This window comes from Pseudomonas sp. NPDC087804 (assembly GCF_044742965.1).
GTDB lineage: Bacteria > Pseudomonadota > Gammaproteobacteria > Pseudomonadales > Pseudomonadaceae > Aquipseudomonas > Aquipseudomonas rustica.
In genome coordinates this window covers 1,044,086-1,101,756 of sequence record NZ_JBIUVN010000001.1, presented here as the reverse complement: position 1 = coordinate 1,101,756, position 57,671 = coordinate 1,044,086, and the positions used below count along the sequence as shown (strand labels likewise).

General features: G+C 57.4%; 49 protein-coding genes (2 of these 49 running past the window's edge). 34 read left to right on the top strand and 15 right to left on the bottom strand.

Going from position 1 to position 57,671, the window contains the following annotated elements; translation table 11 throughout:
- The 3 genes from cobN to ACIOMO_RS04775 form a co-directional block, all read left to right on the top strand.
- Positions 1-3,157, top strand: partial view of a cobaltochelatase subunit CobN gene (cobN, locus tag ACIOMO_RS04785; protein ID WP_401238578.1) — the 3' portion only. 692 nt of this gene lie to the left of the window's left edge; only the last 3,157 of its 3,849 coding nucleotides appear in the window; the start codon falls outside the window, past its left edge; it ends in the stop codon at positions 3,155-3,157.
- 137 nt (positions 3,158-3,294) lie between these two features.
- A complete protein-coding gene (locus ACIOMO_RS04780; protein WP_400755532.1) occupies positions 3,295-4,296 on the top strand; it encodes an ATP-binding protein in 1,002 nt (333 codons plus the stop codon).
- Entirely contained in the window at positions 4,278-4,961 is a 684-nt protein-coding gene (locus ACIOMO_RS04775) for a VWA domain-containing protein (protein WP_401239434.1), read from the top strand. The genes ACIOMO_RS04780 and ACIOMO_RS04775 overlap by 19 nt, the downstream gene beginning before the upstream one ends.
- 111 nt (positions 4,962-5,072) lie before the next feature.
- On the opposite strand, the gene ACIOMO_RS04770 is transcribed toward ACIOMO_RS04775, so the two are convergent.
- A complete protein-coding gene (locus tag ACIOMO_RS04770; RefSeq protein WP_008088645.1) occupies positions 5,073-5,390 on the bottom strand; it encodes a YqjD family protein in 318 nt (105 codons plus the stop codon).
- 153 nt (positions 5,391-5,543) lie between these two features.
- Here ACIOMO_RS04770 and ACIOMO_RS04765 point away from each other — a divergent pair, with 153 nt between their 5' ends.
- On the top strand, positions 5,544-5,798 hold the full coding sequence (locus tag ACIOMO_RS04765; protein WP_053120827.1) for a hypothetical protein: 255 nt from the start codon (positions 5,544-5,546) through the stop codon (positions 5,796-5,798).
- Positions 5,799-5,802: 4 nt separating this feature from the next.
- Here ACIOMO_RS04765 and ACIOMO_RS04760 read toward each other — a convergent pair whose 3' ends face one another.
- Positions 5,803-6,717: a LysR family transcriptional regulator gene (locus ACIOMO_RS04760; RefSeq protein WP_053120825.1), complete on the bottom strand. Its 915-nt coding sequence runs from the start codon at positions 6,715-6,717 to the stop codon at positions 5,803-5,805.
- Positions 6,718-6,801: 84 nt separating this feature from the next.
- On the opposite strand from ACIOMO_RS04760, the gene ACIOMO_RS04755 reads away from it, so the two are divergent.
- Together ACIOMO_RS04755 and ACIOMO_RS04750 are read left to right on the top strand one after the other, a co-directional pair.
- Positions 6,802-7,725: a carbon-nitrogen hydrolase family protein gene (locus ACIOMO_RS04755; protein WP_401238573.1), complete on the top strand. Its 924-nt coding sequence runs from the start codon at positions 6,802-6,804 to the stop codon at positions 7,723-7,725.
- A 490-nt stretch (positions 7,726-8,215) separates the two neighbouring features.
- On the top strand, positions 8,216-10,135 hold the full coding sequence (locus ACIOMO_RS04750; protein WP_401238571.1) for a tyrosine-protein phosphatase: 1,920 nt from the start codon (positions 8,216-8,218) through the stop codon (positions 10,133-10,135).
- Between the two features lie 302 nt (positions 10,136-10,437).
- On the opposite strand, the gene ACIOMO_RS04745 is transcribed toward ACIOMO_RS04750, so the two are convergent.
- The gene (locus ACIOMO_RS04745; RefSeq protein ID WP_401238568.1) at positions 10,438-11,409 is read right to left on the bottom strand and encodes an AraC family transcriptional regulator; all 972 of its coding nucleotides are present in this window, start codon (positions 11,407-11,409) and stop codon (positions 10,438-10,440) included.
- A gap of 268 nt (positions 11,410-11,677) precedes the next feature.
- Between ACIOMO_RS04745 and ACIOMO_RS04740 the strand changes: the two genes are divergently transcribed.
- Both ACIOMO_RS04740 and ACIOMO_RS04735 read left to right on the top strand, forming a co-directional pair.
- Entirely contained in the window at positions 11,678-12,487 is an 810-nt protein-coding gene (locus ACIOMO_RS04740; RefSeq protein ID WP_401238565.1) for a 2OG-Fe(II) oxygenase, read from the top strand.
- Positions 12,488-12,559: 72 nt separating this feature from the next.
- Positions 12,560-13,477 carry an RES family NAD+ phosphorylase gene (locus tag ACIOMO_RS04735; protein ID WP_401238563.1) on the top strand — a complete coding sequence of 306 codons (918 nt, stop codon included), beginning with the start codon at positions 12,560-12,562 and terminating at the stop codon, positions 13,475-13,477.
- Between the two features lie 112 nt (positions 13,478-13,589).
- Here ACIOMO_RS04735 and ACIOMO_RS04730 read toward each other — a convergent pair whose 3' ends face one another.
- Both ACIOMO_RS04730 and ACIOMO_RS04725 read right to left on the bottom strand, forming a co-directional pair.
- Positions 13,590-14,285: a nucleotidyltransferase domain-containing protein gene (locus tag ACIOMO_RS04730; RefSeq protein WP_401238560.1), complete on the bottom strand. Its 696-nt coding sequence runs from the start codon at positions 14,283-14,285 to the stop codon at positions 13,590-13,592.
- On the bottom strand, positions 14,286-15,332 hold the full coding sequence (locus tag ACIOMO_RS04725) for a pentapeptide repeat-containing protein (protein WP_401238558.1): 1,047 nt from the start codon (positions 15,330-15,332) through the stop codon (positions 14,286-14,288).
- Positions 15,333-15,922: 590 nt separating this feature from the next.
- Between ACIOMO_RS04725 and ACIOMO_RS04720 the strand changes: the two genes are divergently transcribed.
- Positions 15,923-16,288: a DUF6124 family protein gene (locus ACIOMO_RS04720; RefSeq protein ID WP_401238555.1), complete on the top strand. Its 366-nt coding sequence runs from the start codon at positions 15,923-15,925 to the stop codon at positions 16,286-16,288.
- Between the two features lie 148 nt (positions 16,289-16,436).
- Positions 16,437-16,802: a DUF6124 family protein gene (locus ACIOMO_RS04715; protein WP_212544492.1), complete on the top strand. Its 366-nt coding sequence runs from the start codon at positions 16,437-16,439 to the stop codon at positions 16,800-16,802.
- 158 nt (positions 16,803-16,960) lie between these two features.
- Here ACIOMO_RS04715 and ACIOMO_RS04710 read toward each other — a convergent pair whose 3' ends face one another.
- Both ACIOMO_RS04710 and ACIOMO_RS04705 read right to left on the bottom strand, forming a co-directional pair.
- Positions 16,961-17,521, bottom strand: a complete 561-nt coding sequence (locus ACIOMO_RS04710) for a hypothetical protein (RefSeq protein WP_401238552.1) — start codon at positions 17,519-17,521, stop codon at positions 16,961-16,963.
- Positions 17,522-17,651: 130 nt separating this feature from the next.
- Positions 17,652-19,313 (bottom strand): ATP-binding cassette domain-containing protein, encoded by a 1,662-nt coding sequence (locus tag ACIOMO_RS04705; protein WP_401238550.1) that lies wholly within the window; start codon positions 19,311-19,313, stop codon positions 17,652-17,654.
- A 235-nt stretch (positions 19,314-19,548) separates the two neighbouring features.
- On the opposite strand from ACIOMO_RS04705, the gene ACIOMO_RS04700 reads away from it, so the two are divergent.
- A complete protein-coding gene (locus ACIOMO_RS04700; RefSeq protein ID WP_401238547.1) occupies positions 19,549-19,917 on the top strand; it encodes a hypothetical protein in 369 nt (122 codons plus the stop codon).
- A gap of 221 nt (positions 19,918-20,138) precedes the next feature.
- On the opposite strand, the gene ACIOMO_RS04695 is transcribed toward ACIOMO_RS04700, so the two are convergent.
- On the bottom strand, positions 20,139-20,897 hold the full coding sequence (locus tag ACIOMO_RS04695) for a hypothetical protein (protein WP_401238544.1): 759 nt from the start codon (positions 20,895-20,897) through the stop codon (positions 20,139-20,141).
- Between the two features lie 381 nt (positions 20,898-21,278).
- On the opposite strand from ACIOMO_RS04695, the gene gabP reads away from it, so the two are divergent.
- Positions 21,279-22,676, top strand: a complete 1,398-nt coding sequence (gabP, locus tag ACIOMO_RS04690; RefSeq protein ID WP_401238542.1) for a GABA permease — start codon at positions 21,279-21,281, stop codon at positions 22,674-22,676.
- Between the two features lie 38 nt (positions 22,677-22,714).
- Positions 22,715-23,812 (top strand): GlxA family transcriptional regulator, encoded by a 1,098-nt coding sequence (locus tag ACIOMO_RS04685; RefSeq protein ID WP_401238539.1) that lies wholly within the window; start codon positions 22,715-22,717, stop codon positions 23,810-23,812.
- A gap of 383 nt (positions 23,813-24,195) precedes the next feature.
- Here the strand turns inward: ACIOMO_RS04685 and ACIOMO_RS04680 are convergent, their stop codons facing one another.
- Positions 24,196-26,322, bottom strand: a complete 2,127-nt coding sequence (locus ACIOMO_RS04680) for a TonB-dependent receptor domain-containing protein (RefSeq protein ID WP_053120796.1) — start codon at positions 26,320-26,322, stop codon at positions 24,196-24,198.
- A gap of 190 nt (positions 26,323-26,512) precedes the next feature.
- On the opposite strand from ACIOMO_RS04680, the gene ppk2 reads away from it, so the two are divergent.
- Positions 26,513-27,328 carry a polyphosphate kinase 2 gene (ppk2, locus tag ACIOMO_RS04675; RefSeq protein WP_159812131.1) on the top strand — a complete coding sequence of 272 codons (816 nt, stop codon included), beginning with the start codon at positions 26,513-26,515 and terminating at the stop codon, positions 27,326-27,328.
- A 1,521-nt stretch (positions 27,329-28,849) separates the two neighbouring features.
- On the opposite strand, the gene ACIOMO_RS04670 is transcribed toward ppk2, so the two are convergent.
- On the bottom strand, positions 28,850-29,755 hold the full coding sequence (locus ACIOMO_RS04670) for a LysR family transcriptional regulator (protein ID WP_401238535.1): 906 nt from the start codon (positions 29,753-29,755) through the stop codon (positions 28,850-28,852).
- A 135-nt stretch (positions 29,756-29,890) separates the two neighbouring features.
- Here ACIOMO_RS04670 and ACIOMO_RS04665 point away from each other — a divergent pair, with 135 nt between their 5' ends.
- The 17 genes from ACIOMO_RS04665 to ACIOMO_RS04585 all read left to right on the top strand — a co-directional run bounded on the left by ACIOMO_RS04665 (position 29,891) and on the right by ACIOMO_RS04585 (position 51,776).
- A complete protein-coding gene (locus ACIOMO_RS04665; RefSeq protein ID WP_401238532.1) occupies positions 29,891-30,919 on the top strand; it encodes an AbrB family transcriptional regulator in 1,029 nt (342 codons plus the stop codon).
- A gap of 81 nt (positions 30,920-31,000) precedes the next feature.
- A complete protein-coding gene (locus tag ACIOMO_RS04660) occupies positions 31,001-31,213 on the top strand; it encodes a hypothetical protein (protein WP_159812128.1) in 213 nt (70 codons plus the stop codon).
- A gap of 24 nt (positions 31,214-31,237) precedes the next feature.
- Positions 31,238-32,614, top strand: a complete 1,377-nt coding sequence (locus tag ACIOMO_RS04655) for a cytochrome ubiquinol oxidase subunit I (protein ID WP_401238529.1) — start codon at positions 31,238-31,240, stop codon at positions 32,612-32,614.
- Positions 32,614-33,615, top strand: coding sequence for a cytochrome d ubiquinol oxidase subunit II (gene cydB / locus ACIOMO_RS04650; RefSeq protein WP_401238526.1), 1,002 nt, complete (start codon positions 32,614-32,616; stop codon positions 33,613-33,615). Before ACIOMO_RS04655 ends, cydB begins: the two co-directional genes overlap by 1 nt.
- A gap of 153 nt (positions 33,616-33,768) precedes the next feature.
- On the top strand, positions 33,769-34,002 hold the full coding sequence (locus tag ACIOMO_RS04645) for a hypothetical protein (RefSeq protein ID WP_212544476.1): 234 nt from the start codon (positions 33,769-33,771) through the stop codon (positions 34,000-34,002).
- Positions 34,003-34,089: 87 nt separating this feature from the next.
- Entirely contained in the window at positions 34,090-35,949 is a 1,860-nt protein-coding gene (locus ACIOMO_RS04640; RefSeq protein ID WP_401238523.1) for an ATP-binding protein, read from the top strand.
- 172 nt (positions 35,950-36,121) lie between these two features.
- On the top strand, positions 36,122-36,772 hold the full coding sequence (locus ACIOMO_RS04635; RefSeq protein WP_401238520.1) for a response regulator: 651 nt from the start codon (positions 36,122-36,124) through the stop codon (positions 36,770-36,772).
- 30 nt (positions 36,773-36,802) lie between these two features.
- Entirely contained in the window at positions 36,803-37,186 is a 384-nt protein-coding gene (locus ACIOMO_RS04630) for a hypothetical protein (RefSeq protein WP_159812123.1), read from the top strand.
- Positions 37,187-37,233: 47 nt separating this feature from the next.
- Positions 37,234-37,557 (top strand): hypothetical protein, encoded by a 324-nt coding sequence (locus ACIOMO_RS04625; RefSeq protein WP_159812122.1) that lies wholly within the window; start codon positions 37,234-37,236, stop codon positions 37,555-37,557.
- Positions 37,558-37,640: 83 nt separating this feature from the next.
- Positions 37,641-40,412, top strand: a complete 2,772-nt coding sequence (locus ACIOMO_RS04620) for a response regulator (protein ID WP_401238516.1) — start codon at positions 37,641-37,643, stop codon at positions 40,410-40,412.
- On the top strand, positions 40,402-41,589 hold the full coding sequence (locus ACIOMO_RS04615; RefSeq protein WP_401238513.1) for an EAL domain-containing protein: 1,188 nt from the start codon (positions 40,402-40,404) through the stop codon (positions 41,587-41,589). Before ACIOMO_RS04620 ends, ACIOMO_RS04615 begins: the two co-directional genes overlap by 11 nt.
- 43 nt (positions 41,590-41,632) lie before the next feature.
- Positions 41,633-44,884, top strand: coding sequence for an ATP-binding protein (locus tag ACIOMO_RS04610; protein ID WP_401238510.1), 3,252 nt, complete (start codon positions 41,633-41,635; stop codon positions 44,882-44,884).
- Between the two features lie 42 nt (positions 44,885-44,926).
- Positions 44,927-45,574, top strand: a complete 648-nt coding sequence (locus tag ACIOMO_RS04605) for a response regulator (protein WP_159812139.1) — start codon at positions 44,927-44,929, stop codon at positions 45,572-45,574.
- Positions 45,575-45,850: 276 nt separating this feature from the next.
- Complete coding sequence (locus tag ACIOMO_RS04600) at positions 45,851-47,482, top strand: methyl-accepting chemotaxis protein (RefSeq protein WP_401238508.1); 1,632 nt, start codon at positions 45,851-45,853, stop codon at positions 47,480-47,482.
- 90 nt (positions 47,483-47,572) lie between these two features.
- The gene (locus ACIOMO_RS04595; protein WP_400748871.1) at positions 47,573-47,878 is read left to right on the top strand and encodes a hypothetical protein; all 306 of its coding nucleotides are present in this window, start codon (positions 47,573-47,575) and stop codon (positions 47,876-47,878) included.
- 20 nt (positions 47,879-47,898) lie between these two features.
- Positions 47,899-49,467, top strand: coding sequence for a diguanylate cyclase domain-containing protein (locus ACIOMO_RS04590; RefSeq protein WP_401238505.1), 1,569 nt, complete (start codon positions 47,899-47,901; stop codon positions 49,465-49,467).
- Between the two features lie 116 nt (positions 49,468-49,583).
- Positions 49,584-51,776: an OsmC domain/YcaO domain-containing protein gene (locus ACIOMO_RS04585; protein WP_401238503.1), complete on the top strand. Its 2,193-nt coding sequence runs from the start codon at positions 49,584-49,586 to the stop codon at positions 51,774-51,776.
- A 335-nt stretch (positions 51,777-52,111) separates the two neighbouring features.
- On the opposite strand, the gene ACIOMO_RS04580 is transcribed toward ACIOMO_RS04585, so the two are convergent.
- The 4 genes from ACIOMO_RS04580 to ACIOMO_RS04565 all read right to left on the bottom strand — a co-directional run bounded on the left by ACIOMO_RS04580 (position 52,112) and on the right by ACIOMO_RS04565 (position 54,657).
- On the bottom strand, positions 52,112-52,567 hold the full coding sequence (locus tag ACIOMO_RS04580; RefSeq protein ID WP_401238500.1) for an HIT family protein: 456 nt from the start codon (positions 52,565-52,567) through the stop codon (positions 52,112-52,114).
- A 37-nt stretch (positions 52,568-52,604) separates the two neighbouring features.
- Positions 52,605-53,099, bottom strand: a complete 495-nt coding sequence (locus tag ACIOMO_RS04575; protein WP_401238497.1) for a PaaI family thioesterase — start codon at positions 53,097-53,099, stop codon at positions 52,605-52,607.
- A gap of 7 nt (positions 53,100-53,106) precedes the next feature.
- A complete protein-coding gene (locus tag ACIOMO_RS04570) occupies positions 53,107-54,264 on the bottom strand; it encodes a GGDEF domain-containing protein (protein WP_400645626.1) in 1,158 nt (385 codons plus the stop codon).
- A gap of 144 nt (positions 54,265-54,408) precedes the next feature.
- The gene (locus ACIOMO_RS04565) at positions 54,409-54,657 is read right to left on the bottom strand and encodes a hypothetical protein (RefSeq protein WP_053120775.1); all 249 of its coding nucleotides are present in this window, start codon (positions 54,655-54,657) and stop codon (positions 54,409-54,411) included.
- A gap of 169 nt (positions 54,658-54,826) precedes the next feature.
- Between ACIOMO_RS04565 and ACIOMO_RS04560 the strand changes: the two genes are divergently transcribed.
- The 3 genes from ACIOMO_RS04560 (at position 54,827) to ACIOMO_RS04550 (ending at position 56,896) form a co-directional block, all read left to right on the top strand.
- Complete coding sequence (locus ACIOMO_RS04560) at positions 54,827-55,471, top strand: ATPase (protein ID WP_212550651.1); 645 nt, start codon at positions 54,827-54,829, stop codon at positions 55,469-55,471.
- A gap of 86 nt (positions 55,472-55,557) precedes the next feature.
- Positions 55,558-55,899: a hypothetical protein gene (locus ACIOMO_RS04555; RefSeq protein WP_159812108.1), complete on the top strand. Its 342-nt coding sequence runs from the start codon at positions 55,558-55,560 to the stop codon at positions 55,897-55,899.
- A gap of 355 nt (positions 55,900-56,254) precedes the next feature.
- On the top strand, positions 56,255-56,896 hold the full coding sequence (locus ACIOMO_RS04550; RefSeq protein ID WP_401238493.1) for a LysE family translocator: 642 nt from the start codon (positions 56,255-56,257) through the stop codon (positions 56,894-56,896).
- A gap of 11 nt (positions 56,897-56,907) precedes the next feature.
- Here ACIOMO_RS04550 and ACIOMO_RS04545 read toward each other — a convergent pair whose 3' ends face one another.
- A protein-coding gene (locus tag ACIOMO_RS04545; protein ID WP_401238491.1) for an ATP-binding protein crosses the window boundary here: on the bottom strand, positions 56,908-57,671 show its 3' portion. 430 nt of this gene lie beyond the right edge of the window; the window shows 764 of its 1,194 coding nt (coding positions 431-1,194); its start codon lies beyond the right edge, outside the window — the gene reads right to left on this strand; its stop codon occupies positions 56,908-56,910.

Below are 57,671 nucleotides of genomic sequence, written 5' to 3'. Positions count from 1 at the left end.
GAATCCGCTGCCGATCGCGGTGGCCAGTTTGAAAGAACCCGGCTGCTTGGCGGTGGTCGAGGATTGGCTGGATGAAGTCGAGGCGGGGGTGATTTTGAACACCACCGGTTTCGCCCAGTCCAGCCCCGAAGCGCCGCACCTGCGGCCGTTTCGCCGCAACATTCCGGTGATTCAGGCGATCTGCGCGCAGGACAACGAGCCCGGTTGGCGCGACAGCGAGCAAGGCCTCGGCCCGCGTGATCTGGCGATGCACATTGCCTTACCAGAACTCGACGGACGCATCATCAGCCGGCCGATCAGCTTCAAGGATCTGGCGTGGCGCAGCGAGCGCAGTCAGTCCGATGTGGTCTGCTACCGCGCGCAACCTGAGCGCATGGATTTTGTCGCTGAACTGGCGCGGCGCTGGATCGAACTGGCGCGGGTGGCGAACGCTGAAAAACGCATCGCGTTGATTCTTGCCAACTACCCGACCCGCGATGGGCGCATCGGCAACGGTGTTGGCCTCGACACCCCGGCAGCGGCGCTGAATATTCTTCGCGCGTTGCAGGCCGAGGGTTATCCGATCACGGCAGAGTTGCCGGGCAGCGGCACCGAGTTGATCCAGCAATTGCTCGGTGGCGTCAGCAACGATCTCGACACGATTGACCTGCGCCCGTGCCAGCAAAGCCTGGCGATGGACGCTTATTTAGCGATGTTCAATGCGCTGCCCGAAGCCAATCGCGCTGCGGTGGTCGCGCGTTGGGGATCGCCGCAAAACGATCCGATGTGCCGCGACGGCCGCATGATGATCGCCGGTCTGCGCTTCGGCCTGACCTTCGTCGGCATTCAACCGGCGCGCGGGTATCAGGTCGATCCGAGCGCGGTCTATCACGATCCGGATCTGGTGCCGCCGCACGGCTATCTGGCGTTCTATTTCTGGCTGCGCAACACCTACGGCGCGCACAGCGTGATCCACGTCGGCAAGCACGGCAACCTCGAATGGCTGCCGGGCAAAGGCGTCGGCCTCTCGGAAAACTGCTGGCCGGATGCGTTGCTCGGGCCGCTGCCGAATATCTATCCGTTTATCGTCAACGATCCGGGCGAGGGCGCCCAAGCCAAGCGGCGCACGCAAGCGGTGATCATCGATCACCTGATGCCGCCGCTGACCCGCGCCGAAACCTACGGGCCGCTGCGCAATCTGGAACTGTTGGCCGACGAATATTACGAGGCGCAACTGCTCGATCCGCGCCGCGCGCGTGAGTTGCAGCGCGACATTCTGCAACTGGTGCGCGACACGCAGATTGATCGTGAATTGCAGCTTGATGCGGGGCTGGACAGTGACGCCGATGCGGCGATCTGGTTGCCGCGTCTGGACACGTATTTGTGTGATCTGAAGGAATCGCAGATTCGCGATGGCCTGCACATCTTTGGCGAGTCGCCGACGGGGCGCTTGCGCATTGATACGTTGTTGGCGCTTCTGCGTATTCCACGAGGCGATGGCAAAGGCGCGCAATCGAGCCTATTGCGAGCACTCGCCAAGGCATTCGAACTGGGTTTCGATCCACTCGATTGTGCGTTGGCCGAGCCATGGACAGGCCCGCGTCCCGAAGCACTGCAATCGCAAAGCGACGAGTCCTGGCGCACCGCCGGCGACACCCGCGAACGCCTGGAACTCTACGCCACAACCCTAATCTCCGATTCCCTGCAAATCCCTTGTAGGAGTGAGCCTGCTCGCGATAGCGGAGTGTCAGCCAACATTGATTTTACTGACACACCGCTATCGCGAGCAGGCTCACTCCTACAGGAACCGCGTTGGGCGGAGGTCTGCGCAATCATCGAGAATCTGCGCGACGTCGTCGCCCCACGCCTCGACGCCTGCGGCCCCGCCGAAATGCGCGGCCTGCTCGACGCCCTCAGCGGCCGCTTCGTACCCGCCGGCCCCAGCGGCGCACCCAGCCGTGGCCGCCTCGACGTCCTGCCCACCGGGCGCAATTTCTACTCGGTCGACGTACGCAACCTGCCCACCACGACCGCGTGGCGCATCGGTTTTCAGTCGGCCACGCTGATCCTCGAACGCCACCTGCAAGACCATGGCGATCACTTGCGCCAACTCGGCCTCTCCGTGTGGGGCACCGCGACCATGCGCACCGGCGGTGACGACATCGCTCAGGCCATGGCGCTGATGGGCGTGCGCCCGGTGTGGGCGACGGGCAGTCAGCGTGTCGACGATTTCGAGATTCTGCCGCTGAGCCTGCTCGACCGCCCGCGTGTCGACGTCACCCTGCGCGTCTCCGGATTCTTCCGCGATGCCTTCGCCAACCTGATTCGCCTGTTCGACGCCGCCGTGCAAGCCGTTGCCGCACTGGATGAGCCGGACGACCTCAACCCATTGGCGGCGAAAGTCCGCGCCGAACGCGAGGCGCTGCTGCAATCGGGCGTCGACGAAGACACCGCAAGACGTCAGGCCGGTTGGCGGATTTTCGGCGCCAAACCCGGTGCCTACGGCGCGGGCGTGCAGGGCGCCATTGACGGTCGTTTGTGGCAGAGCCGCGACGATCTCGCCGAGGTTTATCTGAACTGGGGCGCTTACGCTTACGGCGGTTCTGACGAAGGCACTGCCGCCCGCGAACAATTCGTCCAGCGCCTGAGCCAGGTGCAAGCAGTGCTGCAGAATCAGGACAATCGCGAGCACGACTTGCTCGATTCCAACGACTATTACCAATTCCAGGGCGGCATGCTCGCCGCCGTCGAAACGTTGCGCGGCGAAGCGGCGGCCAGTTATCACGGCGATCACAGCCAGCCGGATCTGCCGAAAATCCGCACGTTGAAGGAAGAGCTGAACCGGGTGATTCGCTCGCGGGCGGCCAATCCGAAATGGATCGACGGGGTCAAGCGTCACGGCTACAAAGGCGCGTTTGAAATGGCGGCGACGGTCGACAATCTGTTCGCGTTTGATGCGACGACGCAGTTGATCGAAGATCACCAGTACGCGTTGCTGGCGGATGCGTATTTGCTCGATCCGGCGACGCGGGATTTTGTCCGCGAGCATAATCCGCATGCGCTGCGTGATATGACTGAGCGGATGATTGAGGCGCAGCAGCGCGGGATGTGGCAGGAGCCGGGGGCTTATAAAGAGGCACTGGAGAATCTGTTGTTGGACATAGAAGAAAATATCTAGTGCGATTCCTTGTAGGAGTGAGCCTGCTCGCGATAGCAGTGTGTCAGTTAACTCGTTGTAGGCTGACACACCGCCATCGCGAGCAGGCTCACTCCCACAATTAAAAGCATTTCACCGACCATGACCGAGTAATGATGATGACCGACACCCCGCATTTCCCCCTCTCCGCCGTGGTCGGCGCCGATGACTTGAAACTCGCCCTGTGCCTCACCGCCATCGACCCGAAAATCGGCGGCGTGCTCATCGAAGGCCCGCGCGGCATGGCCAAATCGACCTTGGCCCGTGGCCTCGCCGATCTGCTCGCGAGCGGTCAGTTCGTCACGTTGCCGCTGGGCGCCACCGAAGAGCGCCTGGTCGGCACCCTCGACCTCGACGCGGCCCTCAGCGATGGCCGCGCGCAATTTTCTCCCGGCGTTTTGGCCAAGGCCGACGGCGGTGTGCTTTACGTCGATGAGGTCAATCTGCTGCCCGATCACCTCGTCGATCTGCTGCTCGACGTCGCCGCCAGCGGCACCAACCTGATCGAGCGCGACGGCATCTCCCATCGCCACTCGGCGCGGTTTGTGCTGATCGGCACGATGAACCCGGAAGAGGGCGAGTTGCGTCCACAATTGCTCGACCGTTTCGGTTTGAACGTCGCCCTCAGCGGCCACACCGCGCCGACCGAGCGCGGGCAAATCATTCGGCGTCGGCTGGATTTCGACAGCGATCCGCAAGGGTTTTGCGCGCAGTGGGAAACCCAGCAACAAGCCCTGCGCGAGCGTTGCGAACATGCGCGAAGTGCATTGGCCAACATCCCGCTGGACGACGCCGCACTGGCGCAGATCACTGAGCGTTGCTTTGCTGCCGGCGTCGATGGATTGCGCGCGGATCTGGTGTGGTTGCGCGCTGCTCGGGCGCACGCGGCATGGCGCGGTGCAGAGGCGATCAGCGAAGCGGATATCGACGCCGTTGCTGAATTCGCACTGCGCCATCGCCGTCGCGAGCAGACCGCGTCGAGTCCGCAACAACCACCGCAATCGCCAAGCGATGCTCAAGCTGAGCCGAGCGAAGGGCAAGGGCAGTGGGGCGATATGCCCGCGCCGGCCCTCGCCACCGGTGCTCGCCGCGAAGTGCCGAGCTGGCCAAAAAAGCTTTAGGCATTCGCCCCCGATCCGACGCGGGGGCGGATGCCAGACCCCGCGCTGGTCGGCTGGACAACGGACGCCAAGGCAAACGCCACGCCGCACGCAGCGGTTTGGTGAACTGGCCGGCGACGCTGCTCAACGGCCGCCCGCAAACTCGCGCCGATTTATTGTTTCAACTGCGCACCCGTACGCCGCATGAGTTGTGGCTGGTGATCGTCGATGCCTCGGCGTCTACCCGCCGGCATCAGGCCTTGAGCGATGCCAAAGGTCTGCTCGCGCAACTGTTCGACGATGCTTATCGCCAACGCGCACGGTTGGCGTTGTTGACGGCCAGTGGCTCGGCGCCGAAGTGGCAGGTGCAGGGGTTGAAAGCGTCCAGTGGCTTGCGCGTTTGGCTTGATGCTTTGGGCGCCGGCGGTGGCACGCCGTTGGTGGCGGCGTTGGCACAGGCGCAGCAATGGCTGACGGTGCGGCGCAAGCGTTTTCCAGCCGAGCAGCAGCGCTTGCTGGTGGTCACGGATGGGCGGTTGAAGGCGTGGACGGGGTTGCCGGCGCTGGCGTGTCCGGGGCTGTTGATCGATATCGAGCGAGGGCCGATTCGATTGGGGCGGGCGCGGGAATTGGCGGCGGGGCTGGCGGCTGAGTATCGGCATATTGATGAGCTGCTGTCGGTCTGACATTTGTGCGCTTTCAGAATCGAATCGCGAGCAGGCTCACTCCTACATTTGAAATGCGTTCCCCTGTAGGAGTGAGCCTGCTCGCGATGGCGTCAACTCGGTCTTAAGAAATCAACGACGACCGAGCAGCAACCCCACCACCAGACCAAAACCGGCCGAGATGGCCACGGTCTGCCATGGATGGCCGCCGATGTAGCTTTCGGTAGCATCTACCGCTGGCTTGGTGCGGTCGCGCACGCTCGACACCGATTCCAGTGCCTGCTGCAATTTCTGGGCGATTTGCCCGCGCAGGGTTTCCGCTTCCTCGCCAACCAGTGAAGCGCTGTTCTTCAGCAGTTTGTCGGATTCTTCGATTAACGCCTGAAGCTCACTGAAGGCTTGATCCTTGATTTGATCCTGGGCGGCTTGCACGGCGGATTTCCGGGCCATTGGGTGACTCCTTGCAGTTGAATGGACGTGATCAATGGAGTGCGACGGTGCGCGAAAAGTTGCACTGAATGTAGATCAACAGGCAAAACCTGCGCAGGAGATTTCCGCCGAGCGTGTAAGATGTCGCCATTTTACGCAGCAGGATAAATCCCCATGAGTTTCAATCTGGCCGACAAATCCCTCGCTGAGCGCGCGGCGCTCGAGGACGAGAAATCCCGTCTGTTCGAACTCTGGCAGAACAATCTGGGCAAAGCCAAAGGCGAAGCCGCGCGTTTGTTCGGCGAGCGCGGCAAGCGCAAAGGCAAATGGGCGGAATGGGTACGTTCGGAACTGGACACCATGTCGCCGCCGGAATTCGCCAACATGGTGCGCAGTGAAGTCAATCGCCTGATGGCAGCGAACAAGTAACGCCTCAGCCCGGTGTGAACGTGGCGGCAATCGCCTCGCGAACCTTCACCACCACTGGATCGATCTGTGTGCTGGTGCGCCAGCCGAGTTCGATCGGATAACGCGGCAACGGCAGCGGGCAGGGCAACAACGTCAGCCCGCTGATCGCCGCGATACTCTCGGCGGCGTGCGTCGGGATCGTCGCTACTGCCTGGCTGCCCTTGAGCAGATAAGGCAGCGCGGCAAAATGCGTGGTCGAAGCGCAGACCCGACGACTCAAACCCAGCGCCGCCAACCCCTCATCGGTAATCCCGATAAATCCCCCGGACGACACCAGCAAGTGCTCGCGGGCGACGAATTCCTGCAGATCGATCTGCTGCTGACCGGGCGCCAGGCTCGCGGGATCGACCAGGCACGCATAACCGCCTTCGCCTAACACCTGACGACTGAGCAGGCGCTCGGCAAAACCGCCGGCGGTGATTGCCAGATCGATGCTGCGCTCCATCAGATCGCGGGCGACGATCTGGCTGTGGGTCTGGCGGAAGATCAGGCGCAGTTTCGGCGCGCTGCGGGCAATTTCCTCGATCAGACGCCGGCCGTAGGCGATCTCGAAATCATCTGACAGGCCCACCGTCACCGAGCGCCCCTCGTACTGCTGCGTGGTCGGGTCGACCATCGCCAGACTCTGCCGACACTTGTTCAGCGCCTCGCTGACCACCGGTTTCAGCTGATTGGCTTTTAGTGTTGGCGCCAGACCGCGCCCGGTACGCACGAACAATTGGTCGCCATACACATCGCGCAAACGCCGTAACGCTGCACTGACAGCCGATTGCGTCACGCCCAGACGCAGCGCGGCGCGGCTGGCGCTGGACTCTTCATGCAGGGCTTCAAAGACTTTCAGTAGATTGAGGTCGACGGTGGCGATATTCATAAGGCTCATATCATTCAGCAGTGAATCGGGCTTTATTCATGATCCCGTGCGGCCGGAGAATCAGCAACACCTGATCTTATGAAGTGAACTGACATGGCCAAATCAATCGTTGCTGCGCTGCAAATCGGCTCCTTGCCGGGGGGCAAAGGCGAAACCCTCGAACAGATTCTCAGTTATGAAGCGGCCATCGTTGAGTCCGGCGCTGCGTTGGTGGTGATGCCGGAAGCGCTGCTCGGTGGGTATCCGAAAGGCGAGGGGTTTGGTACGCAACTGGGTTATCGCTTACCGGAAGGGCGCGAGGCGTATGCGCGGTATTTTGCCAACGCCATCGATGTGCCGGGTGTCGAGACTGATGCGCTGGCCGGTTTGTCGGCGCGCACCGGCGCCAATTTGGTGATCGGCGTGATTGAGCGCGCGGGTAGCACGTTGTATTGCACGGTGCTGTATATCGATCCGCACGAGGGTTTGGTCGGCAAGCACCGCAAACTGATGCCGACCGGTACTGAACGGCTGATCTGGGGCACGGGCGATGGCTCGACGTTGCCGGTGCTCGATACGCCGGTGGGCAAGCTCGGCGCGGTGGTCTGCTGGGAAAACATGATGCCGCTGCTGCGCACCGCGATGTACGCCAAGGGCGTAGAAGTGTGGTGCGCGCCGACTGTGGATGAGCGTGAGATGTGGCAGGTCAGCATGCGCCACATTGCTCATGAAGGGCGCTGCTTTGTGGTGAGTGCGTGCCAGGTGCAGGCGTCGCCGCGCGAGTTGGGTGTGGACATTGCCAACTGGCCCGCCGAGCGCCCATTGATTGCCGGCGGCAGCGTGATCATCGGGCCGATGGGCGACGTTCTGGCCGGGCCGCTGCGCAATGAAGCCGGCCTGATCAGCGCAGAAATCGACACGGATGATTTGATCCGCGCGCGTTACGACTACGACGTCGTCGGCCACTACGCCCGCCCGGACATCTTCGAACTCAGCGTTGACGAACGCGCAAAACCGGGCGTGCGGTTCACCCAATAACCCCAAACCACCGCGGACTTTGTAGGAGCCGAGCTTGCTCGCGAAAGCGGCGTGACAGCCAGCATCACCGTCACTGACCCACCGCCTTCGCGGGCAAGCCCAGCTCCTACAATGTTCGGCGGTGCTCATACATCCATCAGACACACAATCCCTGTGGGAGCGGGCTTGCTCGCGAAAGCGGTATGCCAGTCGATATCACCGTCGCTGACCCAACGCTTTCGCGAGCAAGCTCAGCTCCTACAATGTTCGGCGGTGCCCATACATTCAACAGACACACACAATCCCTGTAGGAGCCAAGCTTGCTCGCGAAAGCGGTATCCCGGCCAACAACCAACCCAACTGACACTCCAAAATTCAATCCCCCACAGCCCAATCACGCACCAGACGGCCCAATCGCGCAGCCATTTCGCGACAAACCGAAACTGTCATATTCAGTATCACTTCGCTCCGCATAGTCAGCAGCCCAACGCTTAAACAATGAGGCTGCACCGTGTTTCAACGTCTTGTGTGTTCGCTGTCCGTACTGAGCCTGTCCATCGCCGCTGCTCACGCTGCCGAGTCCGTGCCCCTCGACACGCCGCGCTTGAAAAGCATCGACAACTTCCGCGATGTCGCCGGCATCACCACTGCCTATTCCACCGCCCACGACGGCACCATGCGCACGGGCGTGTTCTATCGCTCCAACGCGATCACGCCGTCGGCGGCAGACTTGGCGACGCTCAACAGCCTTGGCATCAAAGCCGTCTACGACCTGCGCACCCCGAGCGAAATCGCCGGCACGCCAGACACCATGCTCAACGGCGCGAATTACCAAAACATCGACATCATCGGCGCCACCACCTCCGGCTCCAACATCACCAACATCAGTTTCAACAGCGCAGCCGACGCCGTCGCCATGATGGAACAGACCAACCGCGCCTTCGTCAACGATGCCGGCATGCGCAGCCAGTTCGGCACGCTGTTCAACGCGCTGGCCAGCGTCGACGCCGCGCAACTGTTCCACTGCACCGCCGGTAAAGACCGCACCGGCTGGACCGCCGCCGTATTGCAAAGCATCGCCGGTGTCGACAACGCAACAATCATGGCCAACTACCTCGCGACCAACGACTACACCGCCGCGCGCGTCGCCGCCACATTGAAAGCGATGCCGCCAAGCATGGCCGCCGTCTACGGGCCGCTGCTCGGCGTGCAGGCCAGCTACTTGCAGGCCGGTCTCGATGAAGTCACCGCGCAATACGGCACCATGGACAACTACCTCAAACAAGGCCTCGGCCTCTCGCAGGAAACCATCTACGTCCTGCGCGGCAAGCTCGTCGAATACAACAGCCTGCCGGGTCAGGCCGGATTGATGGGCAACGCCGCTGCCGGCGCCGAACTGCTCCGCGAATTGCAGAACACCAATCTGTCCGGCACCTACAGCGCCTACAACTATTACCTGCAATCGGCCATCGACGCCGGCACCCTCGGCGGTGTCGAATCCCAGGTCGGCGGCCAGGTGCACGCTGACGCCGCGAGCTACCTGCTGCGCCAAAACGCGATGATCGAACAAGCCGCCGCACCGTTCGCCAGCGGCACCGACCTCAAAGTCGGTCAATACCGCTTGTGGACGACCGCGCTGGCCGGTTACCTCGGCACCGACGGCTCGTCCCACGCCGAAAGCAGCAACGAACACAGCCAAGGCCTGATGGTCGGCATCACCCAACGCTTCAGCGAACAACTTAGCGCACGCGGTGGCTTCGGCTACAGCAAAGGCACCGTCGGCGGTGCGGGTGGCGAAGCCGACACCGACTTCACTTTCCTCAACGTCGGCGCCCGCTACGGCTTCACCAGCCTGGAACAAGGCCTGTTCCTCGACGCCAATGCCAGCGCCGGCTACATCGACTACGACAGCAAACGCGACCTCGGCGGCGGCCTCGGCTCAGCGAAGGGCGACACCCACGGCAACCTCACCGGCGCCACGCTGGCCCTCGGCTACCGCGCCCCGGTCAACGGCATGGTTTTCGAGCCGAGCCTGGGCTTTCGCATCAGCCACCTCGACCTCAACGGCTTCACAGAGAAGGGCAGCGAACTCGCCCTCGACGTCGACGACAACACCGCCACCCGCCGCAGCGCCGTCGCCAGCCTCAACGTCGGTTTCGCCCCGGTGGCGATGGGCGCATGGCAACTGGTGCCGGGCGTACAAGTGGGTTACGAACGCACACTGGGGGATAACGAAGTCGACAGCCAAAGCCACCTGCTAGGGCTGGATATCGAACAACGCGCCGCCTTCGACAACCGCGATCAGTTCACTGGCGGGGTCAACGTCATGGCCAACCTCGGCGCCCTGAGCCTGGGCGCAGAAATCGGCGCCAATGGCGGCGGCGACAGCCACGGCTTCAACGGCGGCCTAAAAGCCAGCTACGCCTTCTAATAAAAGCGAGGTCAAGGACGACCCCGCTCCAAAACACACCGCAAAACCCAATGTGGGAGCGGGCTTGCTCGCGAAAGCGACAGACCAGCCAATATCAAATCGACTGATCCACCGCCTTCGCGAGCAAGCCCGCTCCCACAAATTGCGTTCTAACCAAAAATCTTCAAACCACCCCAAAACCCCTGTGGTGAGGGGATTTATCCCCGACGGGTCGCGCAGCGGCCCCAAGAAATGGGCCTGCTACGCAGTCCATCGGGGATAAATCCCCTCGCCACAATTAACCCTACAGCTTCAAAATCCAATCACCCCCGAGCCCGAAACTCCGCCGGACTCACCCCATAAGCCCCCTGAAAATACTGACAAAACCGCCCCACATTACTAAACCCAAACCTCAACGCCACCTCCGTCACCGACCCCGACTCCCGCCGCGCCAGCACCTCATAAGCCCGCTCCAGCCGCACCTGCCGCTGATACGCCACAATCGACGTCCCGACAAACCGCCGAAACCCTTCCTGCAACGCCCGCTGACTCACATTACTCAACCGCGCCAGATCCACACCACTCACCAACTGCTCCGGATGCGCCTGAATAAACTCCATCGCCAACTTCACATGCCGGGGCGCGACCATCGGCGCCGGCCGCCGCAGCGCCTCGGTGAAATTGTGCGGCCATGCCTCCAGCACCGCATCAATCAACATCTCGCGCAACCGCGACGGCATCAACGTCCCGCTGTTGATCAACGCATCAAACTCAGCGCCCGTCGCCAGATCAATCAACGCCTTGATCCCCTGAAACGCCGCCGAATCCAGATTCACACTCGGCTCAAACACAATCCGCTCCAGAATCGGTTTACCCAACAGCGCCGACAACCGCTCCGTCAACTGATGCCGATTCACCGAAATCCCATGATGCGCATGATCATCAAAAAACCGCATCGAGCGAATCTCAGCCTTATCAATCGCCAACCCCACCTGCGTCACGCCCACAGACTCCGTCGCATGGTTAAAAACAATCTTGCCCGCCGTAGGAATGACAAACGTAATCTCATCCTGCTGATCCGGAAAAGACACCGTGAAATCGCCGTGATAATGCATCCGCCGAAAACTCACACCATCGTGCCGCCCGTAAACCCCACCAATAATGATGTTCGACGGCAGCGGTGGGTTATCGGCATAGCGATTACCAAACAACTTCGAAAAAAGAGCACCGAAATCGTCCGAACGGAGGTTGTCGGAGCGCAGGATAATTTGCTGGCGAACGGGAGTCGGAAACACCGTGGCGGCACCTTCGTGTGGGGGCTCTAGAACAGGGGTGTAGGGGTAGGGCGCCGAGGAGATTAGCAGAGGAAATATGACCAGTTTGTGACAGCCGGAAACATGTCGTTACAGCGCCACAGCACGTTTCGGAAAAGTACACTCGGCAGGCCATTGCCGACATGGCAACCTGCTCGCCACTGAACTTAGCGCACAAACAGCGGCACCGCGCCGAGCGCCTGGCCCTGTTTGACGTGACCTGAAAGACTTGAAGAACATTGGAGCGGCAATGCAAGCCAACACGCAAACACTCCCCATCACCCTGACCCCGGAACTCGACTTCGACCAAAACGCCGCCAGCGCTTTCGGCGAATCGCTGACCAGCAAATACACCCAAGCCACACCATTCCCGCACATCGTCATCGACAACTTCCTGCAAGCCGACGTCATCGCCAGCATCCGCGAACACTTCCCGGTCGAACCGACCAACAACGAACAAATCTACGAGCGCGGCTACAAAGGCCAACTCAAACGCCAGATCAGCCCCAACGCCTGCAGCCCCTACCTGAAAAACGTGTTCAACACCTTCAACTCCGCACCGATGCTGGGATTCCTCGAAAAACTCACCGGCATACAAGGACTGATTCCAGATCCTTACTTCGCGGGCGGCGGATTACACGAAACCAAAACCGGCGGCTTCTTGGGCGTGCACTCGGATTTTCGCCTGAACAAAAAGCTCAACGTTGAGCGGCGGTTGAACGTGATTATTTACCTGACCGAGCACTGGCAGGAAGCGTACGGCGGCAACCTGGAGCTTTGGGATGTGGGGATGAAGAAATGCTTGAAGAAGGTGCTGCCGGTTTATAACCGGTGTGTGATTTTTAATACGGATAAGGATAGTAATCACGGGCATCCGGAGCCGTTGACTACGCCTGAACACATCACTCGGCGGTCGATTGCGCTGTATTACTACACGGCGAGTGGGGTGGGTGGGGAGCCGGGGCAGAGGAATAAAACGCACTATAAACCGCGGCCGAAGGATCGGTGGAGTTTGAGCTACTATGTAGGTAAATTGTTTAAACCTATGGGTAAGGGGTGACGCATTTATATAGCTGCAAGCAATAAATTTTGAATTATAAAGCGATAAAAAATCAAAAAAATGGAGCGCTGCATGTCGGAGTTGGAAGGCTTTAATCTTGAAAGTGTTTTTCAGTCTTATAGTAAAGAGGAAATACAGGCTAGGCTCGACGGTCTTGAAGTGGACTTGGCGAATTCTGATGACGAGGCGGTGTACCACGCAATAAAAAAGGTTTTGCTTTTTCAGATTGAGGGGTTTGGTGTGTCTGCATTTACATCGGGAATGCGGCAATACAAGAAAGGAGGGAGGCTATATAGAGCGCGTAAGCTGGATGCGATAACCAATAAAATTGAAGGGAGTGATTTTTGGGAGGCTCCGAAGAGGTTTATTACTGAGTATGGTCGACTCAATAAACCGCATCAGCAATTGTTATATGCAAGTACCGATGCGTTGACACCTTTGAAGGAAGTCCATTTGCAAGATGATGTGCCTTTTTTACTTACCGCTTATGATATAGTGGAGGACTTGGAAGTTCTTGAGGTTGGAATGAAAATAGAAGGAATGGAGGGGGTAGCGAAAAGTGTTAGAGAAAAGCTAAGTGTAATTGATGCTTTTTTAAGCAGGCATTTTTTCAATACATCTGAAAACGCGTATAAGGTTAGCAGTGTTTTAGCTAACAAAATTTTTAAGCTTGGACGCGATGGTTGGTGTTATCCCTCCGTCGCCAATGCCGGCGGGGTTAATTTATGTTTGAATCTCGCCTCCAAAACGCGACTAAAAGTTGCTTGCTCTTTCATTGGGGGGCTGGTAGAAGGCAAGCCTAAATTTTGGTCTGCGCTGCTAGTGGGAAATTCAGGTAGGATTTGTCTTTTTCAAGATTGGAATCAAACTCCAAGTATTGCAAAAAATATCCATGATAAAATTTTTTGTAAGCCGAGTTCTGTCGAAGTCGCTGTGGGGCAAGCTCAAAGTTTTGATCCGGTCGATTTTCCATTAATAATTATTGAATGAATAATTAAAGTCAAAAAGAGCGTGGATGATAATTGTATCCCCTTTTTTGTGCAGTGAATTTTGGGGCTGGTCAGCATTACCAATGCTATAAGTTTTCCCTGTGAGAAAATTGTCAGCCCCACTCGTAACTTTCTGGTTCTGTATCGTGGCTTAAAAGTCTTGCGGTTTTTAATCCCATTGCGTTGTTGCGCTGAAGAAAGTAATTTATTAGGTCTTCATATTCTGTAGGCATCTCTTTGTTTTGCTCAATGCCGTGTCTAACAAAAATCGAATGGAAGTCTGGGTATGCTTTTGAATCATAGTTGTCGGAGTCTTTCATTGATATCAATTTACTTATACGTCGATCCTCAAAAAGCTGGGCCAACCCTTCTTTTGAAAAAGTGGGACATCCCATTTCTGCAGACCTAGCAATTAAAATAGTTCTTAAGCACCAAGCGAGCCTTTTGTTTAGAAGGTAGTAATCTTGTATCCGCCCAGCGCTGGCCACCAACGCATATCCAAGCTCGCATGCGTTTGAAATTTCGGTAATGTAGCTTTCCTTCCTTACAAAATCTTTTTTGATTCTCTCAAAAAAATTCTGAGGGTCGTATATTTCTCTGGCTTCTTGTGTGATGTGCAAAAAAAACAGATCGCCGCTCCGGGCCCTCGTAATTGCTTGTTTAAGGGGGTAGCATGCAATATTAGTACTGCCCTTCACAATCATCTCATATTTTTCATCATCGGTGATCGCAAACAGATCAGTGTCGGAGCTATCCGAATGATCTTCACGGGCTCTACTTCCATATACAATAAGCGATAGGATAGCCATTTAGTTAACCCTGCTTATTCTGTTGATTAATGTTGGTACAAGAATTGCGTACCACCAAAGACCGAAAAATGCATTAAGTCCATAAAGAAGTTGAAATTTTACTGGGTCATCCTTGTCCGCGTATTTTGTATAACCTACGAGGAATGTAATATCAAATCCTTTTACAAGTCCTGTGGCGAGATCCTTCAGTAAGTAGCTATAAAGTATGCCAAATATTAAGGTTAAACACATTCCTATAATTGCTGGCCTAGCGATGCTTTTGCCCCAGCAATTAATGAATCCGGATATGTTGAGCAGGAATAACTCAAACCAAGCAGCCAGAAAAGCAAGAGCGTTCCTGATCTTGCCATTGTTATGCAAATAGTTATAGGTGGATTTTGATATTTTACTTTTAAGCGACTGATTTAGATATGTTTTAATTGCTGAGTAATATGCGTCGTCATCCCCGTGGCTTTCAGCGTTTTTTAGCAATACCCTCGCGAATTTTGCTTTGGTTCCCTCCAGCCTCATTTTTTGATAGTCAGGTGTTGTGTTATTTTTTAATAGGATAGCTTCGTTTAGATTTGTATACGCTGAGTCGATAAATTTATTGGGATTTGATACTAGCGTGTTTGGTATTTTTGTTTCAGTGCCGGATATCGTAATGCTATCCCATTGGCATTCGTAAAAAATGCAGTCTTGAAATTCTGTTAAGGTGAATGAACATCTTTCAAAGCTGCACTCGCTAAACTTTACCCCTCTCCAAATACTGTCGCCAAAGTCACACCCGGTGAAGGTGCACTTCCTGAATGAGAGTTCGCCGTGTGTAACATTGCTTATGTAGTCGCCGATAAAATCGCAATCTGAAAAATTTGTAGTTTTGCAGTTGAATCTGGGGAGCGCCGATTTTTTTATGTGAATTTGCAGGTTTTCTGATGTGAAAAGTAACTCACTTGGACCTCTATTGTTTGCGAGATCCCAGTCGTGTTCTTTTAGTAATAAATCTTCTCCGGAGTAAACAGAGTCCCAATATGAGGTTCCTCTCTTGGTTTTCTTAACTTGAGTCACTTCATGCTTCCTGCAGGCGTTGTCGTAGCTCTAGCATATCTCACGAGGCAGATCCTTTCACCTATCAAGGACAGTCGCTCATGGACGTTGGCCCCACCTGGTGAGAGGGGCTGCAACAATTGGCGTAACATGCTTATAGCTTGGGGGTTTGGGAGATGCCCTATCCAACATCTTGCGAGCTATCCGTTTCAGAATGGTTTTTAAGAAAATGCCACGAAGGAAGGGGCGGTTTTGATGTTTAAGCATGACCTAGCAAGCGCGTTTAAATTACATAAACCGTTACGCCATAAAGGCTACAACGCCTTGCGCCGTTGCCTACGCGCACCTCAGAATCCGCTGGCATACGCGACTATGCAGCGGGCTATATCGTCTCCCTGTCACTGAAAATCAGTGATCGGGTTTGGTAGCCCGGTGTTAGTTGTACATTCCGCAGTCGTCGAGATTTGTCTCTCGATTATGGTGGCCATGTATAGGGCGTCCTAGGGCGCGCCGGATCCTAACACCCGGTCTACCAACCTCTGCATGGCCGCCACCCTTCGTTTGGTAGCGAAAGGGTGAAGCCTCCTTTAAATGTGTTAGGAGCTTCATCTATGTTCAAAGTCACGCCAAACCCACCGGACGCCGATCCGATCCCGTACGACCCAGCGCTCGAACCTCAAAAAATAAAAGAGGCGACCGAACGCGCCATCAATTTCTACCTCAACCCCGACGCACTTAAACTCTCAATCCCTTCCCGCAAAACCAGCCAGATCTTCCTGATCGACCCCGCCGTGGACGAAGAAACCCTGCTCGTCGAAGCTTGTGAATCGTTAGCCGCCGCGAGTGACATGGCGCGTGATATCGGCAATGGCGTCGACAACTCACAACGCCGGGCGCTGTTGATGCTGCATCAGGTGATCATGCTGAGTGAGCTGATGGTCAATCGAGTGCTGGATGGGCGCCGCTTGCCGCACTAGCGATTCCGCCGCGATCGCCCTGTAGGAGCTGCCGCAGGCTGCGATTCTTTGATTTTGCGTTTGGTTGTAAGAAGAAGATCAAAAGATCGCAGCCTTCGGCAGCTCCTACGGGGGGTTATTCGATGTTTGCTGATTGGAGTTTTAGTTGATGAGCACTACACCACCGAAGGCGCCGGTGACGGATCCGGCGTCGCCTTATGAATCGTTCGATTCGAGGAAGCTTCACGATGCGGCGGAGCGGGCGCTCGATCATTATCTTGCGCCTGAGAAGATCATGGCCACGCCGTACAGCCCCAGCACTTTGTTCATGGTTAATCCGCAATCCGACACTGAGACGCTGCTGGTCAATGCGTGTGAGTCTTTGGCCTCGGCGACGGTGATGCTTGGGGATTTTGCCGGGATGCTGGAGGGGCCGAATCGCAATACGTTGTTGGGGATTGCGCAGGTTGTGATGTTGGGGGAATTGGCGGTGAATAAGGCGCTGGATAATGTTGAGCTGAAGGCTTCGGCTTAGGGCAGCAATTTGTGGTGAGGGACTTGCTTTGGCGGGGCGTGGGGTGGGTTTCGCTTTTCAAAGCGGGGCCTGCTGCGCAGTCCAGCGGGAGCAAGCTCCCTCGCCACCTATGGCTTCATCCGCCGGAGGTTAGTGGGTTTTAGATGCATTCTGGGGCGTTAGGTCGCCAGCGAAATGATGAAGTCGATCACGCTCAGAGGCACGTAGATCAGGGTGATGGTCGTATAGCCTTTACGCGATCGCGCGAAGAACGCGCAGATTGGCAGCACAATCATAATCACGTCCAGCAGGCCCCACAGTGCTAAAGGCGAGGCGTCGAACAACATGACGTTGACGACCAGCCCCAGGCACAGGTACGTGGACAGCGACAGCAATGCGTATCGCCCATCTTGTTCGAAGTACACGCGCAGGCCGTTCTGCTCATCTTCGCTACGGCTCGGCAGCAATAATGCGGCCGTGACAAACAGCGACAGTGTCAGCATCACCAGCAATAGAAACTCGAGAAACGAGAAGGTCTGTTTGACCGTCGACAGTGCGTTGACGGCCCACCAGAATTCCAATTGCGTGGTGAAGAGCATCACCGCCCAGACCAGCGGCACCCAGTCTGGCGCGGCCACGCGGCGGATGCGGAATACGGTTAACGCGCCGAGCAGGAGGCGGGTGACGGAGAGCCCGAGGATCATCGAGAGAACGGTGGCGACGATTGGGAAGTTGTTCATCAAGCCTCCCGTGGATTCGTACTGGGCGAGGGCGGGGTCGTTGTTGTCACTGACCTTAAACTTAGCGTGGAACAGCGTTTGGGCAAGTTGCCTTGGCACCCGGCGATCATGATTTTTGAACTCCGCCGGGTCACACCTGAACAGATTCGGCCGTCGTCTCATTCAATTCTATTTTTATGCCGTACTTCTTTTTCAGCTTTTCGTCATGGGTGACGATGATCAAGTTGCGTGTGTGCAGGGCGAGCCATTCAACGATTTTGTGCGCGGTTCGTTCATCAAGCGCGGCAGTAGGTTCATCCAGTATTAGCGTGGGCTTGTCTCTTAATATCGCCCGGCCGATGGCGATTCGCTGTCTCTCACCACCACTCAATCCGCTGCCGGCGACGTCTATTACTATTGCCAGCAAAGCGTCAGCGTCATTGCCTTGCCGTGTGAATCCGAGCAGTTCGACAATTTCCTTCAGCCTGTTTTGGCATACGTCATCAGCGCCATACAGCAGATTATCTTCGAGCGTACCGGACACTAGAACCGGTTTTTGCGGCGCGACGGAAACCTCTGACAGTATGTGTTCGGTGAGTGCCTCACTGATCCGGTGTCCTCTGTAGAGGGCCGTTCCTGTATGGGATTCTTCGAGACCCAAAAGAATGTTTACCAGCATTGTTTTTCCCGCGCCGGATTTTCCTGAAATGATATTTACGCCAGACATCAACTGACCGTTGATGTTGTTCAGGATGGTTCTGTTGTCCTTTGCCAGTGTTACGCCTGTGAGCGTAAAGCCTTCGACGTCTGCGTGATGCTTCGGGTGGTACTGCTCTTTAATGTCTTCTTCGATGTATTTGATGCCGTCGTTCAAAGAAATGAGGTGGGCTTGAAGGTTGAACAGTGTGCCCGCCAATAGATGGAGTTGCAGGGTGAACAGGGTGATGTATCCAACGATCATGATGAAATCGCCAGCCGTAAAATTCGTGCGGTAGTACAGGCCGGATAACAGTATGAAAAATGTCAGTACTGCGCCAATGGCCAAGCCTTGGCAGGCAATCCGAATGCCCATGCGAAGGTTGGCGTCTCTGATGGTTTTGACGTAGTTGTCGAAGAAGGTTCGGCCAAGGGCGAGTTCCTTGGGCAAGCTGTTGTTGATCTTGATGTCGTAAACCCTGCCAAGCCTTTCGACGGTATAGCTTGAAAGGTTGTTGTCGGCTTCAAACAAGGCGCGATGAATGCTGGAACTGGACTTGGCGACGTAGATGGCCAGGGAAGTCAGTGCGACGCAGGCGACGAGAAACAGCATCGCGTAAGCAGCGCCCATGATGGTGTAAAGCACGCTGATGGCGACGATGATTTCAACTGCGATAGGAACGATGGTCCAGAAAACGCCAACAGTGACCAGGCTGAAACTGCTGGCCGATCGATTGATGTCAGCCGCCACATAGCCGGGGTCGAGCGTTCGCTGTTTGCTGTGAGCGTACTGAAAAATTCGGGTGAGGATGGTTTCGTAAAGGGTCGCGTCGCACTTGGCGAGTATCCACGCTGAAAAGACGCCGCGAACGCTGGAAAGCACTTGTGAGACTGTCCAGAGTAAGGCGTAGCAACCTGCGAATAAGAGGAATTGAGTGCTTGCGTTCGGAGCGCCGTCAAAGGTGTTTGCGGCATTTCTCAGTAGTACTGGAAGCAAGGAATTAAGGGCGCTGCAGAGTATGAACAGTGTGGATACCGCGATGAAGCTGGCGGTAAACCGTCGATAGTTGTTCGAAATTATTTTGAAACTTTTCAGGTAATGGCTGACCCAGTTCATATGAATCCGTTCTAGATGGGGTTAAAGCGAGTTGCTTGGGTTGCGGCAAGCGCTCAACGATAGGGTTTGACCTGAGGACAAACAAGTCGGTGAGATCCGAGGTGGCTGTAGGCGATTGCCTGCGATGTTGTAGTTTTTGCGCTTGCGTGGCGGGCACCTCCCAATGATGGTCGGACGTTGGGTTAGGATGATCTGCAACCGGAACGGAAACCCTGAACACAAGGACGCAGCCTTTATGGAATCTGCTTTTTCACAAGTCACCGAGCGTTTGCACGACCGTCGATTTGCCGTAGCGAACAACGCGCAAGGGTTGTCGGGGGCTGACACGGTGTTTCATTACCGTGTTGAGGGCTCGGGCATTTTGAGTACTTATCAGGGCGGTCGGATTCGCTTCGGGCATCAGGTTGGCCGGGTGACCGGGGTCGATACGATTGAGCTGCTTTTCCATTGTTTGACGACGGGAGGCGAGTTGCTTTCCGGTTGGTCGCGGGGGACGGTTGGGGTTGATGAGGTGGGGCGGACGACGTTGAGTTTTGTCTGGGGCTGGCTGTCTGGGGCGAGTGGGGGTGGGGAGTCGAGTTATGTTGAGGTTGTTGGGGAATAGTTGAGCGGGATTTATGGCTGTTGGGTTTAGGTTGGATGGGCTGACGTCTTCGCGGGCAAGCCCGCTCCCACAGTGTTGGTGGCGGGTTTGGGGGCTGGGTAAGCATGCAAAATCTCTGTAGGAGTGAGCCTGCTCGCGATGGCGGTGGGTCATTCAATGTTGATGTTGGCTGGATGGGCGCTATCGCGAGCAGGCTCACTCCTACAGGGTTGGGCGATTTTTCATAACCCGCCGAAGCCTGCGAACCATGGGAACACGATGTTGCCTTTATGCCCTTTGTAGTGGGCTTTTTGGCTGAGCTGCTTGCGGCAGAGGATCCAGCTGATGAAGGCGGGGAGGAAGATCAGGTTGATCAGCCACTGGAAGGGGTTGGTTGATTGGTAAAGGATGGCGGCCAGGATGTTGATCAGGACGAGGCCCATGATGATGAGGTTGTAGTGGATGTGCCTGCGTTTGATGGCGGCAAAGCTTTCCCAGTCATCGATGAGCCAGTCGTGGGAGAAGTGTCCGCAGTCGGGGCATTTGTGGGTGGGCGGGATGTGGCTGACGAGATGGTTGCAGTCAGGACATCGGAAGTTCATCGAGGTATCCAGTGGTGGAGGGATGCTTAGCGGGGTTGGGGTGAGATTAGCAGGGTGGGGCAGTTGTTTAGGTGTTGAATGTGCTGGCGTCTTCGCGAGCAGGCTCGCTCCCACAGGGGGTTTCTGTCGTACATGGAATTCGGGGCACACCAAAAATTTACTGTGGGAGCGGGTTTGCTCGCGAAAGCGGTGGGTCAGGTTAGGTGATGTTGGATGTGCTGGCTTCTTCGCGAGCAAGCCCGCTCCCACAGGTTTCTCGGCCATACACAAAATCCGGGGGAACACCACAAATCCCCTGTAGGAGTGAGCCTGCTCGCGAAAGCGGTGGGTCAGCCACATTGATGCTGAATGTGCCGCCGCCATCGCGAGCAGGCTCACTCCTACAAGTTTCTCGGCCATACACAAAATCCGCCACAACCACAAATCCCCTGTGGGAGCGAGCCTGCTCGCGAAAGCGGTGTGTCAGGCACATTGATATTGAACGTGCCGACGTCTTCGCGAGCAGGCTCGCTCCCACGGGTTTTGCTTTGGGTTTTCGACTGGTAGGTCTTGATCGAGACTGTAAGGTTCCCCCGTGTCGATTTCAGACCAAAGCATGACGCCATCAGGCTACTGAGCCCTCCACCAAGCCAGATAAGGTGAAGTGTCTTTTCATTAAAAAACCACATCGGTTTGATAAGAACTGCGGCGGTTGGACGGTGCTTCTTGTACGGCAACAACGGTGATCCGTTGCCCCTGTCCAGTCGCTTAAATGTCGATCAGCAGAGAATAAAAAAACCAATGATTAGCCCGTCCAAGGATTCGAATGGCCAATTGGCGCAGGGCTTCAAGCCTCGTCACGTAACAATGCTGTCTATCGCCGGGATCATCGGCGCCGGTTTGTTCGTGGGCTCGGGGCATGCCATTGCGGCGGCGGGGCCGGCGGTGTTGTTGGCGTATTTGTTTTCGGGTTTGCTCGTGGTTTTGGTCATGCGCATGCTCGGTGAAATGGCGGTGGCCAATCCGGACACCGGCTCGTTTTCCACCTACGCCGACCAGGCAATCGGGCGCTGGGCGGGGTTTACCATCGGTTGGCTTTACTGGTGGTTCTGGGTGTTGGTGATTCCGATTGAAGCGCTGGCGGCCGGCCATGTGCTCCATCAATGGTTTCCACAGGTCGATGCGTGGCTGTTCGCGTTGGTGTCGATCGTTGTGCTGGCCGTGACCAACCTGTTCAGCGTGTCCAAATACGGTGAATTCGAGTTCTGGTTCGCCATGGCCAAAGTCGTGGCGATCATCGGGTTTATCGGCGTCGGTTTTGCCGTGTTGATGGGTTGGGTGCCGGATCGCGAAGTCAGTGGTTTGAGCGGTTTGATGGCGACCCACGGCGGGTTTGCGCCCAACGGCCTGTCGGCGGTGGTCGGCGCTTTCATCACCATCATGTTCAGTTTTATCGGCACTGAAGCGGTGACCATCGCCGCCGCCGAATCCAACAACCCGGCGCAGAACATCGCCAAAGCCACGCGCTCGGTGATCTGGCGCATCGGCGTGTTTTATCTGCTGTCGATCTTCGTGGTGATTTCCGTGGTGCCCTGGAATGATCCGCTGTTGGCCTCGGTCGGCTCGTATCAACGGGCGCTGGAAATCATGAACATTCCCCACGCCAAGTTCATGGTCGACGTCGTCGTGTTGATCGCCGTCGCCAGTTGCATGAACTCTTCGATCTACATTGCCTCGCGCATGTTGTTTTCGCTGGGACGCCGTGGCGATGCGCCGAAGGCGTTGAAGGTGACGTCGGCCGCCGGCGTGCCACGGGCGGCTGTTTTCGCCAGCACCGTGTTGGGCGCGGCGATCACCGTGTGGAGCTATTTCATGCCCGCCGGGTTGTTTGAATTCCTGCTCGCCAGTTCTGGGGCGATTGCCTTGCTGGTGTACCTGACCATCGCTGTGTCGCAGTTGCGCATGCGGCGGATCTTGCGCCAGCGCAACGTCGAGCTGACCTTTCGCATGTGGCTGTTCCCGTGGCTGACCTGGCTGGTGATCGTGTTCATTTGCGCGGCGTTGACGGTGATGATGATCACCCCGCAACACCGCACCGAAGTGAGCACGACCATTGGCCTCGCGTTGCTGATTTCCTTTCTCGGCCTGGTGACCTCGCGTGATCCTGCACAGGCGGCCCGGGTGACGTCAGCGGGTTAACGCCGAACCACAAACGCTTCTGTAAGGACACGAATCCGATGTCATCGAACGCTGCCGCACCCGACGGTGCGACTCAATCCGTTGGCTTTCTGCTGCTGGACAAATTCACCCTGATGTCGCTGGCGTCCGCCGTCGAACCGTTGCGCATGGCCAATCAATTGTCCGGGCGTGAGCTGTATCGCTGGCAGACGTTCAGCGTTGGCGGCGCGCCGGTCTGGGCCAGCGACGGCGTGCCGATTACGCCGGATGGGTCGTGGAGTAATCCTGCCGTGGACACGGTGATTGTCTGCGGCGGCGTCGGCATTCAGAGCGTGATTTCGCGGGAGCACATCACTTGGCTGCAGGCCCTGGCGCGTCAATCGAAGCGCTTGGGCGGCGTGTGCACCGGCAGTTGGGCGCTGGCGAGAGCCGGGCTGCTCGACGGTTATGAATGCAGCGTGCATTGGGAATTTCTCGCGGCGATGCAGGAAGCGTTTCCGCGTGTCAGCGTCAGCACCAGCCTGTTTAGCCTCGATCGCAATCGCGTCACCAGCTCCGGCGGTACCGCGCCGCTGGACATGCTGCTGCACTTGATCAGCCGCGATCATGGACGTGATTTGTCCGCTGCCATCTCTGAGATGTTTGTCTATGAGCGCGTCCGCAACCAGCAGGATCATCAGCGCGTACCGCTCAAGCACGTGCTCGGCACGCATCAGCCTAAGCTGCAAGAGATCGTCGCGCTGATGGAGGCCAATCTTGAGGAACCGATCGAGCTGGATCACCTGGCGGCGTACGTTGATTTGTCGCGGCGACAGCTGGAGCGGTTGTTCCAGAAATACCTCAACTGTTCGCCGTCGCGTTATTACTTGAAACTGCGCCTGATTCGCGCGCGGCAACTGCTCAAGCAAACGTCGTTGTCGATCGTTGAGTTGACGCATGTTTGCGGCTTTGTTTCGACGCCGCATTTTTCCAAATGCTATCGCGAACACTTTGGCGTACCGCCGAGTGACGAGCGCGGTGGGTCGGAGATGAGCCGAAAACCGGCGCTGAAGGCGGTGTCGACGCAACCGCTGACGGTGCTGGAGCAGGCACGGAATGAGTCGACGTTTGCCAGTGTTCGGATGGTTGAGCGCGCGGATTTGGCGCAGATAAGTTGATCGACACCAGTCAGTGTGGGAGCGGGCTTGCTCGCGAAAGCGGTGGGTCAGTCAAGGAGATGTCGGATGTGCCGCCGTCTTCGCGAGCAAGCTCAGCTCCTACAGATTTTCTGTCGTACACAAAACCCGGGGCACACCACAAATCCCCTGTAGGAGTGAGCCTGCTCGCGAAAGCGGTGTGTCAGCCACATTGGTGTTGAATGTGCCGCCGCCTTCGCGAGCAAGCTCGCTCCCACAGGTTTCTCGGCCGTACACAAAATTCGCCACACACCACAAATCCCCTGTAGGAGTGAGCCTGCTCGCGAAAGCGGTGTGTCAGCCAAGAAGGTGTGGGATGTGCCGCCGTCTTCGCGAGCAAGCTCTGCTTCTACAAAGGTGTGGGGTTAGAGCAAGCTCCACGAAACCCCGACATAAACCCCCATGCCTTCGCCCGGCGTCGACCGCGCGGCATCCAGACCTTTGTCGTCATACCCCGGCGTGACCGTGGCGGCGTAGTGTTTGTTGGTCAGATTGCGCATGTCGACCCAACCCTGCCAATCACCTTTCGGCGCGTTGTAGCCGAGCGTTGCGCCGAACAGTGCATACGGATCGGCGTAGTAACTGTCGGCATAATCCACGGCAACTTTCGACACCAGTTGCGTGTTCACCGCCGCAAAGAACCCCTGCGGCCAGTCGTAACGCAATTCGCCTTGGTAGTAATGCATCGGCAGGCCCGGCAAGCGGTTGTCGCCGAAGCGGTCGTCGTCGCGATAGTGGAAATCGCTGAACGTATACGCCTGACGCAGGCTCAACTGGCGGCCATCGGCAGCCGACCAGAGTTTGCTGTTGAGGCTCGCTTCGACGCCTTGATGCACGGTCGGGCTGGCGTTCAACTCATACGGCGTGACGGCGTTGGCATCCGGCAGCACTGAAAGCAGTTCATGCCGAACCTGTGCGTAGTACCACGCCAGGCTCCATTCGCCGATGGCGCTGTCGCCACGCCCGCCGAGTTCCAGCGTGGTCGCGGTCTGGTTTTGCAGTTTGATCGGGTCTTTCTGCGTCCCCGTCGCGGCGCCGTTACCGGAAGGGAAGCGCACGTTGGAGCTGTAGATCAGCGACCACGGGTGCGGCGCTTCGACGGAGCGGCTGAGGTTGCCGAACACTTGCAGATCCGGGTTGATCTGGTAGCGCAGGCCGAGGCGCGGCGCGTAGTCCCAGTCGTTCATGCTGGTTTTGCCACCGCTTTGCGGATAGGTCACGTCGCTTTCGCGGCGGGTGTAGATGGCGGCGAGGCCAGTGGTCAGCCACAGATCGTTGGCGATTTCGAGGTCGTTGCCGAAGTGCAGCACGGTGTCCGAACCCTGATAAGTGAAATCGCGCATTTTTGTGCCCGGCGCATAACCGGCGGTGTTGCCGGTAGGAATGCGCACGAATTCGCTGGCGCCGTCATTGGGCAGGTGTTTGGTCACGCGCAGGCCGACGTTGCTGCGGCTTTCCATGCCGAAGATCGTGTCGCGACGTTTGTAGTCGAAGGTGCCGCTGACATCGGTGTAAGCGACTTTCAAACGGTTCGGGCCTTCGCGCAGATCCATCGGGTAATCGTGGTAGACGAGGCCGGTCTGGATGCTTGAGTCGTCGTCGATGTAGAAGGTGGTTTTGTTGCCGATGAAGGTGCTGCCCGGTTGCTTGCGGCTGTCATCGCGCGCCACGTAAGACGGGTTGGCCGCGCGTGGATCGTGTTCGATGGAGTGCTTGGTTACGCGGCCGGCGAGGTCGTTGTCGGTTTCGCGGTAGCGGATGTAGAAGCGCGTTTCCAGGTTCGGGTTGAAGCGATAACCGAAGTTGGCGATCACGCCTTTGCTTTCGCTGGCGGTGTGATCCTGATAGCCGTCGGCGTTGGAATCGGTCAGCGACACGTAGTAGTCGAAGTCGCCGAGCACTTGCCCGGAACTGACCTGACGCTGCTGATAGCCGTGGCTGCCGGTGGCGTAGCGCACTTGCAGTTTCGGCGCGTTGTAGCCGGTGTGGCTGACGTAATCGATGGCGCCGCCGAGGGCCAGTGAGCCACGGTCGAAACCGTTGGTGCCGCGCAGCACTTCAACGTGATCGACCCACAGCGGTTCGAGCAATTCGTAAGGCGTACCGCCGGGGCCGGTCAGCGGCAGGCCGTCGAGCATGGTGTAAAGGCCCGAGGCGTGGGCGCCCGGCGCGCGATTGATGCCCGAACCACGCACGGAAATCTTCACGCCTTCGTTGCCCGCCGACTGCGCGTAAACGCCCGGTTGATAGGCCAGCACATCCTGATTACTCGAGACGCGGCCCTGCAACGGTTGGCGCATATCGACCACGTTGGTGCCGCCGGGCACTTGTTCGAGGCGCTCTTTGGCTTCTTCAACCGACGCATCCGAACCGCGCTGCTCATCGGCCGAAATCAGCACTTGCCCCAGTTCCAGACCTTGAGTCTCGGCCATCGCCGGGCAGGCAAGGGCCAGGCCCAGCAGGGCAGTGGGCAGGGATTTTGGCGACGGCATCGAAAAACTCCAGACAGGCAAGGGCGGGCAATGAATGAACAGTGCGACGCAGGAAAGAACGAAGGAAACACATGGCAATTTTGCTTTTTACCCGGCGATGGCAAACAGCAGGTCATGAACTAACCTCACGTGTCTGGTGTGTGTCGTCAATAAACATTCTGTTTCTGCATTCATTCGAGAGGGCCGGGTCATGGCAAAAGACAAAAAGAAGGACGCCAAGGCGCCTGAAAGTCCGAAGCTGAAAAACAAGGATTACCTGGAGCAACTGCGCAAACTGCACGTTGAGCTGGTCAAGTTGCAGGAGTGGGTAATCGCCGAGGGCGTCAAGGTTTGTATTGTTTTTGAAGGGCGTGATGGCGCGGGGAAGGGCGGTACGATCAAGGCGCTGACTGAGCGTGTGAGCCCGCGGGTTTTCCGCGTGGTGGCGCTGCCGGCGCCAACGGATCGCGAGAAGAGTCAGATGCATGTGCAGCGTTATTTGCCTTATCTGCCGGCGGCGGGGGAAGTGGTGATCTTCGACCGCAGTTGGTACAACCGCGCCGGTGTCGAGCGGGTGATGGGCTTTTGCACGGATGAGCAGGCGGACAAGTTTCTCAAGTCGATCCCGTGGGTTGAGCATGCGATCGTGCAGTCCGGGGTGATTTTGCTGAAATATTGGCTGGAAGTGAGCCCGGAAGAGCAGACGCGGCGGCTGGAAGCGCGGATCAATGACGGTCGCAAGATCTGGAAACTGACGCCGATGGATCTGAAATCCTACAGCCGCTGGTACGACTACTCGCGGGCGCGGGATGAGATGTTCAAACATTCCGATACCGAACATGCGCCGTGGCTGGTGGCGGATTCGAATGACAAGCGTCGGGCTCGGCTGAACATCATCACTGATGTGCTGAGTCGCATTCCTTATGAGGATGTGAAGCGCGAGAAGGTCGAACTGCCGAAGCGGCAGAAGGCGGGCAAGTACAAGGATCCGAATTATCCGTATCGGCGTGTGGCGGAAAAATTCTGATACGCAGCCGGGTGCGATGTTGAACCCACCGCCGCCTTCGCGGGCAAGCCCGGCTCCCACAGGGGGCTCGGTCGTATGCAAATCCCCGAACACCCCACAAAACCCTGTGGGAGCTAGCCTGCTGGCGATTGCTTTGGGTCAGGCAACATCTTCGGCACAGACACCCCGCTTTCGCGAGCAGGCTCACTCCTACAGGGTTTTGCGCCGTACACAAATCCACGAACACCCCACAAATCTTTGTAGGAGCTGAGCTTGCTCGCGAAGGCATTGGGTCAGCCAACATCTTCGGCACAGACCCACCGCCATCGCGAGCAAGCTCAGCTCCTACATGGGGCTCGGTCGTACCGAAGATCCCAAACACCCCACAAAACCCTGTGGGAGCTAGCCTGCTGGCGATTGCATTGGGTCAGTCACCATCTCCGGTACAGATCCACCGCTTTCGCGAGCAAGCTCAGCTCCTACATGGGGCTCGGTCGTACCGAAGATCCCGAACACCCCACAAATCCCTGTGGGAGCTAGCCTGCTGGCGATTGCTTTGGGTCAGGCAACATCTTCGGCACAGACATTCCGCTTTCGCGAGCAGGCTCACTCCTACAGGGTTCTTGGCCGTACACAAATCCCCGATCACCCCACAAATCTTTGTAGGAGCTGAGCTTGCTCGCGAAAGCGGTGGGTCAGTCACCATCTCCGGTACAGATCCAACGCTTTCGCGAGCAAGCTCAGCTCCTACAGGTTTTTAGGCCGTACACAAATCCCAAACACCCCACAAATCCCTGTGGGAGCGAGCTTGCTCGCGAAGGCAGTGGGTCAGGCAACATCTTCGGCACAGACACTCCGCTTTCGCGAGCAGGCTCACTCCTACAGGGTTTTGCGCCGTCCACAAATTTGCGAGCACCCCACAAATCCCCGTGGGAGCTAGCCTGCTGGCGATTGCTTTGGGTCAGGCAACATCTTCGGCACAGACACTCCGCTTTCGCGAGCAGGCTCACTCCTACAGGGTTCTTGGCCGTACACAAATCCCCGAACACCCCACAAATCTTTGTGGGAGCTGAGCTTGCTCGCGAAAGCGGTGGGTCAGTCACCATCTCCGGTACAGATCCACCGCTTTCGCGAGCAAGCTCAGCTCCTACAGGGGGCTCGGTCGTACCGAAGATCCCGAACGCCCCACAAAACCCTGTGGGAGCTAGCCTGCTGGCGATTGCATTGGGTCAGTCACCATCTCCGGTACAGATCCACCGCATTCGCGAGCAAGCTCAGCTCCTACAGGGTTCTCGGTCGTACCGAAGATCCCGAACACCCCACAAAACCCTGTGGGAGCTAGCCTGCTGGCGATTGCTTTGGGTCAGGCAACATCACCGGTACAGACATTCCGCTTTCGCGAGCAGGCTCACTCCTACAGGGTTTTGCGCCGTACACAAATTTTCGAACACCCCACAAATCTTTGTAGGAGCTGAGCTTGCTCGCGAAAGCGGTGGGTCAGTCGCCATCTCCGGTACAGATCCACCGCTTTCGCGAGCAAGCTCAGCTCCTACAATTTGGTGTTGTCTGTTTGATTACTTCGACAAACGCCTGCACCCGCGCACTGCGTTCGTGCTTGCGTGTCAGCAGCAACAGCGGCGCTACGGCACCTGGCTCAGCCAGCGGCCGATAAACCACGCCACGCTTAACCAACACCTGCGCACATTCCGGCACCACCGCAACCCCTAGGCCCGCCGCGACCAACGCAATAATCGAGGTGATCTGTTTGCCCGTCGGGCCAGCGATTGGCGTCAGCCCATGCAGGCGAAAAAGCGCTTCAACGATGTCATTCAACCCCGAACCATAATCCTGCGGGAACGCAATCAACGGATAAGCGCTCAGCTCCGCCAAAGTCACTCGATCCCGTGAGGCCAAGGCGCTATCACTGGCAACCGCCGCCACCAACGGTTCATTGCCCAAACAGATCGCCTGCACCCGCGCATCCTCGCCAACTGGCAACAAACGACTCAAGCCAATATCCAGCCGCCCCTCAATCAACTGCGCACACTGATGATTCGAAGCGCCTTCATCCACCGTTACCTGAACATCCGGATACAACAAACAAAACCGCTTAAGCGTCTCGCTAAACACATCCGACAACGCAATCGAGCTCGCATACCCCACCGCCAAATGTCCGGCAGAGCCCGTCGCCAGCTTGCGCGTAATGCCTTCCGTCATTTCCACCTGCTCCAGCAGCGCTCGCGCATGCGGTAAAAAATGCCGCCCCTCTGCAGTGAGCGTGACATTGCGGCTACTGCGATCAAACAGCTGAAACCCCAACTCTTTTTCCATTGCCGAAATCTGCCGGGTCAGCGGTGGCTGGGCGATGTGCAGACGTGCGGCGGCGCGGCCGAAGTGCAATTCGTCGCTGACGATCAGGAAGTAACGCAGGCGGCGCAGATCGAGCATGTTCATCCTTGGGTATCAATCGGTCGGAAATCGGTATTGGATCCGTGCAGCGTTCATCTTATAAAAATGTTTAAAAATATTTCCGAAAATTCCTGCGGCTTCTCAACATCGCTTTCAGAACAACATGGATATTCAATGAAGACTCTGCTCGAAAGCCTTATCCCGATCCCCGTAGCGGCGCTGGGCGCATGGCTCGGCTATCTGACCGGCCTGCCGCTGGGCGAGCTGATCGGCGCGATCTGCCTGGTCACCGCGTTAAGCAAAATCGGCGTGCGCATGCGTATGCCTTACCCGTTCGTGGCCGCCGTGCAGTTGTTGCTCGGCGTCAGTGTCGGATCGATCGTCACCGCTTCAATGCTCGGCGAGCTCAGCGATTTCAGCATTCTGCTCGGCCTGCTGATCTGCATGACCGCGCAAATCGTCGTCGGCTACAACTGGTTGCGGCGCATGGAACGCTGGGGCCATGTGGAAAGCCTGCTCGGTTCGATACCCGGCGCAATGGCGGCGGTGATGACCGTCACCAGCGATCAAGGCCCGGCCTCGGGGCGCATAGCCTTTGTACACATCGTGCGGTTGCTCGCGTTGTTGCTGGTGGTGACGCTCATCGCGGGCGGTCATGCAGACAACACGGCACCGACTCTGGGCGCGCTGGACGATTACCTGCGAGTGATCCCGCCCGCGCTGGCGGCAGTAATCGCCGGGTATCTGCTGGAACGCTTCGATGTCCCCGCGCCGTACATGCTCACCGGGTTGCTCTGCACAGCGGCGGCCAACGTCGGGTTTCACGCCGATTTGCAGGTGCCCGAGCCACTGGCGATTGTCGCGCTGATCCTGCTCGGCGGCCTGATCGGTATCCGTCTCAAAGACATCACCCTCAAGGACTTCGTCCGCTACATCCGCGCCGGGCTGGTGGTCACGGCGCTGACGTTCTGCTCGACGCTGGCGATTGCCTTCGCGTTCAGCCAGTTCACCGGCAAGCCGTTTCTCGCACTGTTCATGTCGTGGGTGCCGGGCGGCGTCGAGGTGATGACGGCAGCGGCGTTGCTGCTCAAACTCGACCCGGCGTTTGTGATGCTCAATCACGTGGTGCGCATGTCGATCATCCATCTGTGCCCGGCAGTGTTGCCCAAGCGATTCTTTCAGGAGAATCCGCAACCGGCATAAACACTCTCCATCCGTCGCCCGCGCTGAACGACGCAGGAAGGACTTATCTCTATCGATCAAGCCCTCGATGAGAAATCCCCTATGTTCGATCAGCGGAAGAAAGAATCACTGGCGGCATGGCGCAAACTGGCAACGCAATCGCAAATGCGCCTGGATCCGGAAGAACAATACGACGAGTTGCTAAAAGCCGCCGATGACATGGAGGAGCAAGGGCTGATCACCAGCGCCGAATGGCGTCAGTTGGTGCGCGATGCGGGCAGCGTGTTCACGCATCCCGATCAAGCGCGCAGATAAAACCGGCAACGGTTGAGTGACGCCATGTACTCGCTCGACTCAGCGCTGATGGCGGCGCGCAGCCAGTTTGCGCTCACCATCAGTTTTCACATCGTGCTGGCCGCGTTCACCATCGGCCTGGCCAATTTTCTGCTGGTGCTCGAGGCGCTTTGGCTAAAGAGCGGACGGCAGATTTATCTCGATGTTTACCGCTATTGGCTGAAAGTATTTGCCCTGAATGTCGCGGTGGGCACTGCCTCGGGGCTGATTCTGGAGTATCAGTTCGGCCTCAACTGGTCGCGGCTGGCGGTTCAGGCGGGCGATATTCTCGGCCCGCTGATGTTTTACGAAGTGTTGGCGGCGTTTTTTCTCGAAGCGGGTTTCCTCGGCATCATGCTGTTCGGCATGAAGAAGGTCGGCCCGCGTCTGCATTTTTTCGCCACCTGCGCGGTGGCGGTGGGCTCGCTGATCAGCGCGTTCTGGATTCTCTCGGCGAATTCCTGGATGCACACGCCGGCGGGGTATTCGATTGCCGCCGACGGCCGTTTTATCGCCGAAGACTGGTGGGCGATCATTTTCAATCCATCGTTTCCCTATCGGCTGGTACACATGACGCTGGCAGCGTTGCTCGGCACCGCGACGCTGGTGGCCGGCATCAGTGCCTGGCAGTTGCTCAAACGCGCGGACAATCCACGGGCGCGGCTGGGGTTTTCCATGGCGCTGTGGCTGCTCGTCGTGCTGATGCCCGTGCAGATCGTGGTCGGCGATCTGCATGGCCAGCACAGTTTGAAAGTGCAGCCGCAGAAAGTCGCCGCCATTGAAGGTTCGTGGACGCGTCCAGCCGAGGGCGCGGGCGAACCGTTGCGGCTATTCGCGTGGCCCGACATGGCGCAGCGGCACAATCACTGGGAAGTGGCGATTCCGCGAGTGGCTTCGTTGTACCTGACCCACGATCTCAGCGGCACCATCGCCGCCCTCGATGAATTTCCCGCGCAGGACATTCCGCCCGTGGCGCCGGTGTTTTTTGCGTTTCGGCTGATGGTCGGACTGGGCGTTTTGATGCTGGGGCAGGGCGTGGTCAGCCTGTTTTTCCGTCGTCGTCAGCGCCTGTACACATCGCGCGGCTGGTTATGGGCCAGCGTGTGCATGGCGCCGGCGGGTTTTGTCGCGATGCTCAGCGGCTGGGTTGTCACCGAGGTGGGCCGCCAGCCGTTTACCGTCTACGGCGTGATGCGTACGGCCGACAGCTTGTCATCGGTGTCCCGCGCGCAAGTGCTGGCCTCGACCTGGCTGATTCTGCTGTTTTATCTGCTGATTTTTGGCATCGGCCTGTGGTTATTGCTACGTTTATTGCGCGAGCCGCCAAAGCAGGACGAGTCCGGGCCGCAACCGACGCTGGCCGATGAAACGGGGCATTCCTGATGGACACCGACTGGATCACGCTGCTGTGCGCGGGCGCTCTGGCCTTCTCGGTGATGAATTACGTGCTGCTCGACGGCACGGATCTGGGCGTCGGTGTGCTGCTCGGCTTGACCGAAAACAGCCAGCACCGCCGCGCCATGGCGGTAACCATTCTGCCGATCTGGGATGCCAATGAAACCTGGCTGGTGCTGGGCGGCGGCGGGCTGCTCGCGCTGTTTCCGCTGGCCTACGCGATTTTGCTGCCGGCGCTTTATCTGCCTTTTATCCTGATGTTCTTCGCGCTGATTCTGCGCGCGGTGGCGCTGGAATTTCGCGACCACTCGCCCAACGAAGCGATCAAGCGTTGGGTCGATGGCGCGCTGTTGTGCGGTTCTTTGCTGGCGGGGGCGATTCAGGGCGTGGTGCTGGGAACACTGGTGCAAGGCGTGCCGCATCAGGGCAGCCAATACACCGGCAGCGGTGTGGAATGGCTGGGGGCGTTTCCGCTGTTCTGCGGCGTGGTATTGGTGCTCGGTTACACGTGGCTCGGCGCTTGCTGGCTGTATTGGCGAACCGTCGACGACTTGCAGCGGCGCTGCGCACGCCAGGCACGGGTGTTGGCGCTGATCACTGTGATGCTGTTGATCGTGTTGGTGATATGGACGGCAACGTTGCAAGCCCAATACATGCAACGTCTGACCGATATTCGCGTCTGGGCGCCGACGCTGATGGTGCTCACCATTCTTTCAGCGGTGTTCTGGTCGGGGTTTCGCAGCCGCTTCGATGGCGTTCCGCTGTTCGCCGCGCTGGGCGTGTTTGTGCTGGCATTCGCGCTGATGCTGGTTGCGTTGTTTCCGCTGATCGTACCGCCGGATCTGACCTTGAAAGCCGCCACGTCCAGCCCGAAAAGCCAATTGTTCATGTTGATTGGTTTCGCCGTGCTGATCCCGGTGACCCTGGTTTACAACACCTTTGGCTTCAAAGTCTTCAGCGGCAAAGTGCGGCCGATCAAGTCTTCTTGAGAGCGTATTGGCTGGCCAGATACTGGCAGATGCGACCTGTCTGTTCTGAAAACGTCAGCCCCGAGAACTTTCATCCCCTCCATCGAGTCGACCAGACAACCACAAAACCGGCCATACGACGGGTCGGTTGAAAACTATAAAAAGGTGTCTGTCATGAGTTGTCTGATTTGTGCGGGGGGCGCTGAGCGCATTCATTGCCAAGGCCCATGGGAAGAACGTGATTGCCCTGACTGCGGGCGCTATCGCGTGGCCGACGAACTCTTGCTGACCCTGATTGAGCAGGGGCAAATCTTCGATGTCGGCAAAACCCGAGGCTGGCTCGACAGTCGCCGCGCCGAGGTGGCGATCCCCTCGATTGAGGTGCATGAAGCGCTGCTCGTCGGATGATGGCGGCGCGCCAGCACGTCGCATCCCTTAATCCGACGTTAGCTGGTAACCTGCCGCCCGATTATCTGCAGCTCTCGGGAGCCTCTCATGACTGGCCTTTACGCCGCTTTTCCTCCAGACCTGGCTCCTGGCAATGTTTCGGCGGCGCAAACCGCGCTGTCGGACATCGAACTGCTGCACAACATCAGCGTCAGCCTGATCGGCGAGCAGGATCGCGAAGCGCTCTACGGCAAAATCGTCGATGCGGCGGTGTTCATCACCGGTTCACAGTTCGGCACAATGCAATTGCTTTGTACGCCGGAACACGGCGCCGGCCATGGTGGCGAGCTGCAATTGTTGTACGCCCATGGCCTGCCGGCCGAGGCGGTCGGTTTTTGGCATTACGTCAGCCCGGCGGCCTATAGCAGTTGCACCTTGGCGCTGAAACTCGGCCAGCGCGCGATCATTCCCGATTTCGAACAGTGGGCCGACATTGCCGGCACCGAAGACCTGCTTGCGTTCCGCCGCACCGGTATCCGTTCGGCGCAGACCACGCCGTTGATGTCGCGCGATGGCCATCTGCTCGGCATGATCTCGACGCACTGGAACAAACCGCACCATCCCTCCGAACGCGATTTGCGCCTGCTGGACATTCTCGCGCGCCAAGCCGCTGATTTGCTCGAACGCACCATCGCCGAAGAGGCGTTGCGCGAAGTCGAAGAGCAGCAACGGCAGACCGCCGCGCGTTTGCGCGAACTCAACGAGACCCTCGAACAGCGCGTCGCCGAGCGCACCGCCGAATTGATGCAGGCTGAAGAGAAACTGCGCCAGTCGCAGAAAATGGAAGCGGTGGGGCAACTGACCGGGGGCCTCGCCCACGATTTCAACAACCTGCTGACCAGTATTTCCGGTGCGCTTGAGCTGATGAGCCGGCGCATCGGCCAAGGGCGCCTGAGCGAAGTCGACAGGTACATGGTCGCCGCCCAAAGCGCGGCAAAACGTGCGGCATCGCTGACCCATCGCCTGCTGGCATTCTCGCGCCGGCAAACCCTCGAACCGCACGCCACCAACGTCAACACGCTGATGTACGGCATGGCCGAGCTGATCCAGCGTACCGCCGGGCCGGGCATTGTCGTCGAGACGCTCGGCAGCTCGGAGCTGTGGCCGGCGTTTGTCGACAAGAGTCAGCTGGAAAACGCGCTGCTCAACCTCTGCCTGAACGCCCGCGATGCCATGCCCGATGGTGGTCGCATCACCCTGGAAACCACCAATCAGTGGATGAATCGCGAGGCCGCGCGTGGCATCGATCTGCCCGAAGGCGATTACCTCTGTGTCAGCGTTCGTGACACCGGTACCGGCATGTCGCCGGACGTTATGGCGCATGTGTTCGAACCGTTTTTCACCACCAAACCGATCGGTCAGGGCACAGGCCTCGGGCTGTCGATGATCTACGGGTTTGCCCAGCAATCCGGCGGGCAAGTGCAGATTCAATCGACGGTGGGTGAGGGCACGCAGGTGTCGATTTACCTGCCGCGCCATCATGTCGAGGCCAGCCAGGACGAACATGACGCTGCCGATGAGTCCGTCGCGGCCTCGCAACTGGGCGAGACCGTGTTGCTGGTCGACGACGAGCCGACCGTGCGCATGCTGTTGGCGGACGTGCTGGGCGAACTCGGTTACACGGTGATCGAAGCCGCCGACAGCGTCGCCGGGCTGAAGCTGTTGCGCTCCGATGTGCACATCGATTTGCTGGTCACCGACGTCGGCCTGCCGGGCGGCATGAACGGCCGGCAACTGGCCGAAGCGGGGCTGCAATTGCGCCCGCAGCTGAAGACCCTGTTTATCACCGGTTATGCCGAGAGCGCAGTGTTTGGCGGCGGTCAGCTTGAGGATGGCATGCACGTGCTGACCAAGCCGTTTGCCGTCGATGCGCTGGGTGGGCGGGTGCGCGAGTTGTTGGCGAAATAATCAGCCGCGCTCACGTTGTTCACAGCGCTATCCCTTCACCACTAAAAGTCGGTTTTTTCAGGTTTTCCTGATGGTTTGCCGCGCCCCTCTGCCAGACAATCCCCCCGAAGCCGCACAATCCTCCTCGCGGAGGCCATTCCAAAAATGATCACGCCGGGAGTGTCGTTAATAGATGCTTGAGACAAAGATCAAAGTCGTTCTGGCCGACGACCATCCCGTTGTGCTGTTGGGGCTCATCGAGCTGATTGCGCGGGATGCGCGATTTGCAGTGGTGGGACAAGCCACGAGCTCGACGCAGTTGGTCGCGGCAATAAACGAGTACGCGCCGGACGTGGTCATCACTGATTACCACATGCCGGAAGCCTCGGTTTACGGCGATGGATTGAAACTTGTCGGTTATCTGGCCCGACATTTTCCGCACATCGACATCGTGGTGATGACCATGATTGCCAACCTGGAAGTGTTCGCGCGACTGCGCAAGCTGGGTGCCAGCGTTATACAAAAGAAACACATGCTGATGAACGTGCAATCGACACTCGACAGATTGGCGAGCCCTGTATCGCCTGAGCAAAGCGCGGATTACTGTCTGTCGATGGTGACAGCTGCAAGTGCTGCCGATGTGGCACAGCAACGGTTAAGTGCGCGGGAACTCGATGTGCTGCGTTTGTATATGGCGGGCCTGAGTTTTCGCAGCATTGGCAAGGATCAGCGACTCAGCGTTAAAACGGTCAGTGCGTACAAGTTGTCAGCCATGAAAAAGCTGAGTGTCGTCAGTGATCAGGAATTGATTGGCTACTGCATTCGCAGTCGCATGTTTAATTAAATACCGGACGGTATTGTTGGGGTTAGAGCGATGGACATTCCCGCTGCTGAAAAAGTGCACTTGAAACAAAACTCGGTAGACGCGGCGCTGGTGGAGGGGGCGCACAGCATCATCGGTGAAATCAGGCAGGCCACCGCCTCGGTTGCCGCCGTTCGCGAATCGGTTGTCGACGCGGCAGCCAACTTTGGCGTCAGTGTCTACTCGGCCAATGAAGACTTTTCCAAGGCGTACCGCCAGCTTTGCAGTGTCATGAGTGTGGCTGAAATCAAGCAGCGCTCAGCCATGCAGCAACTGGAAAAACAGACGCGCAGTGCGCTCCACGGCGTCATTATCAAAGTCACTATCGCCATCGGTCTGTCCGCCATTGCCGGCGCGGCGATCGGCGCCGGTATCACCACGATGATGATGCATTAACGTCTTCTTCAACTTAAACCGGCATCGATTTGACAGTGGGTGCAGCCTTGAAAATATCTGAAGAGGAAATGGTCGAGCTGATTGACGCTATTGGCCTGGCGATTGTTCCTGTGATCTTCAAAGGCGTCGACAAGGACACGCCCGCTTATGTCATGCGCGAGCGCGCAAACGTCAATGCGGAGATCATGGGGCGTTTCGCCGCGATGTTGTATTGCGGTGACGAAGTGGGCATGGAAGTGCTGGATCTGATCGCGCATTTCACCGCTTACATGCAAGTTGAGCATCAACATTCGATGAAACGCTTTCTCGGCCCCGACGGTGGCATGAGCAAACTACGGCAAGCGCGGGCTAATAAAGGTTCGATCCAGTAACAGCAGGCTTAGTGAGAATCGTCCCGGTATTTTTAAGGTTTAGCTGATGTTCGTCGAACACCTGCTGCGCCTAATCTGGCGCGATGAAACTGAAGCAATTTCTGCAACCCGCCGACTCATACTTTTCGACGCCCAAGGCCGCCAGAAGGTTGTTGCGACTGTTCGCGCAACTGCTGGTGCTCGGGACAATCGTCGGCGCGGTCATTTCAATCACCTCGATATTCAATAGCGAAATTTCCCGTCGCCAGGGTTTTATGAGCGACGCTATTGCCAATGCACGGGTGTTTTTTACCCAGCGTGAATCACTGCTCAAATGGCTGGTGCTGTCTGCGGTGAATGATCCGCAAGCCCCGGCAGGCCACGAAGCTGCTGACCACGCCAGCGGTTGGGGTGTGCGCCTGACCGGGCCGATGAATGACTATTTCAAAGACTATCGCCTGAACCTGCTTTACGCCCCTGAAGAGAAAGACAAGGGCGGTGAATACCTGAGTAAAGCCCTGCCGTTTATTACCCCGATTTCGCTGGATGTGCTGAGGAAGTTGCGCGCCCTCGATGATCAGGCGCCGGGTGCTGCGCGCGAACTCTGGCTCAGTGATCAAAGTGCATTTCCGCCGCGCTTGTACCTGTTCGGCCGAGTGGATTCGTCTCAGGCGGAATCAGGCTGGATCGGTCTGGAAATGGACGCTGCGGATGTCTCCAGCAGCCTGCATGATGACCGCGCCGGGCAATTCATGATGCTCACCCCCCATGGCGACGTGATGATGAGCAGTGCGCCCAGCGATCAATCCGCGCCCGGTTCACCGATGTTGAAGATCGGCGAGGACTTCGGTTTATTCGGTGTCGGGGCTGTGCCGGATCAGTTGGTGATGGAAAAAAAGCTCGGTTACTCGGACTGGAAACTTTCCTACACCCTCGAACTGTATTCGTTGTTGAAGGTGCTCTGGTGGCCTCTTTGTATCTCTCTCGTTCTGGTTTTTCTCACAGCGCTGCTGGTTTATAAACTGGTGCACCGCATCGAGCGTCGTCTCATCACGCCTGCCACAAAACGTATCGATGCGCTGATCGAAAGCGAGGCTTTTTGCCGTGCCGTGATCCAGACCGCGCCGGTTGCGCTCTGCGTACTGCGCCGTGTCGACGGCACCGTGGTGCTGGAAAACCGCTTGTCCGAGCAATGGCTGGGCGAATGCTCCGGGCGCGAACGCCTGTGTCATCACTGGATTGACCAAGCCTTTGACGAAGAAGCATCGAACCTGACGGATGCTTTTGAGGCGGGCAACGGTCGGCACTTGTATGTCAGCTTCGCACCGACCCGCTACAACGGCGAAGACGTGCTTTTCTGTGCCTTCAGCGACATCAGTTCGCACAAACAGGTGGAAGCTGCGCTGGCAATGGCCAAGCAGACCTCGGACACCGCGAACGAAGCGAAAACCTTGTTTCTGGCCACCATGAGCCACGAGATACGCACGCCTTTATACGGTGTGCTGGGCACGCTTGAGTTGATGGAAAAGACCGAACTGCGCCCGCAACAGAAAGCCTACATGCACGCGATCGGCAACTCGTCGGCGGCGTTGCTGAACCTGGTGTGTGATGTGCTGGACGTGTCGAAGATCGAAGCCGGGCAACTGGCGCTGGAAGTCAGTGAGTTTTCACCGTTGGAACTGGTGCGCGACGTCGTACAAAACTACACGGGCGCGGCGCGGGGCAAGGGCATTTTGCTCTATTCGTTTATCGATCCTGACATGCCTTCGGTGCTGCACGGTGATGTAACGCGTATCCGCCAGATCCTGAATAACTTGCTGAATAACGCCGTGAAGTTCACCGAGAGTGGGCAGATCGTGTTGCGTGCGAAGTTGTGCGTCGCCGAGGGTGATGTGCTGGAAGTGCAATGGCAGGTGTCAGACACCGGCCCCGGCATTTCCCAGGAAAATCAGGCGTTTCTGTTTGAGCCGTTTTACCAGGCCGGTTGCAACACTAACGTTGTCGCCGGCACCGGATTGGGCCTGTCGATCTGCCAGCGATTGGCGGCTTTGATGGAGGGGCGCGTGCGGGTGGTCAGCACGTTGGGGCTGGGCAGTAGCTTCACCCTCAGCGTGCCACTGGAAAACCTGTTGCCGGCGGATGACATCCTTTTGGCACCGGTGCCTTTGCAAGGTCTGGTGTATGTCTGCTCGCCGTCGCTGGCCATGGCGGATTACATCGCCGACTGGCTGCGCAAGTGGGGCGCGCGTGTGCAAACCGGCTGGCCCGCCAACACTGGCGGCGCAGAAAACGCCGTCCTGGTCGAAGTGCATCCCGCCGAGTGGCGGCCGATCTACCCGGCCTGGACCGGGCCGCGTGTGTTGATCAGCCTCGAAGAGCGCGAAGACGACAGTGCCGTGCAGTTGAATGACTTGAATGCCATCCGCGATGCCGTTCGAAAAGCGCAAGGCCGCAAGGCCATTGTCGACGAGGTGGTCGTCAGCGACGTAGTCGAACGACTGAACTTGAAGATACTGGTAGCTGAAGACAATCAGGTCAATCAGTCCATTTTGAAAGACCAACTGCAAACACTGGGGTGTGAAGTGGCGTTGGCCAGCGACGGTACGCAAGCGCTGACGCTGTGGCGGGGGGAACACTTCGATGTCGTTCTCACCGATATCAACATGCCGAACATGAATGGATACGAACTGGCGAGACAACTGCGCAGCATCGGTTGCACCGGGCCGATTATCGGCGCGACGGCCAATGCGATGCGCGATGAAGGTGAACGCTGTTTTGGCGCAGGCATGCAACAGTTGCTGGTTAAACCGTTCGGTCTGGCGGCACTTTCCAACTGTTTGCAACAGTACAAAAGGACTAGCACACGTGGCCTATAGTGTTTTAGTGGTCGAGGATCATCCCTTTCAGCAAAGGCATCTTCTGGACTTGTACGGCTCAATGCACGACATCTCGCTCATGGCTGCGCGCAACGGTGACGAAGCGTTGACGCTGATGAAAACTCATCATTTCGACATGGTCTTGAGTGATCTGATGATGCCCGGCATGGACGGTCTGCAGTTTATTCAGCGGCTGGGGCACTTACCGTACAAACCTGCGTTGGCGATCATGAGCAGTGCCTCGCGGCGAATCATGATCAGTGCCAGTCTGGCCGCGAGAAGCCTGGGTTTTGAGGTGGTGGGTCTGATCTCCAAACCGGTGGATCTGATTGCACTGCGAAGTCTGCACGACAAGATGCTAAAGCTCGGCGCCAGTGCGCATGCCCATAAAAAAATGCCGCAGGAGTTCGGCATCGCCTGTTTGCGCCATGCAATTGCCGACGGGCAGATACACCCCTGGTTTCAGCCGAAAAAGTCGATTGCCAGTGACCGCATTGTTGCGGCGGAAGCACTCGTGCGCTGGGCTCATCCAACGCTCGGAGTGTTATTGCCGGGCGACTTTCTATCGGAACTCGTGCGTCATAATCTTGAGGAAGAGTTACTGATGAGCGTCGTCTCTCGCACGATTGCCGCCCAGGCCTGCTGGCAGCAACAAGGTTACGACGTGCCGGTGACGATCAACTTGCCGACCCATCTGCTCAATGATGACGATTTGCCCGATCGTTTATATGAGCGCGTACTCAGCGAAGGCGGGTTCCCCACTAAAATCGGTTTCGAGTTGATGGAAAGCTCAACCACCGACAATCAGGGACACTATTTCGCCGGTGTGTGCCGCCTGCGCTTCAAAGGTTTCGGCCTGGCCCAGGATGACTTTGGCAAGGGCTACAGTTCCTATTTCAATCTGGCCTCGACACCGTTTACCGAGCTCAAAATAGACCGGTCGTTAGTCCACGGTAGTGTCGAGAACGAGCACCTCGCCGCGGCACTCAGCAGCATCGTCGCGCTCGGCAGGCAACTGGGTTTGAACGTGGTGGCTGAAGGTGTTGAAACAGCCGAAGAGCTTGCACTGCTGAAAAGAATGCACTGCGATCAAATTCAGGGTTTCCTTATTTCGAAAGCCATCGAGTCCGATCTGTTCTTACGCCTGCTTGGCGAAAATACCCGTGCACATTGCTGAACCGTGCACGGCTCGCCTTTCAAAATAGCCACGTTGACTACTATTGAAGGGCGCCTGGCGCGTTACATCCTTTTCGAGGCGATTGATGAGAGCGGACACCCTGTTTGGAAAACTGGCTAAAAGCTCCACGCGACTCAGCGGCGGGCTTCTGCTGTCGTTGGGCGTAGTGGCGGTGTTGGTCCTGACCAACTTCAGGGCGATCATGCTTTTGCTGGGCGGCGAGGAAGAAAAGGCGAGGGCACACTTCACGCGAATCATCGAGAACGTTCGCGAGCAGGAAACGTTTCTGCAAGCCATCGCCGATAAAATGGCGACCACCACCGAACAGACGCTGACGGCTCCAGGCACCCTGAAACCCACTGCGCAATACAGCGACGTCGATCATCAAATATTTGAAGTCAGCGAAAGCAGCTTTTCTCTGCCATTTACCGTGGCCCAGCCAACAGGTCTGCGCGAGGGAAGCCTGGCGGTGTTGTCTTCTCTAGGCTGGCATCTGACCAATTACTACAGCCGTTTTTGGGCCCAATCCAATTTTCTCTCGCCACAGGTCTTCGCATTCAGTCCGGAAACTTCCGGCAGTATCGCCGTGCCGGCCATTGGCAAGTTCCGCAGCCAGACGTTTCTTTCATTGCAGAATTACAAGGATCTGGTGCAACAGATCAATCAACAGGTGGCGGCAACACCGATCTCTTCGACAACACCGAAAGTTCACTGGAGCCACGTGCCGGGGAATGCACAGGACATGGGCTGGAGTGGCAAAGTATTGGCCTACGTCGTGGGTGATTTACCGAGCGGCCCGATTCGCACACAAAGTGGTATGGAACATATGGTGGTGGCCACTTTGCTGGACACTAAACGGCTAAGTGGCGTCGGCCGAAACACGGATTTGCCGTTTCATGGTCACTTCGCGTTGATCTCACCGAAGGGCGCCGTGTTGACCGGGCTACTGGATACGCCGGTGCAGGAAGAAGGCCTGTTCTTCAGTGACAATGGCTTGTCGATCTCGGTGATTGATCAATCAATCAGCGGTCAGCGTTGGGCCGCGCAGTACTTCATTGATTACGCAAGCCTGCTCCGTTGGGCACTGTTTCCCTTGCTGCGATTGCTGGTGATATCGCTGCTATTGTTTTTCGCTTTCAGATGGCTGTACCGGACTTTCTACAACCGCATCGTGCTGCCGGCCAATAGCGCCCAAGTGCAACTCGTCGAAAGTGAGGCATTCAATCAGTCGGTCATCGAGAATGGCCCTGCGGCGTTAGTTGCCATTCGCCTGAATGATGGTGCACTCGTTATCGAGAATCAGCAGGCACAGAATAACCGGCCGGTTTCTCAAGCCCTGGTCGAGATGCTGGGTCACCCTGCGACAACGCTTGAAGGTGAAGCGTGCATGGTGATGCAGGGCCGCTATTACCTGATCAACGCGTCGACAGCCAGGTATCAGGAACAGGATGTGCTGCTGTGCGCCTTTTCCGATGTCACGCAAAACCAGGAGTTCGCCGCGGCGTTGCGTGATGCCAAACGGCAGGCAGAAAAAGCCAACGAAGCGAAAACCATCTTTCTCGCGACCATGAGCCACGAGATTCGCACACCGCTCTACGGCGTTCTGGGCACCCTGGAACTTCTCGGTTTAACGCCTCTTGAAAAGAGGCAGCTTGAGTACCTGCAAACTATCCGTATTTCGTCATCGACGGTTCTGCAAATAATCAGTGATGTATTGGACGTTTCGAAAATCGAGTCAGGCGAAATGAAGCTCGACTCGATGATCTTCAATCCACTGGATCTCGCCGAAAACGTCATCTCTGCGCACGTTGCCAATGCCAGGGCCAAGGGCTTGCAGATTTACGCCTGCATCGATCCCGGCATCCCGAATGTGCTGGTAGGCGACGAGGTCAGAACCGCGCAGATCATCAATAACTTTTTGAGTAACGCGATCAAGTTCACCAACATCGGCAGAGTGGTTCTGCGCTGTCGCGTCCTGAAAGATGAGGAACATCAAGTCACCCTCGAATTTCAGGTGGCGGATACCGGCATCGGCATCACTGCCGAGCAACAACGGCACTTGTTTGAACCGTTCTACCAGGCGCGCACCAGTAATCTGATCAGTGGCACCGGGCTTGGTTTATCGATCTGCAGCCGTTTCGCGGTACTGATGGGCGGCGAGATTACGGTCATCAGTGAGCCGGGGCTGGGCAGCAGTTTCACCCTGCGGTTAACGCTCGCCAAGCCCGCTGAAGCCAGTGCCCTGAGTCCGGACATTGACCTCGCAGGCATCGATGTTTACGTCCGCGCTCCGGCACGGGAAGTGGCCGACAATATCTGCGGATGGTTGACCCGTTGGGGCTGTCGTGCAACGGCGTTCATGAACAAGTCAGCGGACGTCCATTCAGGCGCCGTGCTGATTGATGTGTTTGGCAGCGCAGAACTGCCCTTCCAGTGGTCGGGCAGAACGATTACTTGCCTGAGTGATGGTTCCAGGGTGGCGGAGCGCGCGGACAACGGTTTACGCGTCAGCGCTCACTTCGTTAAAGCCATTGCCAATGCGCTGATGATGGAGAAAAACCAACAGAGTGTGACGGCTGCGGCGCCCCCGAACAGCGTCTTGCCGTCGCTGAATCTGAACGTGCTGGTGGCAGAAGACAACTTGATTAATCAGGCTATTCTCAAGGAGCAACTGGAGGCGCTGGGTTGTAATGTCCTGTTGGCGGGCAACGGCTTGCAGGCGCTGAAACTTTGGGAGCAAGAGCGCTTTGATGCGGTGTTGACCGACGTGAATATGCCTGTGCTGAGCGGTTATGAACTGGCCCGATCGATCCGTGAGACCGACAGCGATTTGCCGATTTTCGGCATCACTGCCAACGCCATGCGCGACGAAGGAGAGCGCTGCCTTGCCGCTGGCATGAACGCCTGGCTGGTGAAACCCTTGAGCCTCGCGGATTTGCTCAGGGTGCTGGCGAGTTTGAAGTCCGAGGATGTTGCGGGTATAGCGCAACCTCCTGCCCGGGTTGTAAGCGCCGTGCCGATTGTCCTGTCCGACGCGATGCGCGCGTTGTTTCACAGCACCATGCAGACGGACATGGCGAGTGCCCGATCCGCGCTCGGCATGGCGCAGGTCGAGGAACTTGCGCAAGTGTTGCACTCGGTCAGCGGCGCCCTGGCAGTGGTGCGCGCTGATCAGTTGTCGGCGTCGTTTGCGCAACTGGAATACAAAGTACGTGACCAGCGTCTTGATGCCGAGTTGACCGGCGAAGTCGAACAAGCGCTGTCTGTACTGGAAGATTTAGTGGGTTCTTTATGATGGCTGCAAATCGATTCGAATTAATGTGAGTGCGCAATGAGCATGCAAAAAATCACCGTCGTCATCGCTGATGACCACCCGATTGTCCTGTTGGGCGTTCGCGAGCTCATTGAGCGTGATGGCCGTTTTCAAGTGATAGGGGAGGCGACCAGCTCTAGCGGACTGGCTGGACTGTTAGAGACTGTCAGGCCGGACATACTGGTGACCGACTACAACATGCCGGAAAACTCCATCTACGGAGACGGGCTGAAACTCATCAAGTATTTGGTGCGCAGCTATCCGTCGATGCAGATCCTTGTGCTGACCATGGTCTCGAACAACCTGATTCTTTCCAGGCTTTACGAACTCGGCGTGGCCGGGGTGGTGCAAAAGAGCCAGTTGCATGCGGAGGTGCAACGGGCGCTGGATGCACTTAGCCAAAAGCGTCGCTACAAATCCCCCGGGTTCAACAAGATCACCGTGGTCGAAAACAATCGCCAGATTGACGAGCGGCTTGCCTTGCTGTCCTTGCGTGAACTGGAAATCCTTCGGCTGTTCGTTTCTGGCATGAGCTTGCGGGATATCGCGATTAACCAGAACCGCAGCGCGAAGACCATCAGTAGCCAGAAAGTGGCGGCGATGCGCAAACTTGAAGTGGCCAGTGATCAAGACCTCATAACCTATTGTCTTGAGGCCAATTTGTTCCAATAAGTCCATCACCTGGATTGCTCTAATCCAGGTTTTTTCGTCTCAACACCCTTCATTTTTCAGGATTGCCTGATAGCCCGGCTGTTTGTTCAAACGTACTGTGCCTGAAATAACGGTTAGCCGGGATTTTCGGCGGACGTTTCCATATTTTCTCATGAGCACGCTTAGTAAGTGGACGCCCATCGTTGCCTGGCTTGAATGCGCAGGCGTGGGCCGGTTTCTTCGGTTTAGTGTCGTGGGACAAGTAAGTTACATAAACTATCGAACACGGTGATGTAGATGTCTATCAGAAGCATTAAATTAGTCCCTCGGACATTATTGAGCTTCGGCCTTACTTGTCTGTTGCTGCTGATATTGGGTGGGCAATCATTGTGGCGCATGAATAATGTGCAATGGGCCGTGGGTGACTTGCGTGACAATTGCCTGCCCAGCGTGCGTCAAGCTGCCAAGATTGAAGCCGCGACCTATAAGTTGCGCCTGGCCAATTTGTTTTATGCCATCAGCAGTTCACGGGGCGCCGCTGAAATCGATAAGGCCGGTGCAACACTGACAGAGTTGCGCAACTCATTGAACGTCGAAACTCAGGCTTATGTTCCGTTGATTTATGGGCCCGAAGAGCAGGCGCGTTACGATATTCTACATGCCAATGTTGAGGAATATTTGAAACAGGTTGATCAACTTCTATTGATTGGCCGCAAAGGCTCCGAAGACGACACCGTCGCGTTTATCCGGTCCAATACTGCGCCTGCAGCAGATCATGTGATGGCCGCGGCAGAAAGTCTGCAAAGCCTGATGAGTGATCGCTCGGAAACCTCCGGCGCGATGGCTCAGGTCGAAGCCCAACACAGCACCACCGCGACCATCATCATCGTGTTGCTGGCGGTGCTGGCCACCGCCGTTATCACCATGCTCTTCACCCGGAGCATTATTTTGCCAGTCCGCGCGCTGTTGGCGTCGACGAAAAAAATTGCCGCCGGCAATCTGGTGGGCGAAGTGGAGGTGTCCGGCAGGGACGAAATCACCGAGTTGCAGACCTCGACCGCAGAAATGCTCACCAACCTGAAACAGACCATCCTGCATATCTCCGAGTCGTCCTCCATGCTGGCGGCCTCTTCGGAAGAGTTGAGCGCCATCACTTATGAGTCCAATGCCAGCGTTCAACAGCAGAGCAGTGAAACCGAGTTGGCGGCAACGGCCGTCAACCAGATGACCGCAGCAGTGGAGGAAGTGGCGCGCAATGCGGTGGCGGCGTCCGTCTCGACGCAACAATCGGAACGCTCGGCACGCACGGGCATGGAGCGCGTCACTGAAACCATTGCGTCCATCGAAAACCTCAGCGGTGCCGTACAAAGTACGGGCACGCAGATCGAACAACTGGCGTTGCAGACGCAAAGTATCGCCAAAGTACTCGACGTGATTCGAGCCATCGCCGAGCAGACCAACTTGTTGGCACTGAACGCGGCCATTGAAGCGGCGAGGGCGGGCGAGCAGGGTCGCGGCTTTGCCGTGGTGGCTGACGAAGTTCGTGCACTGGCGCATCGCACTCAAGTATCCACCCAGGAAATCGAGAAGATGATCGAAGGCGTTCAGGCCGGTTCGGAAAGCGCAGTGTCTTCGATGAAACAGACCGATCTTGAGGCCATCGCCACGCTGAGCATCGCCCGCGAGGCCGGGGTGGCGATTACCGAAATTACCAAAGCGGTGTTCGACATCAATGAACGAAACTGCTTGATTGCCACGGCTTCCGAAGAGCAAGCGCAAGTGGCGAAGTCGGTCGATCAAAACCTGGTCAGCATCAATAACCTGTCGATGCAAAGTACGGCAGCGGCGGATCAGATATTTACCGCCAGTAATGAGTTGTCGGTGTTGGCGACCAACCTGAACAAACTGGTTACTCGTTTCGAATTCTAAGTAGGCAGCGGTTGGCCCGTTGCAGGTTTCAGACAATCGGCAGAAATACTTAAGGACGACGATTTAACTAACACGGCGGCAGGAGTTAACATGATTCCCGAATTCAAAGCTCACTATCCGGAAAGCTTGCGCACCATTTATATATCGCGGGTCGAAACCTGCGATGTTAACTGGTTTATCAATCAATACGTCGACAGTCGATTTCTGCATGCAAACTTTCATGCAAAGAATGAAATCGTCATGCTGCTGAGAAGTTATCCGGGAGCGTCGCCTGTCAGGATCTATGAGCTTAACGCCTGGCTTGATCATAACCTCGTGTCCAGGGTGTTATGTCATCCAGGGGTTCGGGCATTGAAGTTAGTGGTCAATAATGATTGGTCTTCACGCGTCCTGTAGTTTATTGGTGGCGAATAATAATGCGAAATTTTCTGGCTATTGATTCCAGTCCGCGCTTTCTGGTTGTCCTGTCGGCGGGCGTCACCCTGGCCATACTGCTGGCTGTGGGTGGCGTGTTTGCGGTGAAGAAAGTCGACGGTTATGTCAGTACGATGTTTAACGGCAATGTTGCAACTATTGGCCACCTGTCGACCATCCGCTCTGCACTTTTTGATATCCGTAGATTGCACTGGCGGACGTTCGCTTTGCGCGATCCTGCGCAAACAGCGGAATACACCCAAGCGATCAATGCGCAATTGGCGGTCATCAATAAGGAATGGGCGCTGTACGATCCCAACGGTATCAGCAGTACGAAGGAGACGTTGCTTGCCGACCAAATCAGAGCCGAGTTGCCCAAGGCCAGCGCTATCGTACGCGCCAGCCTTAAACGTTTGGCGAGCAATGATTACTCAGCGCAGTGGTACCAGGCGCGCATTCCCTATCTGGAGCATATCGATCAGTTGATTGCCCGGGACATCGACACCAACATTGAACAGGCCGCCCGGTTTTCTGCTCTGAGCCAACAGGTATTTGCACGGTTTGTCAGCGTCGCCGTCTTGTTGTTCTGTTTGGGAACCGTCGGGGTCGCCGGCCTGGCGCTGCGCTGGCGGCACCAGCGCGACAATGCCGTACGTCGATCCCGTGAACATCTGTGGTTGGTCAATCAGGTGTTCAACGTCACGCTGGACAGCGTGATCATTACTGATCGCCACGGGCATATCACCAAAGTTAACCCGGCCTTTTATGGCATGACCGGTTATACGGAACAGGAAGTGCTGGGTTGCAACCCGAACATGTTGAGTTCCGGCCGGCAGTCCCCGGAGTTTTACAAAGAGATGTGGCAATGCCTGATTGATGAAGGGCATTGGAAAGGGCAAGTGTGGAACCGCAAGAAGAATGGTGATTTCTATCTTGAATCACTGTCGATTACCGCGATTGCGGGCCTGAACAAAACCGATCTCAACTACGTGGCGGTTTGCAGCGACATCACCCAACAGCACGCCGATCAGGAGTTTCAGGGCTACCTGGCAACCCACGATGTATTGACCGGGCTGCCCAATCGCCTGTTATTTCGCGAACGTCTGACCCAAGCCCTCGCTCGCGCTCATCGCTCCGGTTTGAAAGTGGCGGTGATGTTTCTCGATCTGGATCACTTCAAGGAAATCAACGACACCCTGGGGCATGGCGTTGGCGATGACACACTGATCACTGTGGCCAAACGTTTGAAAAGCGTATTGCGGGACGTTGATACCGTGGCTCGACTGGGTGGTGACGAGTTCGCTTTCATCCTTGAAGATATTCACGAGGCCATACAGATCGAACCGATTGCACGCAAACTGCTCGCCGCCGTGGGCGAGCCGATTCTGGCGAAAGGTCATCCGGTGTCCGTCACCCCAAGCATTGGCGTGAGCCTCTACCCGGATCAGGGCCACACGCCGATTGAGCTTGTGGATCAGGCCGACAAAGCCATGTATGAGGCGAAAAAATCCGGCAAGAACGCTGTGCGCTTCTTCACCCAGATGCTCGACGCGGTGGCGAAAGCCGGGTAGCCGCCAGGGTTGCGGTCTCTGGAACCGGTCAGCGGCCGTTCCCGAAACCGCAAGACTTCCCGCGCAAAAACCGGATAATGGCGGCCATTCGTTTAGCCGTATTCTGGTAATCCCGCATGGAAATCAAGGTCAACTTTCTCGACAACCTTCGACTTGAAGCCAAGTTCGACGACTTCACGGTGATCGCCGATCAGCCGATTCGCTACAAAGGCGATGGCTCGGCACCGGGGCCGTTCGACTACTTTCTGGCTTCGTCGGCGTTGTGTGCGGCTTACTTTGTGAAGTTGTACTGCGACACCCGCAACATCCCCACGGAAAATATTCGCCTGTCGCAGAACAACATCGTCGACCCGGAAAATCGCTACAACCAGATCTTCAAGATCCAGGTCGAACTGCCAGCGGACATCTCCGACAAGGATCGCTTGGGCATCCTCCGTTCGATTGATCGCTGCACGGTGAAGAAGGTCGTGCAGACCGGCCCTGAGTTCATCATCGAAGAAGTCGACAACCTCGATGCCGATGCGCAAGCCTTGTTGATGCCGGTTTCCACGTCCGAGGCAGGCACCTACATCGCTGGCAAGGATCTGCCGCTGGAGCAGACCATCGCCAACATGTCGGGCATTCTCGCCGACCTCGGCATGAAGATCGAAATCGCTTCGTGGCGCAACATCGTGCCAAACGTCTGGTCGCTGCACATCCGCGACGCGCATTCGCCGATGTGTTTCACCAACGGCAAAGGCGCGACCAAAGAAGGCGCGCTGGCTTCGGCGCTGGGCGAGTTCATCGAGCGGCTGAACTGCAACTTCTTCTACAACGACCAGTTCTGGGGCGAAGAGATCGCCAACGCCGAGTTCGTGCATTTCCCGGACGAGCAATGGTTCAAGCCCGGCGCGAAAGACGAACTGCCGACGGAAATCCTCGACGAGTACACCCTCGGCATTTACAACCGCGACGGCGAGCTGCGCGGTTCGCACCTGTACGACACCAACTCCGGCAACACCCAGCGCGGCATCTGCTCGCTGCCGTTTGTGCGCCAGTCCGATGACGAAGTGGTGTACTTCCCGTCGAACCTGATCGAAAACCTCTACCTCAGCAACGGCATGAGCGCGGGCAACACGCTCGCCGAAGCGCAGGTGCAGTGCCTGTCGGAAATCTTCGAGCGCGCGGTGAAACGCGAAATCCTCGAAGGCGAAATGTCTTTGCCGGATGTGCCACAGGAAGTGCTGGAGAAATACCCGAGCATCCTCGCCGGCATCAAAGGCCTGGAAGAGCAGGGCTTCCCGGTGCTGGTCAAGGACGCGTCGCTGGGCGGTGAATTCCCGGTGATGTGCGTGACCCTGATGAACCCGCGCACCGGCGGCGTGTTCGCCTCGTTCGGCGCGCACCCGAGCCTGGAAGTAGCGCTGGAACGCAGCCTGACTGAATTGCTGCAGGGCCGCAGTTTTGAAGGCTTGAACGACTTGCCGCAGCCGACGTTCTCCGGGCAAGCGGTGACCGAGCCGAACAACTTTGTCGAGCATTTTATCGACTCGAGCGGTGTGGTGTCGTGGCGCTTCTTCAGTGCCAAGCCGGACTTCGAATTCGTCGAGTGGGACTTCTCCGGACAAGGCGAAAATTCCAACGCCGAAGAGGCCGCGACGCTGTTCGGCATCCTCGAAGACATGGGCAAAGAAGTCTACATGGCGGTCTACGAGCACATCGGCGCCAAGGCGTGCCGCATCCTCGTGCCGGACTACTCGGAGATCTACCCGATCGAAGACCTGATCTGGGACAACACCAACAAAGCCCTGCAATTCCGCGCTGACATCCTCAACCTGCACAGCCTGAGCAAAGTCGGCCTGCGCAACCTTGCCCAAGGCCTGGAAAACAGCGAGCAGGACGATTACACCGAAATCACCACGCTGATCGGCATCGAATTCGACGACAACACGCCGTGGGGCAAGTTGACGATTCTGGAACTGCGTTTGCTGATTTATCTGGCGTTGCAGAAGTTTGAACAGGCGAAGGATCTGGTTGAAGCGTTCCTGCAATACAACGACAACACGGTTGAGCGCGGTTTGTTCTATCAAGCGGTGAACGTGGTGTTGGAGATGGAACTGGATGAGGATTTGCTGCTGGAAGACTACGAAGCCAACTTCCGCCGGATGTTTGGTGACGAGCGGATGGATGCGGCGATTGGCTCGGTCAACGGTAACGTGCGGTTTTACGGTTTGACGCCGACGAGCATGAAACTGGAAGGGCTGGATCGGCATTTGCGCTTGATTGAGAGCTATAAGAAATTGCATTCGGCTCGGGCTGATTTTCAGTAGCGTGAATTGTTACCCTCACCCCAGCCCTCTCCCGGAGGGAGAGGGGGCCGACCGAGGTGTCTTGCGGGTTACATCGACCTGAACGACCGAGTCGATTATGGATTCGGTGAAGCGCTTTCAGAAGACCGAGTCGATTCTGGATTTAGCAAAGCACTTTCAGGTCGGCGTACCTCACCAGCATCCCCCAATCAGTCCCCTCTACCTCTGGGAGAGGGCTAGGGTGAGGGGCATAGGTGATCAACCCAAACATCGAATGCCGACCCCCATTGGATTCTGGATTCAGCAGAGCACTTTCAGGTCGGCGAACCTCATCAGCATCCCCCAATCAGTCCCCTCTATCTCTGGGAGAGGGTTAGGGTGAGGGGCTCCAGCATCTGCGCAATCCTCATCCGCAGTTCCCCATGCACATCCTCCGCATAAGGCACCGCCGTCTTCCAGTCATAAAACCACGCAGGCATTTTGCGTTTGTCGTCCGGTTCCGTGGCGTAACGGGGAAACAAATGGCAATGCAGCTCTGGCTCTGAATTACCCAGAATTTCATAATTCATGCGCAGCGCACCGGTGACCGCCAAAACCACATCCCCGAGGCGCGCCATGTCGAGCAGGTAAACCGCCCGGGCCTCCGCGTCCAGATCATTCAAACTCGGCACCACCGGGTCGGGCAGCAGCAGGCAATAACCCGGCAGAAACTGCACATCGCCCATGACTGCCCAGCCCGAAGCCATGCGGCAGATGACTTTATCGTTGCTGCCATTGCGGGCCATTTCGACGCGTTGCGAGATAAGCGACATTCACAATCCTTGATGAAAGTTTTGAGTTCAAATTACCTTAACGTCCGTGCGCAGCATCCGCCAATGATCCCGTATCAACGCGCACAAACACCGAATCACCCACCGCTGTCAGCACATCGCCGGCAAACACCTCGCAGATCACCCGCGACTTGCGCCCGACTTCGCCTTCAACCCTGGCCTTCAACGTCAGCGGCACACCCATCGGCGTCGGCTTGATGAATTTGATGCCCAGATTGCCCGTGACGCAATCGATACGCGGCAGGCTGCCCGGCTCGCGATTTTCGGCGCGGTAGTGGTAGGCCATCGCCGTCCAGTTGGAGTGGCAGTCGACCAGCATCGCGATCAAGCCGCCGTAGACCAGATCCGGCCAACCGCAGTATTTGGCGTCCGGCACGTGCTCGGCGAGGACGTGCACGCCGTCTTCATGCCAGTAGCTTTTGATGTGCAGACCGTGCGGATTGCTACCGCCGCAGCCGTAGCAAACGCCTTCTGGTGCGGCGCTGTCTTGCAAAGCAGTGTCGAGGCTGGTCATGGTGTTTTCATCCTGAAAGTGGGAGCCCGGTGAGGCGAATGCGGTTGCGGCCACCGCGTTTGGATTCGTAGAGCGCGGCGTCGCCTTGTTCGATCAGCGCCGCCAGACTGGCCGGCGGCGCCTCGAACAGAGTGGCGCCGAGGCTCAAGGTGACGGGTTCGGTGGTGGGGAATGTCTGCGCAGTGGTGCCGAGAAACTGCTCGCGCAGCACGTTGCCGAGTTCGACGATACGTTCGCTTGTGGCGCCGTTGAGCAGGATGACGAACTCGTCGCCACCCAATCGAGCTGTCAGCGCATTACGCGGCAGCAGCGAACGAATCATCTCGCTCAAGGCGATCAGCAAGCGGTCGCCAGCGATATGGCCGTACTGATCGTTGACCAGTTTGAAGTTGTCGATATCGATCAGCAGCAGGGCGCCGGGACGTTCAGCCGAGACATCGGCGAGCAAGCGCGGCGCACGTTTTTCCAGGGCGCGGCGGTTGTAGAGGGCGGTCAGCGGATCGCGTTCGGCGAGGCGGGCGATCTCTTTTTCGCGGCGATAGCGCTCGGTGCCGGTCATCGACAGCGCAATCAGCATGATCGCCATCGCGCCTTCGACCAGTGAAATCTGGATGATCTCACCACGGAATGCCGCCAGATCAATCAACGTGCCGGGGATGACCACGGTCAGCGCCTTGGCGATATAAAAAGCCCCGTGCACCAGTAAAACGTAGCGCAATTGCACGGCGCCGACGCTCAGGGATTTACCGTGCGGGCGCAGCAGAAAACTGCCTTTGAGCGTTGCCAGCGCCACCAGCAACGAGTTGGCCGCGAGCATGACTTTCGACCACAGCGGCCCGTCCGGCAGCAGCAACATCACCAGCCAGGTGACGAAAATCAGATACCAGGCGCTCGACAGGCGCGTCTGGGTGAAGCGCGCGACACCGAGCAGGAACAGAAAGTGTGCGGTCACCAGCAGACCGTTGGCGAACCAGATGCCGATCAGCAAAAAGCCGCTGCTGCGTAGCAAGGCGAGGGTGGAACCGACGGTGATCGTGGCGAAACCGGCGCTCCAGAACAGCAGGGAAGGCTCGCGAATGCTGCGCCACTCGATCGCCAGGTACAGCGCCGCGGCGGCTGCAAGCGCAATCGAGATGGTCAGCATTGTAATAGGGTCGAGCGGCATTTCTGAGCGAGCCTGTCTATTGGGCAGTGAGACCGGCGATTGTAAGCGTTTGGGCGGATTTTTCGCAGGGGGCGCGTTGCCGCGCAGACCACTGGTGTCGGCCCGGCCGCGGACGGTGTGAGCCGTCGCGCGTCGGGCGTTCGGTCATGGCTGCGGCGCGAGCCAGGTGTCCACCACCCGTCGATCCAGTTCTTCCCAATAGGCCATGCCTAACACCCGCGTGGTGTTCAGCCCACGCAGGTAGCCGCGCAGTTGATTGGCGGTGTCGAGAATGAGCTGTGGGTCGTGGATGTCTTTGTCGAGCAGGACGCTTTCGTACTGGACAAGGTATTCGGCCACCCGATCACGGAAGTCGGGCAGTACGGCGTCGCGGATCAGATCAAACGTTCTCAAGGAAAGATCCTCTGTGATTATTTTTCGTTGGAATTGAGTGTGTATCAATCTACACGGCGCGCAACTATCGCTGGAAGTAATAGTGATCATCACGAAACGGAAGTTCTGCTTTAGCGGCGTTAGGCGGAAAATTGCCTCCATCGAACACGCTGCTCAAGGAATTTGCGCGATGAACACATTGACCCGACTGGCTCTGGTCGCCCTGCTGATGGGCGGGGCGGTTGCCGCTGCACCGACCTACGCAGACGACGCCCGGTCGTGTCACTTGCAACCGATCACGGCCAGCAGTGCGGCGTTGAAACACACGCAAACGGTCGGTGTGTTGTACAGCGAAAACACTTTGGAAAACCTGCAATACCTGGCGCGTTACCACGACATGGCGGCGAACGGCGCAAAAGATGCGCTGGACTCGCGGATTCGTGAAGCGTTTGTCGCCAGTTCCGATCCGGAGTTGGCGGTCGACTGGTTAATCAGTTCGTTGCAGCAGCAGTTTTTGTCGGTAACCGTTTACGACAATCTCGATGCCTTGATTCAGGCGCATCCGGACGTGGTGGTCAAGCTCGACACGTTTAATCGCTTGCTGACTCAGCGTAATAGCCTGGTTGAAGCGCGTTTTACCGCGAAATTCTACGACGCCAATCTGCAATACATCGGCAAGGCCGAAGGCGCGGTGGAGAAAAACTTGCCATCGGTCTGGGTGCATAACCTTGCAGCGCCTGCCGTCGCTGCGCAGATCGACAAGCAGCGTGACCTGCAACTGAATGCGTTGAAGCAGTTCGACGCTTCGCTCAAGGCCCTGGTCGCCGCGAGCTGAACCCAACACATAAATGGCGATGGCGGCTCCGTGAGGCTGAACCATTGCCGGTTAAACCGAACCTTTTATTTTCAGGATTGAACCCGATGCGTCCTTTATTTGTGCCTGTTCTGGCGGTTGCTTCCTTGTTGCTCGGCGGCTGTGCTTCCGCCCCGAACACGCCGAGCCTGACCTTGCAGACCAGCAAGACCCCGGCGCAATACGCCGATTGCGTGGTGCCGAAGTTGCAGGGCGATGCGCTGAGCCCGACTGTTTCGCAAACCCAGCGCAGCTACCGGATCGTGGTGCCGAGCAAGATTTCCGCCGACAACGTGCTGGAGGCCTACAAGGCTGGCACCGGTGGCAAGGTGTTCATCTATGAACGCCATTTGCTTGCCTCGAACTTGCTGCCCTCCAGTTTTGAACGTGCTGCACAGGATTGCATCTGAAGACTGTGCGAACACGTATCTGAAAGAGCTCCTTTGGTTGGCCGCAACCAACCAATTTTTTGCCCCGCGCCTTTATTGGGTTGCGGGGCTTTTTTTTGCCTCTACGAAATCTCTCATGAGAAAAACCTCTGTGGCAAGTGAGGTCATTGTGGCGAGGGGATTTATCCCCGATGGGCTGCGAAGCAGCCCCTCTTTAGATTTAAAAGAAAGGGCCGCTGCGCGCCCCATCGGGGATAAATCCCCTCACCACAATGACCTCACTTGCCACAATTACTCTTTCATCACGGGGTTCTGTGTATGACGGTTTTCAGGGCTGCTGTAACATGCCGACACCCACCTGTCGCGAGCACTGAAAATGGATTCTCACTCGATTCTGACCTTCACCCTGGTCGGCGCCATCGCAATCGCCAGCCCCGGCCCGGCGACGTTGATGGCGATCAACAACAGCTTGGCTCACGGTCAGCGCAGCACGATCTGGTCTTCCCTGGGTAATGCCAGCGGCCTGTTCTGCCTGTCCGCCGCCGCGATGCTGGGCCTCGGCGCCTTGCTCGCCAGTTCTGAGATGCTCTTCAACGCAGTGAAGATTCTCGGCGCTGGCTATCTGTTCTACCTCGGGGTCAAGCAACTGCTGAAAAAGGGCCCAATGCTCGCAGTTGGCAGTGACAGCGATACCAGCAAAAACCGCCCGAGTCGCGGCAAGCTGTTCAAATCGGCATTCCTCACCGCAGTGACCAACCCGAAAGCGACGATGTTTTTCACCGCACTGTTCCCGCAGTTCATCGATCAGGACGCGGCGCTGCTGCCGCAGTTTTTCATCCTGACCTCGATCTTCATGGCGCTTTCGGTATCGTCGCTCAGCGTTTACGCGGCGTTGGCGTCACGCGCCAAAGGCGTACTGACCCGGCCCGCGCTGTCGCGGTGGGTCAGCCGGGTGGTGGGGACGACGTTCATCGGTTTTGGTGCAGCAATTCTGACGATGCGCCGGCAGACGGCGTAAGGGACGACGTCTCAAACCCACTTGAACTGAGCCGGGAACCGCGCCACAAAGTGTGTTCCCGACTCGGCGTCGGAAGTTACGCTCAACGTGCCGTTGTGCGCCGTGGCAATCTGCGCCGCGATATACAGCCCCAACCCCAAACCTTCTTTGCGATGGCCGGCTTCCGAACGGGAAAACGGTTCGAACAGCAGCGGCATCAATTGCGCCGAAATCGGAGTGCCCTGGTTAGTCAGCGAGATCACGATTTCATCGTTCTCCGCGTAGGCGTTCAAGACAATCGGCGCGTGAACCGAACCGTGAGTGGCCGCATTACCCAGAAGATTGGACAGTAACTGGCTGATGCGCAGCGCATCGCAATACACGCCGCTCGGCACGTTCAGCGTGTGCGTGAACGTCGCTCGCGGGTGTGACGCCTGCACTTCTTCAAGGGTCAACTGCAGCGTCTGTTGCAGGTCATCGACCAGTTTGCGCTGGATCGGAATCCCGCCACCCAATCGCCCACGGGCAAAGTCGAGGATGTTTTCAATCAGCACGCCCATGCGCAACGAGCTGTTGCGGATCGCCGAAATCAGATTCAGCGAACGTTTCTCTTCGGTCTTGGTTTCCAGCAGGTCGGCGCTCATGCGAATTGCGCTCAACGGCGTGCGCAGATCATGCCCAAGCACCGCGATGAACTGCTCGCGCAATCGGCCAAGTTCATTGGCATCGGCCAATTCAACCTTGGTGGCCGCCAGATGGCTTTGCGTGTCGAGGCTCATGGCGATCAACTGGGCGA

Coding starts and splice junctions, on each gene's coding strand:
- ACIOMO_RS04780 (WP_400755532.1), top strand. CDS start 3,295: ATGACCGACACCCCGCATTTCCCCCTCTCCGCCGTGGTCGGCGCCGAT.
- ACIOMO_RS04770 (WP_008088645.1), bottom strand. CDS start 5,390: ATGGCCCGGAAATCCGCCGTGCAAGCCGCCCAGGATCAAATCAAGGAT.
- ACIOMO_RS04765 (WP_053120827.1), top strand. CDS start 5,544: ATGAGTTTCAATCTGGCCGACAAATCCCTCGCTGAGCGCGCGGCGCTC.
- ACIOMO_RS04760 (WP_053120825.1), bottom strand. CDS start 6,717: ATGAGCCTTATGAATATCGCCACCGTCGACCTCAATCTACTGAAAGTC.
- ACIOMO_RS04755 (WP_401238573.1), top strand. CDS start 6,802: ATGGCCAAATCAATCGTTGCTGCGCTGCAAATCGGCTCCTTGCCGGGG.
- ACIOMO_RS04740 (WP_401238565.1), top strand. CDS start 11,678: ATGCAAGCCAACACGCAAACACTCCCCATCACCCTGACCCCGGAACTC.
- ACIOMO_RS04735 (WP_401238563.1), top strand. CDS start 12,560: ATGTCGGAGTTGGAAGGCTTTAATCTTGAAAGTGTTTTTCAGTCTTAT.
- ACIOMO_RS04730 (WP_401238560.1), bottom strand. CDS start 14,285: ATGGCTATCCTATCGCTTATTGTATATGGAAGTAGAGCCCGTGAAGAT.
- ACIOMO_RS04720 (WP_401238555.1), top strand. CDS start 15,923: ATGTTCAAAGTCACGCCAAACCCACCGGACGCCGATCCGATCCCGTAC.
- ACIOMO_RS04715 (WP_212544492.1), top strand. CDS start 16,437: ATGAGCACTACACCACCGAAGGCGCCGGTGACGGATCCGGCGTCGCCT.
- ACIOMO_RS04710 (WP_401238552.1), bottom strand. CDS start 17,521: ATGAACAACTTCCCAATCGTCGCCACCGTTCTCTCGATGATCCTCGGG.
- ACIOMO_RS04705 (WP_401238550.1), bottom strand. CDS start 19,313: ATGAACTGGGTCAGCCATTACCTGAAAAGTTTCAAAATAATTTCGAAC.
- ACIOMO_RS04700 (WP_401238547.1), top strand. CDS start 19,549: ATGGAATCTGCTTTTTCACAAGTCACCGAGCGTTTGCACGACCGTCGA.
- ACIOMO_RS04695 (WP_401238544.1), bottom strand. CDS start 20,897: ATGGCCGAGAAACTTGTAGGAGTGAGCCTGCTCGCGATGGCGGCGGCA.
- gabP (WP_401238542.1), top strand. CDS start 21,279: ATGATTAGCCCGTCCAAGGATTCGAATGGCCAATTGGCGCAGGGCTTC.
- ACIOMO_RS04685 (WP_401238539.1), top strand. CDS start 22,715: ATGTCATCGAACGCTGCCGCACCCGACGGTGCGACTCAATCCGTTGGC.
- ACIOMO_RS04680 (WP_053120796.1), bottom strand. CDS start 26,322: ATGCCGTCGCCAAAATCCCTGCCCACTGCCCTGCTGGGCCTGGCCCTT.
- ppk2 (WP_159812131.1), top strand. CDS start 26,513: ATGGCAAAAGACAAAAAGAAGGACGCCAAGGCGCCTGAAAGTCCGAAG.
- ACIOMO_RS04670 (WP_401238535.1), bottom strand. CDS start 29,755: ATGCTCGATCTGCGCCGCCTGCGTTACTTCCTGATCGTCAGCGACGAA.
- ACIOMO_RS04665 (WP_401238532.1), top strand. CDS start 29,891: ATGAAGACTCTGCTCGAAAGCCTTATCCCGATCCCCGTAGCGGCGCTG.
- ACIOMO_RS04660 (WP_159812128.1), top strand. CDS start 31,001: ATGTTCGATCAGCGGAAGAAAGAATCACTGGCGGCATGGCGCAAACTG.
- ACIOMO_RS04655 (WP_401238529.1), top strand. CDS start 31,238: ATGTACTCGCTCGACTCAGCGCTGATGGCGGCGCGCAGCCAGTTTGCG.
- cydB (WP_401238526.1), top strand. CDS start 32,614: ATGGACACCGACTGGATCACGCTGCTGTGCGCGGGCGCTCTGGCCTTC.
- ACIOMO_RS04645 (WP_212544476.1), top strand. CDS start 33,769: ATGAGTTGTCTGATTTGTGCGGGGGGCGCTGAGCGCATTCATTGCCAA.
- ACIOMO_RS04640 (WP_401238523.1), top strand. CDS start 34,090: ATGACTGGCCTTTACGCCGCTTTTCCTCCAGACCTGGCTCCTGGCAAT.
- ACIOMO_RS04635 (WP_401238520.1), top strand. CDS start 36,122: ATGCTTGAGACAAAGATCAAAGTCGTTCTGGCCGACGACCATCCCGTT.
- ACIOMO_RS04630 (WP_159812123.1), top strand. CDS start 36,803: ATGGACATTCCCGCTGCTGAAAAAGTGCACTTGAAACAAAACTCGGTA.
- ACIOMO_RS04620 (WP_401238516.1), top strand. CDS start 37,641: ATGAAACTGAAGCAATTTCTGCAACCCGCCGACTCATACTTTTCGACG.
- ACIOMO_RS04605 (WP_159812139.1), top strand. CDS start 44,927: ATGCAAAAAATCACCGTCGTCATCGCTGATGACCACCCGATTGTCCTG.
- ACIOMO_RS04600 (WP_401238508.1), top strand. CDS start 45,851: ATGTCTATCAGAAGCATTAAATTAGTCCCTCGGACATTATTGAGCTTC.
- ACIOMO_RS04595 (WP_400748871.1), top strand. CDS start 47,573: ATGATTCCCGAATTCAAAGCTCACTATCCGGAAAGCTTGCGCACCATT.
- ACIOMO_RS04590 (WP_401238505.1), top strand. CDS start 47,899: ATGCGAAATTTTCTGGCTATTGATTCCAGTCCGCGCTTTCTGGTTGTC.
- ACIOMO_RS04585 (WP_401238503.1), top strand. CDS start 49,584: ATGGAAATCAAGGTCAACTTTCTCGACAACCTTCGACTTGAAGCCAAG.
- ACIOMO_RS04580 (WP_401238500.1), bottom strand. CDS start 52,567: ATGTCGCTTATCTCGCAACGCGTCGAAATGGCCCGCAATGGCAGCAAC.
- ACIOMO_RS04575 (WP_401238497.1), bottom strand. CDS start 53,099: ATGACCAGCCTCGACACTGCTTTGCAAGACAGCGCCGCACCAGAAGGC.
- ACIOMO_RS04570 (WP_400645626.1), bottom strand. CDS start 54,264: ATGCCGCTCGACCCTATTACAATGCTGACCATCTCGATTGCGCTTGCA.
- ACIOMO_RS04560 (WP_212550651.1), top strand. CDS start 54,827: ATGAACACATTGACCCGACTGGCTCTGGTCGCCCTGCTGATGGGCGGG.
- ACIOMO_RS04555 (WP_159812108.1), top strand. CDS start 55,558: ATGCGTCCTTTATTTGTGCCTGTTCTGGCGGTTGCTTCCTTGTTGCTC.
- ACIOMO_RS04550 (WP_401238493.1), top strand. CDS start 56,255: ATGGATTCTCACTCGATTCTGACCTTCACCCTGGTCGGCGCCATCGCA.